Origin of the sequence: Acetobacter sacchari (assembly GCF_017377715.1) — a bacterium.
Taxonomy (GTDB): domain Bacteria; phylum Pseudomonadota; class Alphaproteobacteria; order Acetobacterales; family Acetobacteraceae; genus Acetobacter; species Acetobacter sacchari.
Window position 1 is genome coordinate 1 of record NZ_JAFVMF010000019.1, and the last position, 57,671, is coordinate 57,671.

At 61.3% G+C, this 57,671-nt stretch carries 48 protein-coding genes and 1 other RNA gene (1 of these 49 running past the window's edge); 28 read left to right on the forward strand and 21 right to left on the reverse strand.

The window, feature by feature from the left end; translation table 11 throughout:
• Window positions 1–191, forward strand: a 191-nt coding sequence (locus tag J2D73_RS15665; RefSeq protein WP_207882765.1) for a hypothetical protein, incomplete at its 5' end; no start/stop codon positions are given.
• A gap of 230 nt (window positions 192–421) precedes the next feature.
• Here J2D73_RS15665 and J2D73_RS15670 read toward each other — a convergent pair.
• Genes J2D73_RS15670 through J2D73_RS15685 form a run of 4 tightly spaced genes read right to left on the reverse strand, consistent with a single transcriptional unit; the run spans window position 422 to window position 7,829 of the window.
• A complete protein-coding gene (locus J2D73_RS15670; RefSeq protein ID WP_207882766.1) occupies window positions 422–2,599 on the reverse strand; it encodes a VWA domain-containing protein in 2,178 nt (725 codons plus the stop codon).
• A gap of 24 nt (window positions 2,600–2,623) precedes the next feature.
• Entirely contained in the window at window positions 2,624–5,740 is a 3,117-nt protein-coding gene (locus J2D73_RS15675; RefSeq protein ID WP_207882767.1) for a DUF4159 domain-containing protein, read from the reverse strand.
• A gap of 2 nt (window positions 5,741–5,742) precedes the next feature.
• On the reverse strand, window positions 5,743–6,786 hold the full coding sequence (locus tag J2D73_RS15680; protein ID WP_243430010.1) for a DUF58 domain-containing protein: 1,044 nt from the start codon (window positions 6,784–6,786) through the stop codon (window positions 5,743–5,745).
• Between the two features lie 2 nt (window positions 6,787–6,788).
• On the reverse strand, window positions 6,789–7,829 hold the full coding sequence (locus J2D73_RS15685; RefSeq protein ID WP_207882768.1) for an AAA family ATPase: 1,041 nt from the start codon (window positions 7,827–7,829) through the stop codon (window positions 6,789–6,791).
• 204 nt (window positions 7,830–8,033) lie between these two features.
• On the opposite strand from J2D73_RS15685, the gene J2D73_RS15690 reads away from it, so the two are divergent.
• The 3 genes from J2D73_RS15690 to J2D73_RS15700 all read left to right on the forward strand — a co-directional run bounded on the left by J2D73_RS15690 (window position 8,034) and on the right by J2D73_RS15700 (window position 12,041).
• Window positions 8,034–8,618: a DUF1285 domain-containing protein gene (locus tag J2D73_RS15690; protein ID WP_207882861.1), complete on the forward strand. Its 585-nt coding sequence runs from the start codon at window positions 8,034–8,036 to the stop codon at window positions 8,616–8,618.
• Window positions 8,619–8,733: 115 nt separating this feature from the next.
• On the forward strand, window positions 8,734–10,203 hold the full coding sequence (locus J2D73_RS15695; RefSeq protein ID WP_207882863.1) for a CCA tRNA nucleotidyltransferase: 1,470 nt from the start codon (window positions 8,734–8,736) through the stop codon (window positions 10,201–10,203).
• Between the two features lie 47 nt (window positions 10,204–10,250).
• Window positions 10,251–12,041 carry an ABC transporter ATP-binding protein gene (locus J2D73_RS15700; RefSeq protein WP_207882769.1) on the forward strand — a complete coding sequence of 597 codons (1,791 nt, stop codon included), beginning with the start codon at window positions 10,251–10,253 and terminating at the stop codon, window positions 12,039–12,041.
• Between the two features lie 109 nt (window positions 12,042–12,150).
• On the opposite strand, the gene J2D73_RS15705 is transcribed toward J2D73_RS15700, so the two are convergent.
• Complete coding sequence (locus J2D73_RS15705; protein WP_207882770.1) at window positions 12,151–13,119, reverse strand: carbon-nitrogen hydrolase family protein; 969 nt, start codon at window positions 13,117–13,119, stop codon at window positions 12,151–12,153.
• Between the two features lie 92 nt (window positions 13,120–13,211).
• On the opposite strand from J2D73_RS15705, the gene J2D73_RS15710 reads away from it, so the two are divergent.
• Window positions 13,212–14,135, forward strand: coding sequence for a LysR family transcriptional regulator (locus J2D73_RS15710; RefSeq protein ID WP_207882772.1), 924 nt, complete (start codon window positions 13,212–13,214; stop codon window positions 14,133–14,135).
• A 256-nt stretch (window positions 14,136–14,391) separates the two neighbouring features.
• Here the strand turns inward: J2D73_RS15710 and clpA are convergent, their stop codons facing one another.
• Together clpA and clpS are read right to left on the reverse strand one after the other, a co-directional pair.
• Window positions 14,392–16,731, reverse strand: coding sequence for an ATP-dependent Clp protease ATP-binding subunit ClpA (gene clpA, locus J2D73_RS15715; protein ID WP_026399342.1), 2,340 nt, complete (start codon window positions 16,729–16,731; stop codon window positions 14,392–14,394).
• A gap of 218 nt (window positions 16,732–16,949) precedes the next feature.
• Complete coding sequence (gene clpS / locus J2D73_RS15720) at window positions 16,950–17,354, reverse strand: ATP-dependent Clp protease adapter ClpS (RefSeq protein WP_207882774.1); 405 nt, start codon at window positions 17,352–17,354, stop codon at window positions 16,950–16,952.
• A 242-nt stretch (window positions 17,355–17,596) separates the two neighbouring features.
• Between clpS and J2D73_RS15725 the strand changes: the two genes are divergently transcribed.
• The 9 genes from J2D73_RS15725 (at window position 17,597) to folB (ending at window position 26,320) form a co-directional block, all read left to right on the forward strand.
• On the forward strand, window positions 17,597–18,805 hold the full coding sequence (locus J2D73_RS15725; protein WP_243430011.1) for a D-alanyl-D-alanine carboxypeptidase family protein: 1,209 nt from the start codon (window positions 17,597–17,599) through the stop codon (window positions 18,803–18,805).
• A 119-nt stretch (window positions 18,806–18,924) separates the two neighbouring features.
• On the forward strand, window positions 18,925–19,728 hold the full coding sequence (map, locus tag J2D73_RS15730; protein WP_207882776.1) for a type I methionyl aminopeptidase: 804 nt from the start codon (window positions 18,925–18,927) through the stop codon (window positions 19,726–19,728).
• Window positions 19,729–19,841: 113 nt separating this feature from the next.
• Window positions 19,842–21,671, forward strand: a complete 1,830-nt coding sequence (ggt, locus tag J2D73_RS15735) for a gamma-glutamyltransferase (protein ID WP_408736854.1) — start codon at window positions 19,842–19,844, stop codon at window positions 21,669–21,671.
• 51 nt (window positions 21,672–21,722) lie between these two features.
• An RNA gene (gene ffs / locus J2D73_RS15740) (signal recognition particle sRNA small type) lies at window positions 21,723–21,820 on the forward strand.
• 91 nt (window positions 21,821–21,911) lie between these two features.
• Window positions 21,912–24,044 carry a DNA polymerase III subunit gamma/tau gene (locus J2D73_RS15745; RefSeq protein ID WP_207882778.1) on the forward strand — a complete coding sequence of 711 codons (2,133 nt, stop codon included), beginning with the start codon at window positions 21,912–21,914 and terminating at the stop codon, window positions 24,042–24,044.
• 49 nt (window positions 24,045–24,093) lie between these two features.
• A complete protein-coding gene (locus tag J2D73_RS15750; RefSeq protein WP_026399346.1) occupies window positions 24,094–24,417 on the forward strand; it encodes a YbaB/EbfC family nucleoid-associated protein in 324 nt (107 codons plus the stop codon).
• Between the two features lie 18 nt (window positions 24,418–24,435).
• A complete protein-coding gene (gene recR / locus J2D73_RS15755) occupies window positions 24,436–25,047 on the forward strand; it encodes a recombination mediator RecR (protein ID WP_243430012.1) in 612 nt (203 codons plus the stop codon).
• 36 nt (window positions 25,048–25,083) lie between these two features.
• Window positions 25,084–25,902, forward strand: a complete 819-nt coding sequence (locus tag J2D73_RS15760) for an SDR family oxidoreductase (RefSeq protein WP_243430013.1) — start codon at window positions 25,084–25,086, stop codon at window positions 25,900–25,902.
• Window positions 25,903–25,912: 10 nt separating this feature from the next.
• Entirely contained in the window at window positions 25,913–26,320 is a 408-nt protein-coding gene (folB, locus tag J2D73_RS15765; protein WP_207882781.1) for a dihydroneopterin aldolase, read from the forward strand.
• 5 nt (window positions 26,321–26,325) lie between these two features.
• Here the strand turns inward: folB and J2D73_RS15770 are convergent, their stop codons facing one another.
• Both J2D73_RS15770 and J2D73_RS15775 read right to left on the reverse strand, forming a co-directional pair.
• Window positions 26,326–28,089 (reverse strand): putative bifunctional diguanylate cyclase/phosphodiesterase, encoded by a 1,764-nt coding sequence (locus J2D73_RS15770; RefSeq protein WP_207882783.1) that lies wholly within the window; start codon window positions 28,087–28,089, stop codon window positions 26,326–26,328.
• A gap of 659 nt (window positions 28,090–28,748) precedes the next feature.
• Window positions 28,749–29,081: a TIGR02300 family protein gene (locus J2D73_RS15775; protein ID WP_207882785.1), complete on the reverse strand. Its 333-nt coding sequence runs from the start codon at window positions 29,079–29,081 to the stop codon at window positions 28,749–28,751.
• Window positions 29,082–29,394: 313 nt separating this feature from the next.
• Between J2D73_RS15775 and cmk the strand changes: the two genes are divergently transcribed.
• Entirely contained in the window at window positions 29,395–30,048 is a 654-nt protein-coding gene (gene cmk / locus J2D73_RS15780) for a (d)CMP kinase (RefSeq protein WP_207882787.1), read from the forward strand.
• A gap of 9 nt (window positions 30,049–30,057) precedes the next feature.
• Here cmk and J2D73_RS15785 read toward each other — a convergent pair whose 3' ends face one another.
• Window positions 30,058–30,864 (reverse strand): transglutaminase-like domain-containing protein, encoded by an 807-nt coding sequence (locus tag J2D73_RS15785; protein ID WP_207882789.1) that lies wholly within the window; start codon window positions 30,862–30,864, stop codon window positions 30,058–30,060.
• Window positions 30,865–31,037: 173 nt separating this feature from the next.
• On the opposite strand from J2D73_RS15785, the gene J2D73_RS15790 reads away from it, so the two are divergent.
• The 5 genes from J2D73_RS15790 to J2D73_RS15810 all read left to right on the forward strand — a co-directional run bounded on the left by J2D73_RS15790 (window position 31,038) and on the right by J2D73_RS15810 (window position 34,831).
• Window positions 31,038–31,889, forward strand: coding sequence for an N-formylglutamate amidohydrolase (locus J2D73_RS15790; protein ID WP_207882791.1), 852 nt, complete (start codon window positions 31,038–31,040; stop codon window positions 31,887–31,889).
• Window positions 31,889–32,782 carry a shikimate dehydrogenase gene (locus tag J2D73_RS15795; protein WP_207882873.1) on the forward strand — a complete coding sequence of 298 codons (894 nt, stop codon included), beginning with the start codon at window positions 31,889–31,891 and terminating at the stop codon, window positions 32,780–32,782. The genes J2D73_RS15790 and J2D73_RS15795 overlap by 1 nt, the downstream gene beginning before the upstream one ends.
• Before the next feature lie 36 nt (window positions 32,783–32,818).
• On the forward strand, window positions 32,819–33,427 hold the full coding sequence (gene coaE, locus J2D73_RS15800; protein WP_207882793.1) for a dephospho-CoA kinase: 609 nt from the start codon (window positions 32,819–32,821) through the stop codon (window positions 33,425–33,427).
• A complete protein-coding gene (dnaQ, locus tag J2D73_RS15805) occupies window positions 33,424–34,098 on the forward strand; it encodes a DNA polymerase III subunit epsilon (protein ID WP_026399356.1) in 675 nt (224 codons plus the stop codon). The genes coaE and dnaQ overlap by 4 nt, the downstream gene beginning before the upstream one ends.
• 157 nt (window positions 34,099–34,255) lie before the next feature.
• Complete coding sequence (locus J2D73_RS15810; RefSeq protein WP_207882795.1) at window positions 34,256–34,831, forward strand: chalcone isomerase family protein; 576 nt, start codon at window positions 34,256–34,258, stop codon at window positions 34,829–34,831.
• Window positions 34,832–34,908: 77 nt separating this feature from the next.
• Here the strand turns inward: J2D73_RS15810 and J2D73_RS15815 are convergent, their stop codons facing one another.
• On the reverse strand, window positions 34,909–36,504 hold the full coding sequence (locus tag J2D73_RS15815; RefSeq protein ID WP_207882797.1) for an ATP-binding protein: 1,596 nt from the start codon (window positions 36,502–36,504) through the stop codon (window positions 34,909–34,911).
• A gap of 88 nt (window positions 36,505–36,592) precedes the next feature.
• A complete protein-coding gene (locus tag J2D73_RS15820; protein WP_026399359.1) occupies window positions 36,593–37,309 on the reverse strand; it encodes a response regulator in 717 nt (238 codons plus the stop codon).
• A gap of 220 nt (window positions 37,310–37,529) precedes the next feature.
• Here J2D73_RS15820 and J2D73_RS15825 point away from each other — a divergent pair, with 220 nt between their 5' ends.
• From J2D73_RS15825 to J2D73_RS15835, 3 genes are all read left to right on the forward strand, one after another.
• On the forward strand, window positions 37,530–38,600 hold the full coding sequence (locus tag J2D73_RS15825) for a PRC-barrel domain-containing protein (protein WP_207882799.1): 1,071 nt from the start codon (window positions 37,530–37,532) through the stop codon (window positions 38,598–38,600).
• An 87-nt stretch (window positions 38,601–38,687) separates the two neighbouring features.
• Window positions 38,688–39,983: an MFS transporter gene (locus J2D73_RS15830; protein ID WP_341535106.1), complete on the forward strand. Its 1,296-nt coding sequence runs from the start codon at window positions 38,688–38,690 to the stop codon at window positions 39,981–39,983.
• Window positions 39,984–40,366: 383 nt separating this feature from the next.
• Entirely contained in the window at window positions 40,367–40,522 is a 156-nt protein-coding gene (locus J2D73_RS15835) for a DUF3309 family protein (RefSeq protein WP_084440765.1), read from the forward strand.
• Window positions 40,523–40,612: 90 nt separating this feature from the next.
• On the opposite strand, the gene J2D73_RS15840 is transcribed toward J2D73_RS15835, so the two are convergent.
• Complete coding sequence (locus J2D73_RS15840) at window positions 40,613–41,653, reverse strand: cysteine synthase A (protein WP_207882801.1); 1,041 nt, start codon at window positions 41,651–41,653, stop codon at window positions 40,613–40,615.
• 217 nt (window positions 41,654–41,870) lie between these two features.
• Here J2D73_RS15840 and J2D73_RS15845 point away from each other — a divergent pair, with 217 nt between their 5' ends.
• Entirely contained in the window at window positions 41,871–42,278 is a 408-nt protein-coding gene (locus J2D73_RS15845; protein WP_207882803.1) for a rhodanese-like domain-containing protein, read from the forward strand.
• 528 nt (window positions 42,279–42,806) lie between these two features.
• On the opposite strand, the gene J2D73_RS15850 is transcribed toward J2D73_RS15845, so the two are convergent.
• Window positions 42,807–43,706 (reverse strand): DUF2272 domain-containing protein, encoded by a 900-nt coding sequence (locus tag J2D73_RS15850; protein ID WP_207882805.1) that lies wholly within the window; start codon window positions 43,704–43,706, stop codon window positions 42,807–42,809.
• A 198-nt stretch (window positions 43,707–43,904) separates the two neighbouring features.
• Complete coding sequence (mtnA, locus tag J2D73_RS15855; RefSeq protein WP_207882807.1) at window positions 43,905–45,008, reverse strand: S-methyl-5-thioribose-1-phosphate isomerase; 1,104 nt, start codon at window positions 45,006–45,008, stop codon at window positions 43,905–43,907.
• A 537-nt stretch (window positions 45,009–45,545) separates the two neighbouring features.
• Between mtnA and J2D73_RS15860 the strand changes: the two genes are divergently transcribed.
• A complete protein-coding gene (locus J2D73_RS15860) occupies window positions 45,546–46,103 on the forward strand; it encodes a hypothetical protein (protein WP_207882809.1) in 558 nt (185 codons plus the stop codon).
• A 1,118-nt stretch (window positions 46,104–47,221) separates the two neighbouring features.
• Here J2D73_RS15860 and J2D73_RS15865 read toward each other — a convergent pair.
• On the reverse strand, window positions 47,222–48,418 hold the full coding sequence (locus J2D73_RS15865; protein WP_243430014.1) for an MFS transporter: 1,197 nt from the start codon (window positions 48,416–48,418) through the stop codon (window positions 47,222–47,224).
• 144 nt (window positions 48,419–48,562) lie between these two features.
• Between J2D73_RS15865 and J2D73_RS15870 the strand changes: the two genes are divergently transcribed.
• Entirely contained in the window at window positions 48,563–49,123 is a 561-nt protein-coding gene (locus J2D73_RS15870; RefSeq protein ID WP_341535107.1) for a TetR/AcrR family transcriptional regulator, read from the forward strand.
• Window positions 49,124–49,397: 274 nt separating this feature from the next.
• Here J2D73_RS15870 and J2D73_RS15875 read toward each other — a convergent pair whose 3' ends face one another.
• The 5 genes from J2D73_RS15875 to J2D73_RS15895 all read right to left on the reverse strand — a co-directional run bounded on the left by J2D73_RS15875 (window position 49,398) and on the right by J2D73_RS15895 (window position 54,695).
• Window positions 49,398–50,042, reverse strand: coding sequence for a cupin domain-containing protein (locus tag J2D73_RS15875; protein ID WP_279380946.1), 645 nt, complete (start codon window positions 50,040–50,042; stop codon window positions 49,398–49,400).
• A 52-nt stretch (window positions 50,043–50,094) separates the two neighbouring features.
• Window positions 50,095–50,673, reverse strand: coding sequence for a YqaA family protein (locus J2D73_RS15880; RefSeq protein ID WP_207882815.1), 579 nt, complete (start codon window positions 50,671–50,673; stop codon window positions 50,095–50,097).
• 120 nt (window positions 50,674–50,793) lie between these two features.
• A complete protein-coding gene (locus J2D73_RS15885) occupies window positions 50,794–51,447 on the reverse strand; it encodes a YitT family protein (protein ID WP_207882817.1) in 654 nt (217 codons plus the stop codon).
• 111 nt (window positions 51,448–51,558) lie between these two features.
• A complete protein-coding gene (locus J2D73_RS15890; protein ID WP_207882819.1) occupies window positions 51,559–53,259 on the reverse strand; it encodes a long-chain-fatty-acid--CoA ligase in 1,701 nt (566 codons plus the stop codon).
• A gap of 140 nt (window positions 53,260–53,399) precedes the next feature.
• Complete coding sequence (locus tag J2D73_RS15895) at window positions 53,400–54,695, reverse strand: OmpP1/FadL family transporter (RefSeq protein WP_207882821.1); 1,296 nt, start codon at window positions 54,693–54,695, stop codon at window positions 53,400–53,402.
• Between the two features lie 338 nt (window positions 54,696–55,033).
• On the opposite strand from J2D73_RS15895, the gene J2D73_RS15900 reads away from it, so the two are divergent.
• The gene (locus J2D73_RS15900; protein ID WP_207882823.1) at window positions 55,034–56,170 is read left to right on the forward strand and encodes a thiolase family protein; all 1,137 of its coding nucleotides are present in this window, start codon (window positions 55,034–55,036) and stop codon (window positions 56,168–56,170) included.
• Window positions 56,170–57,671 carry the 5' portion of a 3-hydroxyacyl-CoA dehydrogenase/enoyl-CoA hydratase family protein gene (locus J2D73_RS15905; RefSeq protein WP_207882825.1) on the forward strand. Its footprint extends 859 nt past the window's final position, so only the first 1,502 of its 2,361 coding nucleotides appear in the window; its start codon is at window positions 56,170–56,172; its stop codon lies off the right edge, out of view. Before J2D73_RS15900 ends, J2D73_RS15905 begins: the two co-directional genes overlap by 1 nt.

Sequence of the window (57,671 nt, forward strand, 5' to 3'; positions counted from 1 at the left end):
GTTTGTTGTTTGTTGTTTGTTGTTTGTTGTTTGTTGTTTGTTGTTTGTTGTTTGTCGGTGGCAGGAGGCCGGTGCACGGGGTTCGTGGTAGGGTCGGGCGTGCTGCATGGTCTGCGGCGGCGAGATCCACGAAGTGGGCGAAACCGGAAACGCACCTGCCCGGATTTTTGAGAATTCTCTGGATAACCTGAGGAGGGTTGATCACCGCCTAGGTAATCGGCTGAACGTTTTCAGAAAAATAGCGCCTTCCCGCGACGGCCGCTCGTTGAGAGACGGGGGCGGCGTGCGAAAGTCTGGTTTGCTTACTGTCTTTCGCACGCCCGTCGGGGAAGTCGTTCTGGCTCGAACATGCACCGTGTGGCTGGCGGGATAGCCTGCGCCTTCGTTCCGGTTGCCGGGGCCTCTGATCGGAGGACAGGCATTAGCCTCGTCCTTCCCGCCACCAGCCGAAGCCAAGAGCAGCCAGTGCCAAAACCAGCGCCAATGCGCCGGGGAATATGGGCGTGGACGTTGCGCCTGTGGCTACGCTTGCGCGACGAAGGGGGAAGTCCAGACTGGTTTGTGCGCTAGCGCTGCTCGAAGTGGCGCCGCCGCTGACATGCAGGGCCGGAACCGCCAGATGGCTAGGGTCGTCGCCCAGCCACGCCACCCGGCCGCCAGTGCGTTGCGCCATTGGCCCCATATGCGTGGCGGTCAGGCGCAGGTCTGCGAATTCGGCCGGGTCGGCCTGACGTGGAGCGGCGTAGGCGCGTCGCTCTCCATCGTCGGCTTGCCACACGCCGGGCTGGGACGCAGGAATCCGGGCCGTGAAGACACCAGGTCCCGCTGAGCGGAGCGTGGCCGCGCTGCTTGTTCCGTCGGGGGCCGTGATCGTCACGCCGGCGGGCGGATTGGCGGCCTCAGTGTGGCGTGTGACCGTAAGAGCGCCATCGGCGATGCGCGCCTCAAGCCTTTCTTCCTCAAGATCAGGTTCTTTCATCAACCAGTGGGAGATGCGTCGAAGCAGTTCGGCCTGCGGGCCGCCGCCATATTCGCCGCGCGACCACAGCCAGATTTGATCGGAGAGCAGCAGCGCCACGCGTCCCCGGTCCACGTGATCGAGAATGAGCAGAGGCGCGCCGTCGGGGCCGCTCATCAACGCTTCGCCGTGCGAGGAATCCGGTTTCAGGGCGCGATACCATGGTCCCCATTGCCCTGAGAGGTCCCCGGCCGGTGTTGGGGACGCCGTTGCGCTCTGTGGCGGGGCTCCCGGAAGCTCCGCCGTCACGGGATGACGTCGACCGTCTTCGGTCAGTTGCGGCCTGAATCGTTGCACGGTCACGCCCGAGGGCGTCTCGCCGGGCACGCTGAGAGGAACGTGGGCGGGCAGGATATCGCCGACGGCCGTGTCCTGTAGCGAGCCGGGCCCCACGAACTCCGGGCCGGCGGTCAGAAGCAGGCCGCCGCCGTTACGTACGTAACGCGCGATGTTGCGCAGGTAGACCGGCGGCAGGATGGCGCGATTTTCGAACCCGTCGAGAATGATCAGGTCGAACTGTTCGATCTTGTCCTGAAACAGCTCCTGCACCGGAAACGCGATCAGCGCGAGATCGGAGAGAGGCGTGCCGTCGTCCTTGTCGGGCGGCCGCAGGATGGTGAAGTGAACCAGATCGACCGACGGATCCGCTTTGAGCAGGCGGCGCCAGACCCGCTCGCCCTGATTGGGCGTGCCGGAGACCAGGAGCACTTTCAGACGATCGCGCACGCCGTTGATTCGCACTACGTCCTGATTGTTGAGTGTCGAGACCTCGCCAGGCAGTTCGGAGACGGACAGGGCGACCAGCGTTTCGCCGGGGTGGGTGACGGGGAGCTGGATGTCCTGTGGTTTTCCGACGGTGACCGGCGCTTCCAGCTTGTCGGCGCCATCTTCGCGCACTGTGACGATCGCCTGAGCGCCAGCGCGCGCGCCGGGACCGGCGTCGTCCACCTGAACGCGCAGCGTGGCCGGCTGCCCTACAATCGCATACGGCGGCGCCTGCAGAACGCGCAGCCGTCGATCCGTCTCCTCACTCCGTCCGGTCATGAGGACATGCAAGGGCAGGGTGGCGATCTTGCCCGCAGAATCACGCGGTGAGAGGCGTTCCGGAATTTTCTCCGGCGTGTCGAGCGTCTGCCCGTCGGTAATTACGACTGCGCCCGCGAACTGCTCAGGCGGTATGTCCGCCGCCGCCTGAGCCAGCGCGTCGAACAGATGGGTGCCGTTCGCGCGTTCATCCCGGACAGTGACCGTGCGAAGGGTGAGGCCCTGCGGGACATTTGCGCCCAGCGCCTGCGCGGCGGCGCGTGCAATGGCTGCACGGTCGCGGATCGCCATCGAGCCGGTCTGGTCGACAAGAACCAGTGCTGTTTGCGGAAGGTCGCGGTGTGTTTCGTGCAACGCACGAGGGCCACTCAACCACAGCAACCCGATTGCGGCGACCAGAGCCCGCAGGAATGCGCCCCGCATTCCGGACGCGAGGCCGCTCAACAGAACGAGCGCCGCCGCGATCGCCAGTGCGATCAACGCCCATACGGGGATCAGGGGCGCGAAGCCGATGGTTGTGGAGAGTACGCTGGTCATGGGGCGATTCCGGTCATGGCGCGCTTACTGCCCCAGACGCTTGAGGATAGCCGGCACATGAACCTGATCCGCCTTGTAGTTTCCGGTCAGCGCATAAATGACGGCGTTCACGCCGAAGCGATACGCCGTGCGACGTTGCTCGTCACCGCCAGGTATCGCGGCGAAAGGCGCGTTTCCATCGGCGTCCAGCGCCCATACATGCGCCCAGTCAGCCGCGCCGATGATGACGGGGCTGACGTCGTCATTCTCGGCCTCTCCCTCACGCGCGACCCAGACGGGCTGACCCGCGTATCTGCCGGGGAAGTCATGAAGCAGGTAAAACGTGTGCGCCAGCACGTGATGATCGTCCAGCTTCGTGAGCGGTGGAATTGGCAGACCGGCGGTGACGCGCCGTAACGCCGCCGCGGCCCCCGGCGCCTCTCCGGCAAAAGACGCCTCATCATCACCCGAGGCGCTTTGCCGGGGAGCTGACGCCGGATCGACGCCTTGTGTGTCGATCACGATGATGCCGCCATGCGCCATGAAGGAGGTCAGGGCGGCAGTCATTGCGGGCGTCGTTTGAGCGTTGGCTGTAACCGGCCAGTAGAGCAGAGGATAATAGGACAGATCGTCGGTTCCGGGGCGAACTCCGTCCGGGTGGCCGAGGACGGCGGAGGTGCGGGCGTTGACATAGGTCGAGAGCCCCTGAAGCCCTTCCTGCGACACCGTATCCACCTCGCTGTCCCCGGTCAGGACATAGGCGAGGCGGGTTTCAAGGGCGGCCTGCGGAACGGGAGCATTCGCTACGCCCGGCGTCGTGTCGGGAGCTGACGAGACCGGCTTTGCAGGCGTGGGGTTCGTGACTGGCGAGTCTGAAGGCAAAGGCGCTGAAGACGGAGGCGCTGGCGATTGGGCGAAGGAGGCAGATCCGCCGGTGGCGGAAAGAGCGCCCAGGCCGCCAACGATAAGAATCGAACAGCGAAGGGCCCGACTTTGTGGCGAACGTCGCCCTCGCGTGAGAGCGCGCACTCTCAGCAGCGCGCCGCCGCGCAGGGCGAGAGTCCACACTGCGTCGACGCATAAGAGCGCCAGGGCCAAGGCGATCAGCGTGGGGCCGTATGCGTGATCGGGTCTGTGCCCTGTGGGGTCAGTGAGCGCACCAGTCGGCGTCAGTGGATCGAGGCGGCGTATTGTGTCGCCGACGTTCAGCGCACGACGGTCGGCGCGCGCGCCATACAGACCCGGCGGATGTTCTGGCGAGACCACCTCTGCGCCGAAGCGGTTGGCTGCCAGCCCCCGCGCGAAGGGCGGCGGCGGCCCGAGCGCGCCGTCGCCGTCGAGGGTGAGAACCGGCGACAACATGGCGTCGTCCGCAGGAGCGTCCACGCCGTTAGCGTGTTCGATCAAACGTTCCAGCATGGAGACGAACAGGCCGGATAGCGGAAGATTGGACCAGTCGGCGGTCGCTGTGACGTGAAACAGAATCACGTCGCCTTTATCAAGGGTCGAGTGTGTGACAAGCGGCGTTCCGTCGGCGAGCCGCGCCCAACTGTGATCGCCAAGGTCTGACGCAGGACGCGCGAGTACCTGCCGCGAGATCGAAACGTCAGTCGAGACAGGAAGGCCATGAAAAGGCGACGTGCTGGAGAACGGCGCCAGCGGTTGTGGCTTGCCCCATGACATGGCGCCGCCAAGCTGCCGCGCGTTCGCCAGCAGGGGAACGGGGAGGAGCGACTGCGCGATCGTGTCGGTGGGCGCCTTTGGCGTCTCTTCGACGCTGTCCGTCGCCGGGGTGTCGTCCCCGCCGCCGCTCAGGGTCCGGCCAGCGAAGCGAATCAGAACGCCACCGCCGCGCACCCACTCGGCCACGCGTTTGCGGGTGTCCGAGTCCGCCAGAGCCCCGTCCGGCGCGATCATCACCGAGAGGGGTTGTGACAGCAGCGAGGAGACGCTTCCTTCCCTAATGTCCGCGTTGGGGGCTAACGCGCGTCGCAAGTAGAACAGGGGACCGACCAGCGGCGTGTCGCTGACGCCCACGGAAATGATGCCGACCGGGCGCACGCGGTCGCCTTCGTCCAGGAGCAATGCGGCCGCGGCTGACGGAACGCCGTCGACGGTCAACATGTCGATCCGGTTTCGCATCGCGGCGGGCAGGGCGAGAGGGACCGGAACCTCGTGTGCGAACGCGGGCGCAGTCACTTCGCTCAGGCCGATGGTGCCTCCGTCCTGTGCGTGCGCGCGAATGCGCAGCAACCGGGGGGCATTGTCGGGAACGATGACCGCGGTCGCTACAACGTTCGCATCGCCGGATGGATTGGTTTCGCCGGTCTTGTTGTCCGGAACGCTTTCTGGAGCAGGTTGATTTTCAGGGGAAACGCCGCCGCGCCGTGGAAGCAGCACGACGGGAGAACCGTCCTTGATGCGTATTTCCTGCACGGAGGCGAGGTTGCGCAGCGCTGTGGCGAACGCTTCGTCCGCGTGAGCGGCGCTTTCTTTCGCGCCCTTGCTGTCCGCCTGGGTGGGCGGGACGGCGACCGGCGTGGCGACCCCGTCGCTGATATAAACAATCCCACCAACCGACGTGCCCGCGTCACGCAGACTTCGCAGGGCCAGCGCGGCGGCGGCGCGGTCGATCGGCCATGGCGCGGGGCGGGAGGCTTCCAGCAATTCGGCGGCGTGCGCGGCGCTTGCAGGGGAAAGGGAGGCAGGCTGTGTGCCAACTTTTGAGGCGCCGGACGCAGAGTGCGCCGTCGCGAGAATGTCGCGGTTCGCAGTGCGCAGCAGAATTACGGGGCGGCCCCCGTGCGCGGCGGCGCTCAGAACCATGCGGGCTGCAGCGACGCGCTCCGGCCAACTGGAGGCGGACATCACTCCGTCGTCGATAGCGAGCAGCAGTGTGCCGGAGCCGGGCAGCGGCATCGGATTTCCGGGCCGCACGGGGTCCGCGAACCCGAGGATCAGAAGCGTCGCGGCGGCGATGCGAAGAGCGAGCAGCCATACGGGCGGCGTCGCTGCGTCATTTCGCTCCTGGCGGAGGCGAAGCAGCAGCGTGACGGGAGGGAAGACAACGCGTCTGGGCGCCGGCGGACGGGCGCGAAGCAGCCACCATATGGCGGGCAGCAACGCGAGCGCGGCCAGAAGGGCGGGCGCGGTGAACACCATACTCAGGCGCCTCTGCGCATAGAATCGCCGCGCATGGCGATGGCTTCGCTCAGGGCGAGAAGAGCAGGAGCTGGCGCCTGATCCGTAACATGGGAAAGCAGGGTGTGACCTGCGGCTGTGGCCAGAGCGCGCAGCTCATCCTGCCATTCTGCAAAAACGGCTCGGTAGTCGCGTTGCAGCGTTTCGACGTGCGGCAGTATGAGATCCGGCTCCGCCTCCGCCCCGGAAAATCGAACGCGGCCGCTATAGGGGAACGTGGCTTCGGCGGGATCGACGATATGGAGCAGAAAAGATCGCACTGGCGCGGCGGCGAGATTGCGCAGCAGTGATCTGATTTCATCCTCGAGGCACAGGAAATCGCTGGCGATGACGAGGCGTGCGTGTTGCGGCAGCGCCGCCGCCAGAGGCAGGGTGGCGTTGCCCGGAGCCTCGTTCTGGGCGGCCTGTTCCGCCATGAGCGCCTGCGCCAGCTTTGTGGCGATTCGCGACGCGCCGGCCGGAAGCGGCGCAACGCCACGCGGGGTCAGAAGGCGCACACGCTCCCCGCCATTGTGAAGCAATGTCGCAAGTGCGAGCAGCATCAGGATCGCGCGGTCGCGTTTAAGTGGCGGCGTGTCGCCGTTCTGCGACGACGACCAGATCATCGACGGGGACAGGTCGCACCAGAGATAGACGGTTTGTGCGATCTCGGCTTCGGTTTCACGCACGTAAGCGCGGTGGCTGCGCGCCGACTGACGCCAGTCGATACGTGTGACAGGCTCTCCGGGCAGGGAAGGCCTGTATTGCCAGAATGTCTCACCCATGCCGGCGCGTCGCCGTCCGTGCTGCCCGAGGGCGACGGTGTTCGCTATCTTCTCTGCCTCTGCAACCAGTGCGGGGAGGCGCGCGGCGAGGGCCGCCGCCTCCGCCGCCATGGACAGGGCAGGCGCGGCGGGGCGGCGTTCGGGCGCCCCGCCGCCGTTCCCGGTGACGCGGGGTCGGAAGAGCGACCCTAGGCTGGAGAGAAAACCCTCCCGGGCAGCCCCGATCTTCGTATTCGCAGGCAAAGTCAGCCCAGACGGCGGACGAGATCGTCGATCACGTCTTCGATGCGGGTCGCGTTGGCGCGGGCGGAAAAGCTCAGAGCCATGCGATGGGCCAGCACAGGTTTGGCGAGGGCCGCGACGTCATCAAGATTGGGCGAAAGGCGCCCGTCCAGCAGCGCGCGTGCGCGGGTTGCAAGCATCAGCGTCTGGGCGGCGCGAGGTCCGGGGCCCCATGCGATGGCGTCGCGCACTGCAGCGACGTCAGAGGTTTCGGGTCGCGCGGAACGGACAAGATTGAGGATTGCGTCCACGATTCGGTCGCCAATCGGCAGGCTACGCACCGTCTCCTGCGCGGCGATGAGGTCGGTCGTGGAGAGCGCAGGCCGTGGCTGCTGCTGCTGAAGGCCGGTAGTCGCGAGCAGCATCGCACGCTCGTCTGCGGCGTCCGGGAAGCCGAGCTGGATCTGTAGCATGAAGCGGTCGAGCTGCGCTTCCGGCAGCGGATAGGTTCCTTCCTGGTCGATCGGGTTCTGGGTGGCGAGGACATGGAAGGGCTTGGGCAACGGATAATCCGTGCCGGCGATCGACACCCGGTGCTCCTGCATAGCCTGCAGCAGCGCCGATTGCGTGCGCGGGCTGGCGCGGTTGATTTCGTCGGCCATCAGCAACTGGGAGAAAACAGGCCCGGGAATGAAGCGGAAGCTGCGATGTCCGGCGGCGTCTTCGTCAAGGATTTCGCTTCCTGTGATGTCGGACGGCATCAGGTCGGGGGTGAACTGCACGCGGCGCGCATCCAGACCCAGCACGACGCCCAGAGTCGTCACGAGCAGCGTCTTGCCGAGTCCCGGAGCTCCGACCAGCAGCGCATGGCCGCCAGCGAGAATGCTGATCATGGCCTGCTCGATTACGGCGCCCTGGCCGAACACGACGCGGCTGATTTCGCTGCGCGCAGCCTGCAACTGCGCCGTCACGGCGTCCGCGCGTTTTGCGGCGTCTCCGGACGGGTCGTCTGTGGAGCCGGATGCGTGCGGGGCCGGGTGAATCGAGAAGGTGTCTGACGTCATAGTTTTCAGTCTGTGCGCGTCCGGGTCTTACATCAAGCCGGGGGGCGACCCTATATGTGGATGGCCCGCAGGCAAACAGAAGCAGGTTAATCGAACGTGACCCGTGACTCTTTTTCGAAAGACCAACGATGCGCCGATACGCTGGCGGGTCGCCTCAACACGGCTGAGGCGTCTCAGTACGCGACGACGCCGGCTCCGACGCCGCTGGACAGTCCGCGTGCAGGCGCAGAGCCGCCACGGCGCAAGCCGCAGCAGTGCGGCGCTCTGCCGTTTCTGATCCGGCGCGATGGCGCCTGGCTCTACAGAGGCTCGCCTATTCGTCGCAAGCCGATGGTCTGTTTGTTCTCCTCCGCGCTACGTCGCGCCGTGGACGGCGTTTTTTGGCTCTCCACGCCAGTCGAGGAAGGGACGATCGAGGTCGAGGACGCGCCGTTTGTCGCCGTGGAACTGGAATGGTGCGGATGCGGACGCGAGCAGGTTTTGTGTTTTCGCACCAATGTAGATGAAGTCGTCACGGCAGGGCCGGAGCATCCGCTGCGAGCGCAATGGAACGCGCCTTTGGACGCCTGCGACAGTCAGACGCCGCCTTATCTGACAGTCAGGAAGGGCGACGGCGCGCTACCGATTGAGGCCAGAATTTCGCGCCCCGTATGGTACGAACTTGCGGCGCTGGCCGTACCAGGGTGCCATTGCGGACAGCCCTGCCTTGGCGTTTGGAGTCAGGGCGTGTTTTTTCCGCTGGCGCGCGCTCCGCGCGGATGTCCTGACGCTTTGATGGATTGCGAATAGCCGTCGCCACGCTACGAAAATGATGCGTGGCGTTCGGCTGCGGGTTGAAGTCAACGCTTAGGCCTGCAGCGTCAACGTTCGCGTATTGCATGCTTGCGTATAAAATCACTGAATGATGTCGTTTCCCTCAAACCACGGTCAACTCGTGATCGAGCGACTGCCCGCTTACCCGGAGCTTCGTCGCTTGTGGGCTGTTCTTCCGCGAGCGAGGCTCGTCGGTGGAGCCGTAAGGGACTTGGCGCTTGGGGTCGATGTCGCCGACGTCGATCTCGCTACGCCCGAACCGCCAGAGGCGGTGATGAAGATTCTGGCCGACGCGGGAATTCGGACCGTGCCGACCGGATTGTCTCACGGCACGGTCACAGCCGTTCTCAATGGACGCGGTCTCGAAATAACCACTCTGCGTCGTGATGAGGAAACGGATGGACGTCACGCCGTCGTGTCCTGGACGACCGACTGGCGTGAAGACGCCGCGCGTCGGGATTTCACGATCAACGCCCTGTCCTGCGACAGCGATGGCATGGTCCACGACTATTTTGGCGGGTTGGCCGATCTCGCTGCCGGGCGGGTGCGCTTCGTGGGCGATCCGGGAGAACGGATACGCGAAGACGCATTGCGGGTGCTGCGGTTTTTCCGTTTTCAGGGAAGATTCGGGGGCGACGAAGCCGATCCGGGAGCGCTTTTCGCGATCCGTGCGATGGCTGGTCGTGTCCGACGGCTCTCCGTTGAGCGAGTCTGGTCAGAGTTTCGGCGCATCCTGCGCGGGCCGCGCGCGGACGACATGGTGATGCTGATGGCCGAAACGGGCGTGCTGCAGGACGTGCTGCCTGAACTAGTCGCGCGTGGGGGGGCTGCTGAGGTGCGGGCGGCGGCTGAAAGGTTGACGCGCCTGATCGCTTCCGGCGCGCCGCGTGAGGAGCATGTAAGGCTAGCGGCGCTGCTTTGGATCTCGCCCTCCGGAGACGCTGCGACGGGTGGTGATCTCGCAGAAGGCGCTGTCAAACGGCTTCGGCTTTCCCGTGCGGATCAGGAACGCGTGCGTGCGATTCTCCTGGCGCTGCCGATGACGCCGTCTCTATCGGATGCTGAACTGCGTCGGGCTGCGGCGGACACGTCCGTGACGGTGCTGGTTGATCGCGTGTGGCTGGACCAGGCGTTGATGGCGGAGTCGCAGCGACGCGGGGAGGCGCCGGATGGCTTGTCGTCTGGGGATTGTCCGCGAAAGGGCGGACAGCCGGAGGCTTCTCTCGACGATGCCGCGCGGCCAGTTGATGCGGTCTCGCAGGGAGAATGGTCCGCCGGAGCGTCTTCAAAGGTGAGGGCGCAACCGGGAGAAGCGGGAATGGCGGAAGGCCCAGACGCCAACGCGTGGGCGACGCTACGGAGCCGCCTGTCGCGCTTGCGGGCGCCGGCATTTCCTCTGGCCGGGCGAGATGTCGTGGCGCTCGGCGTGGCGCCGGGAGCAGAGGTAGGGCGTATTCTGGCGGAGACCGGACGGTGGTGGCGTATGGGTGGTTGCCTCGCCGATCGGGATGAATGTCTGGCGTGGGCGAGCCAACTGATCGAGCAGAAGAGGACGCCCTAGGCGAGGGTCGCCTTTCCCGCGTCCGTTGGCGCTGATAGACAGCAGCGATGAATGTTGTGTCCCCGATAGCCGTGAAGCCCTCGCGGAAAGGAAAAACCGTGCTGCCGGACGACAGCGTGGGACTGCTGCGCCGGTTATGGCGGGAAGAAGTGCGCCTGCATCGCGGGCGGATCGTCTCGGTCATCGTCCTGACCATTCTGACCGCCGCCCTGACGGCGCTCTATCCGTTGGTGATCCAGCGCGCGCTCGACATGTTTTCCTCTCACGACGAGCGCATCCTGTATCAGGTGCCGCTGCTTGTCGTGGCGATCACCATCGCCAAGGCCGCGTCGCAGTATGGGCAGACACTGGCGACGCAGGGGCTGGTGCTGGTGGTTATTCGCGGCCTGCAGGGCGTGATGTTCCAGCATCTGAGCGTGACTGATGTTGCGCGCATCGAGCGAGAGGCCCCCGCCGCAATCGCCGCTCGCTTCACGACGGACGCCGTCTCGATTCGTGAGGCGATGGTGCGGGCGGTGAACTCGCTCGGCGATGCGGTGACGGTCATCGGGTTGATCGTCGCGATGTTCTATATGGATTGGGAACTGAGCCTGATCGCGGGCCTTCTGTATCCGATCGCGGCCGTGCCGATTCAGAAGCTGGGCAAGCGGGTCCGCCGCGCATCGGGGAACGTGCAGGAGCAGATCGGGGAGACGGCGGCGCTGCTGACCGAGACTTTTTCTCAGGCGCGCACTGTCCGGGTTTATGGTCTTGAAAAACGTGAGGCCGAGCGTGCGGATATCTCTTTCGACCGGCTGCATGAGGCTTTCGTAAAGATTACCAGCGGCCGCGCGCGCGTCGATCCGTTGCTCGAGGCGCTTGGCGGCTCCGCTGTCGCGGCGGTGCTGGGTTTCGCAGGCTGGCGCGCGGCGATGGGCGGAGCCACGCTGGGCGATTTCTCTGGCTTTGTCGCTGCATTGTTGCTCGCGTCGCGTCCGTTGCGCGCGCTGGGCGCGTTGAACGCGGCGTTGCAGGAGGGATTGGCCGGGCTGTCGCGCATTTTCTCGGTAATCGACGAGAAAGCGGCCGTTACGGAGCGTCCGGGCGCGAAACCGTTGCCGCCGGGTCATGGGCATCTGACGTTCGAAAATGTCGCCTTCCACTACCCGGATGGCAGGGTAGGGCTGGAAAGCCTGTCGTTCGACGTCAAACCGGGATTGACCATTGCGTTGGTCGGACCTTCGGGCGCCGGAAAGTCCACGGCGCTGTCCCTGATTCCGCGTCTGCACGACGTGACAGATGGCGCGATCAGGCTCGATGGCGTGGATCTGCGCGACCTGAAGCTCGACGCTTTGCGTAAAGCCATTGCGTATGTCAGTCAGGATACATTGCTGTTCGATGTGTCGGTGCGCGACAATATTCTGGTCGGCCGTCCTGACGCCTCTGACGCCGAACTGCGAGAAGCTGCGCGTCTGGCTGCCGCCGAGCAATTTATTCTCGATCTTCCTCAAGGATTCGACACGCGCGTCGGTCCCAGCGGTGGACGGCTGTCCGGCGGACAAAGGCAGCGGATCGCGCTTGCCCGCGCCTTGCTGCGCGATCCGCGCCTGCTGCTGCTGGACGAAGCCACGAGCGCGCTGGACAGCGAGAATGAATCCACCGTGCAGGCGGCGCTGGGGCAGGTGCGGGCCGGGCGTACGACGATCATCGTCGCGCACAGGCTTTCGACCGTGCGATCTGCCGATCTGGTCGTGGTGCTGGATGAGGGCAAAGTGGCGGAGAGCGGTTCTCACGCCGAGCTTATCGCCGCTGACGGGCTGTATGCCCGACTGGTCAGGAGCCAGGGACTGGAAGGGTAAGGGCTCAGTTCTGACAATCGTGTTTGCGGGCTTGAGAGGCCTCGTTTCTATGGGGGCAGGATAAGCGCGAGTTATAGTCTCGCGCTTGCCCCGCCGCAGCGTCGGTTATCTATATGCTCTCGGCATCCGGCAGAGGCAGGGACGACGCTGGATCGGAAAATGATACGGGACTCTGCACGCAACTATTGACGCGCAGGTTGAAGATATCGGGGCGTGAGTAATGCCCCGCGACATCGAGGTCGTATTTGCCTCTGATCACGTCGTCCAGATCGATATCGGCCGTAATAATCGCCTCGCGATCATAGACTGGTCCCGCGACAACCTCTCCCAAAGGGTTGACGATGATGCTCCCGCCACGGATCAGGACAGTTTTAGGGTCATTTCCCTGATGGCAGTCATATGCCTCCGGCGCGTCTGCGCGGGTGAGATACTGACAGGCGCTTAGAACAAAAGTCCGTCCCTCGTAGGCGATATGGCGCATTGAAGCCTGCCAGATTTCGCGCTCGTCCACTGTGGGGGCGCACCACAGGTTAACGCCGCGCGCATACATGGTCTGGCGGAGATCCGGCATGTAGTTCTCCCAGCAGATGGCGGCCCCGACGCGCCCGATTTCTGTATCAAATACGGGGATGGTGGACCCGTCTCCATGTCCCCACACCAGTCGTTCCGTGCCAGTGGGCATCAACTTCCGATGCTTGCCCATCAGGGATCCGTCCGACCCAAAGAAAAGCGCAGTGCAATAGAGCGTTGCTCCCTCACGTTCTATGACGCCGACGACGAGGTGTGCCTTCATCTTTGCGGCGAAAGAGCCGATGCGCGCTGTCTCCGGTCCAGGAACTGTGACCGCAGATTTCCAATACCGCAGGTAATCGTCACGTCCTTCTGGAAAACGACTTCCAAGAATGGCGCCGAACGTCAGTCCTTTGGGGTAGCCGCCGATATAGGCCTCAGGGAAGACGGCAAGCTCGACGCCTTCGGCTGCGGCCGCGTCGCAATGCGCCTCCATACGGTCGAGGGTGCTTGGGGTGTCAAAAAGGCTCGTTCCAGCCTGAATGACGGCGACGCGGCGCTGGCTCATGTCCTGATCTCTCGTGTGGGCATCGGGTGGCGGCGAGAGTGGACTTTCTACCAATATCGGACAAACTGGATTTTTCGATAGTTAGAATCACCATGGTCGATAGTAGTCGTTTTGATTTCAATCTGATCACGACCTTTCTGGCGTTGTGGGAAGAGCGCAGCGTCTCGAAAGCGGCGCTGCGCCTGTCCCTAAGCCAATCTGCGGTCAGTGCGTCGCTGGCGCGTCTGCGGGAGGCGACGGGCGATCCTCTGTTCGTCCGTGCGCGCGGTGAGATGCAACCAACGATGCGCGCTGTAGCCATGGCCGAACCGTTGCATAACGGAGCGACGCTGATTCATGCGGCGTTTTCATCGCAGGCGGTTTTCGACCCGGCGACAAGTCGTCAGCACTTTTTTCTGGGTATGTCGGATGATTTCCAAATTGCAGCGGGTCCATCGCTCGCAAGACGATTAAGTGTGACGGCGCCGCATGTCTCGATCACCTTCAGGCAAGCCAACAGGCATCGGGTCGAGGCGCTTTTTGAAGCGGGTGAAATCGACTTCGCTGTCGTGGCCCAGCCGAGAGCATATGCCGGTCTGGAGCAACAGGATATCGGACAATCGGGCTACGCGTGCCTTCTCGACCCGGTCGCCTGTGGCGTTAAACTTCCACTGTCTCTGGAGGATTATCTGGCGTTACCGCATATTCTCGTCTCCTTTTCAGGACGAGAAGGCATTGTCGATCAGGTGTTGAAAACGATGGGTTTGGCGCGGCATGTCCAATCGGCGCTGACGCATTTTTCCGCTTTGCCGTCATTCCTTGTAGGCGCACGCGCTGTCGCCACGCTGCCTGTTCATGCTGCGCAGGCGCTGGCTGCCGTTTCTGGTCTCGTCGTCTGCCCGGCGCCCATAAATATGGGGATGTATTCGGTGTCTTTGCTCTGGCAGCGTGCTGCGGACAATCCGTGGATGCGCGATAGCATCTGTGGCGCATTTCGAGAGGTGTTGCGCGACCTGAAGGCTGAGTCGTCTGGGTGAACTGGAGTTGACGGTTGGCAACCGCGTAAAACACACAACGGGCTGTCGTTTTCTGGGGATGCCGACTCTATCCGAGAAAAGCTGAGACGTAGAGCTGGTCGGGATCGGCCAATGTGTCGCTGTGATCTGTCCGTGAAGGAAAAAATTCGTCGGCAGGAAGACGACACGCCCCCGCGACTATGGTGGCTAAAGGTCGCGCGGGCGAAGATCGTTTTTCCCAAAAGATAACCGCCCCGGGTGGGGCGGTTTCCTTAATTCAGGTGACGTTTTCGGACTCTTTCTCGTTTCCGCCCTCGTCGTTCTCGGAGGCGCTCCCTCCGGTCTCGACAATTTCGAAGTCGAGAGCGCCGTCCTTGAGCGAAATCTTGACGGCGCCGCCTTTGACCAGACGCCCGAAGAGCAGTTCTTCCGCCAGCGGTTTCTTGATCGACTCCTGGATCACGCGGCCCAAAGGACGGGCGCCATAGAGGCGGTCGTAACCGCGTTCTGCGAGCCATTCCTTGGCGGCCGAGGAGATTTCGATCGTGACGTTGCGGTCGGCGAGTTGCGCCTCGAGTTGCAGAATGAACTTCTCGACGACGCGGCCGACTGTTTCCGGCATCAGGTTCGCGAACGGGATGATCGCGTCCAGCCTGTTGCGGAACTCCGGCGTGAAGATGCGTTTGATTGCCTCTTCGTCCTCGCCTTCCCGCGTGTCGCGCCCGAAGCCGATGGCCTCCTTGCTAAGATCGGCGGCGCCCGCGTTGGTCGTCATGATGAGGATGACGTTGCGGAAGTCGACGGTCTTGCCGTTGTGGTCGGTCAACTGGCCGTGGTCCATGACCTGTAGCAGCACATTGTAAAGATCCTGATGCGCTTTCTCGATTTCGTCGAGGAGCAGGACCGCGTGCGGATGCTGGTCGATGGCGTCGGTCAGCAGGCCGCCCTGATCGAAGCCGACATATCCCGGAGGCGCGCCGAGCAGGCGGGAGATGGAGTGACGCTCCATATACTCCGACATGTCGAAGCGGATCAGTTCGATACCCAGCGTGGAGGCGAGCTGGCGCGCGACCTCTGTCTTGCCGACGCCAGTGGGACCGGAGAACAGATAGTTGCCGATCGGCTTCTCGGGTTCGCGCAGGCCCGCGCGGGACAGCTTGATCGCGGCCGAAAGAGCCTCGATCGCCTTGTCCTGACCGAACACCATGTTCTTCAGGTCGCGCTCCAGCGTGCGGAGCACTTCCTTGTCGTCGGCCGAGACGCTCTTGGGCGGAATGCGCGCGATCTTGGCGATGATGTCCTCGACGTCGCGCAACGTCACGGTCTTGCGGCGCTTGTTCTCGGGTAGCAGCATCCGCGACGCGCCGACCTCGTCGATCACGTCAATCGCCTTGTCTGGCAGCTTGCGGTCGTGGATGTACTTCGCCGCCAGCTCCACGGCGCCGCGGATAGCGTCGTCAGTATAGCGCACCTTGTGGTGTTTTTCGTAATTGCCCTTAAGGCCACGCAGGATTTTCACAGCGTCGTCAACGCTGGGCTCCGCCACGTCGATCTTCTGGAACCGTCGCACCAGAGCGCGGTCCTTTTCGAAGTGCTGGCGGAATTCCTTGTATGTCGTCGAGCCGATGCAACGAAGGGTGCCTGCGGCCAGAGCGGGCTTCAGCAGGTTGGAGGCATCCATTGCGCCGCCAGAGGTCGCACCAGCGCCGATCACAGTGTGGATCTCGTCGATGAAGAGAATGCCGCCCGGATTCTGGTCGAGTTCGGTGACGACCGCCTTCAGCCGTTCTTCGAAATCGCCGCGATAGCGAGTGCCAGCCAACAGCGCACCCATGTCGAGCGAGTAGATGGTGGAAGCCAGCAGAACTTCCGGCACTTCGCCCTCGACGATACGCTTGGCGAGGCCTTCAGCAATGGCCGTCTTGCCGACACCGGGATCGCCCACATAGAGCGGGTTGTTTTTCGTGCGACGGCACAGGATCTGGATCGTGCGTTCGATTTCTGTGTCGCGCCCGATCAGCGGGTCGATTTTCCCCGCCGTCGCCTTCTTGTTCAGGTCGACGCAGTACGTCGACAGCGCGTCAGCGCTTTTGGCTGCGCCTTTTCCACGCTCCTCACGTTCGCCTTCCTCTTTCTCGGAGGGCGTGTTCGCGCCGGACACTGTTCGCCGCGTGGAACGATCAGGCGCCTTGGCGATGCCATGCGAGATGAAGTTGACGGCGTCGAGACGCGTCATGTCCTGAAGCTGAAGGAAGTAGACGGCGTGGCTCTCGCGCTCTGCGAAGAGAGCGACGAGCACATTGGCGCCTGTCACCTCGTCACGCCCTGTGGACTGCACATGGATGGCGGCGCGCTGGATCACGCGCTGGAATGCGGCCGTCGGCTTGGGTTCGGTCGGGCGTTCGGACGCGAGGCCCGCGAGGTCCTTGTCGAGGAATTCCGTCAGGTCCGCCCGTAACTTGTCGAGGTCGACGCCGCAGGCCCGAAACACGGTGACCGCGTCGGCGTCGTCGATCAGCGCGATAAGCAGATGCTCCAGCGTCGCGTACTCGTGCCGCCGTTCTCCGGCGAGGGTGAGGGCGCGGTGCAACGTCTGCTCAAGATTGCGTGACAACATGATTGAGACGCTCCTTTCCGGAATAGGCGTGTCCGGTCACGCTACGAGGCAAACCCGTCGTCTGACATATTTGGATGCTTCGAAAAGAAATGCGAGTCAGAAGATGCGCGGGCGAATCAAGTTTCCTCTCCACACGACGTTGAGTGCGGACGAAGATGCCCACCGCCAAGCGTAAGGAAGTCGTAATATGGGATGATGGGAGGTCGCGCGCCGGACGTCTATTCTTTTTCGATGGTGCACTGCAGCGGGTGCTGATTCTGTCGTGCAAGGTCCATCACCTGTGTGACCTTGCTTTCGGCCACCTCGTAAGTGAAGACGCCGCAGACGCCTACGCCGCGCTTGTGAACCTGAAGCATGATGCTCGTCGCTTCGTCCCGCGTTTTCTGGAAGAAACGTTCCAGAACATGGACGACGAATTCCATTGGCGTGTAGTCGTCGTTCAGCATCAGCACCTTGTACATCGCGGGCTTCTGCGTGCGGGGGCGGGCCTTGATGAGAACGCCAGTGTTGGGTGTGTTGTCTCTTTCGTCTTCCGATAGCCGCACGCGGCTTTTCCCGCCATGTGAGACGACGGCGTCCGATGGTGTGGAAGGGATTGCAAAAACGTCGTTTGAGCTGGGCATGGCCCTAATTATAACGCTTTTCCGGCGCGGTATGAATAGCTGCGGAGCGGGCGTAGTGCTGGTCGTGGTTCCGTGCATGGTTTTGTTCTTGTAATGTTCCTGTTTTTGGGGCGGGATACTTTCCTGAAGGCATTACAAATCACACTATTTTCATCTTCTTAGTAAATTTTCCCTAGACGATTGTTTGGACGTTGTTAGTGTCACAATTCGGAGCGGGTTTGATGGACTGGGGCGCTTGCGGGATGGCTGACTTGCAGAAAAAGAGCGTCATGTGGTCGCTTCACGACGATGGCGGTGCAGACAATGCCGTTTCGACGACCCGTGTGAAGAATAAAATTCATATCCGCGTCGGGCGCGTTTTTTCGGGGCGGGTTCTCGGCGTCAGCCTTGCCGCGCTTGCGCTTGGGGCGTCGGTCAAGCCGGCGGCGGCGCAGTATGTCGGTCATATGAGCGTCTTCGTCGCGGATGCAAGGACCGGCGCAGTTCTCGCTCAGGACAACCCGGACCTTCAGCGTTATCCTGCCAGCCTCACCAAGCTGATGACGCTGTATATGACCTTCAAGGCGCTGCGTGCCGGCGCGATCTCGATGGATCAGGCCGTGCCGATCTCGATCCACGCAGCGACCCGTGAGCCGTCGAAGCTGGGGCTGACGCCCGGAGCTTACCTTACGGTAGAGCAGGGCATTCTGGGTCTGGTCACAAAATCCGCCAACGATGCGGCTTGCGCTCTGGGCGAGTTGATCGGCGGCGGGGACGAGGAGCGGTTTGCGGAGATGATGACGGCGCAGGCTCACGCGCTGGGCATGACGCGCACGACTTTTCGCAATGCGTCTGGACTTCCGGACCCTGAGCAGGTGACGACCGCGCGTGATCTGGGCATCCTCGCCGAGCGTTTGATCGCTGACTTCCCTGAGGACTACCACTACTTTTCTGTGCCGACGTTCTACTTCCGTGGCCGTGAAATTCCGAACCACAACCCGATGCTCCGGTTTTATCCGGGTGCTGACGGCATGAAGACCGGATACACTGCGCAGGCGGGTCTAAACCTTGTGACCTCTGCGATCCGTAATGACGTCCGTCTGGTGGGCGTCGTTATGGGCGCTTCGTCCAGTGCCGAGCGCAGTCGCACCATGGCGGCGTCGCTTGACCAGGGGTTCGGCGCCGAAGGCGTGCCTGCCGTCGAATATACGACGCCGGTCGCCCGCCCGCTTATTCTTGCTCGCTCTGCGGCTGGTCGTCGTCGCGCAATGCTCATGCTGGCCGCTGCCTCTCGTGGTTCGCGTGGAACGCCATTGCAGGTCGCCGAAGCTCCTGCTGCTTCGGGGAAGCGCAAGCATTCACATCTCGCCTCCGTGCGACTTGTGTCGGCCCATGCTCCGAAGTCGGCAGCGAAGCACTCTCATGCGACGCATGCCGCGCCAGCAGGAAAGCATTCCCGCTCGCGCACCTGACGCGATCCGAGGGTTTTCCTATATTCACACCGTCTGTATGACAGATGTAGCCTGAGGCTTCAGCGGGTCGGCGTTCGACCTCGCCGCCGGCGGCGCTGTTAAGGTGATGAGGGGATCCCATGGAAGGAGACACCGGCGTTCGGGGTATCGTTCTACACGATGAGTCCGATTTCGTGGGGCTTCGCGCCGCTGGCCATCTGGCGGCCGAGACGCTGGACATGATTACGGAACATGTGCAGCCGGGAGTGACGACGGGCGACCTGGATGTGCTCATCCATGAATTTACGCTCGCACGCGGAGCTACGCCCGCGCCGCTCAATTATCGGGGCTATCCCAAGTCCTCATGTATTTCGATCAACCATGTCGTCTGCCACGGCATTCCGGGGCGTCGCGCCCTTCAGGATGGCGATATTCTGAACATTGACGTGACGTCGATTCTGGATGGGTGGTACGGCGACAGCAGCCGTATGTACGTGGTCGGCAGTCCGTCGGTGAAAGCGCGCAAGCTTATCGACGTCACGTATGATTGCCTGATGCTGGGTATCGATGTCGTGAAGCCGGGCGCCACGCTTGGCGATATTGGGCACGCTATCCAGCAATATGCGGAAAAGCAGCGGTTCTCCGTGGTGCGCGACTTCTGTGGGCACGGGATCGGGCGCACGTTCCACTCGGCGCCGAACGTTCTGCACTACGGCTCTCCCGGCGAAGGCCTGACGTTGAAAGAGGGGATGGTCTTTACCATCGAGCCGATGATCAACGCGGGTAAGGCCGAGGTGAAAATTCTCGAGGACGGATGGACAGCGGTGACGCGCGATCGGTCGCTTTCCGCGCAGTTCGAGCACATGATCGGCGTCACGGCGACCGGATGCGAAATATTCACCCTGTCGCCAGCGGGCTACACGCGGCCGCCCTACGGCGCGTGACCGGCTTTTCCGGCCACATCGGATCGCGTTTCGCTTCCTCGCTAGCCCTGTAAAACAAAAAGACGAAAGGAGGCGTTGTGCCTCATAATCCCGCCATCTCTGGCCGCCGCTCCATCGCGCGCCAGGCGTTCTTCCTCGCTGCCGTGTTCGCCGTCAGCACACTCGCCCCGGCGACGGTTTTCGCGCAGACGGCGTCGAAGGGTGCGACCGATGCTGGCGTGCCGGATCCGTTGGCTTTTGGTCAGGATGCGCTCGGATTGACGCCGGTGGCTCCGGTCTACGGCAAAAAGGGCATGGTGGTTTCGGCGCAGCGGCTGGCGTCCGAAGTTGGCGCCCGTATTCTTGCCGAGGGAGGCAACGCCGCAGACGCCGCCGTCGCTGTGGGCTATGCGCTGGCGGTCGTCTATCCGGCTGCGGGCAATATTGGCGGCGGCGGTTTTATGGTGCTGCACCCCGCGAAGGGCGCCCCCGTATTCATAGATTTTCGTGAGCACGCGCCGCTGAAGGCGACGCCGACAATGTATCAGGACGCAACCGGAACGGTTGTGCCGGGCCTATCCGTGCGGGGTTGGAAATCCATTGGGGTTCCCGGGACGGTCGCGGGACTGGAGCTTGTGCGCCAGCGCTGGGGGCATATGTCGCGTGAGAAATTGATGGCTCCGGCGATCAAGCTGGCGCGTCTCGGGTTTGTCCTCGCCGACGGTGATGTGCAGCTTCTGCACACCAGCACCGACGTGTTTCGCGCCGACCCTGCTGCCCGGAATATTTTCCTGCGCCCGGATGGTTCGCCGATGCAGGTGGGTGATCGGCTGGTCCAGATTGAGCTGGCTGATACGCTGGAGACTATTGCGAAGGGGGGCGCTGACGCTTTCTACAAAGGGTCCATCGCGCGAAAGGTCGTTGACGCGAGCAACGCCAATGGCGGTATTTTTCAGATGGAAGATTTCGCGAAATATGCGCCGCGGGTGATGCCGACGCTGACCTGTAGCTATCGTGGTTACACGATCGAGACGACGCCCCCCCCAAGTGGCGGAGGCGTAGCGCTGTGCGAGATGCTGAACATTCTGTCTGGTTACGACATGCATGCGCTCGGCCTGCATACCGCGCCTGCGGTTCAGCATGAGATCGAGGCGATGCGGCACACCTATTCTGACAGGCGCGACCTGGGCGACCCGGCGTTCGTGCAGAACCCGGTGTCTCACCTTATTGATCCTGCCTACGCAGTAGCAGTGCGGCAGGCGATGCCAACAGATGTGGCGATCGATTCCAATACCCTGATCGGCGGTCAGGCGGCTCCGGGTTCGAAAGTGGCTCCGCCCGCAGAGGGGGCTGCGGAGAAGCACGAGACGACGCAGTTCTCCGTGATGGATTCCTCCGGCTTCGCCGTGTCCACGACCTACACGTTGAACGGCTGGTTCGGTTCAGGCGTGATCGCGGGAAACACCGGGTTTTTCCTGAACGACGAAATGGATGATTTCACGGCCAAGCCGGGCTCGCCCAACATGTTCGGCATCGTCGGCGGCGTTGCGAATCAGGTGGAGCCCGGCAAGACGCCCCTGTCTTCAATGGCGCCGACGATCCTGACGCGCGACGGCAAGCCTGTGATGGTGATCGGAAGCCCCGGCGGGTCGCGTATTCCGACCATCATCCTTTCCGTGATTCTCGGCGCTGTCGACTATGGTCTCGACATCCAGCAGGCTATCGACCTGCCGCGCATCCATGAGCAATGGCTGCCGCAGGCGGTGGAGATCGAGAAAGGCGCGCTCTCCGATTCTGTGAAGGAGACGCTCTCCAGAGAAGGTTACGTGTTTCACGAACACGCCGCATGGGGCGTGCCGGAAGGGATTATCGCAGGCGGCCCGACCTTGTCTGGCCCTCGCAAATCCGGTTTCTTCGGCGCACCTGACCGCCGTCATCCCGGTGGGGCGGCAGTCGGCGAATAGGGTGTAATTAGGGGTGGTCGAGTCCGAAACTGCGTGATAGAGACCGTCCCCGGAAGGTCGGCGGCGGACGGGCGCCTTGCCAACCCGGTCAGATCCGGAAGGAAGCAGCCGCAGTGAGTTTCGCCCGGGTCGTCGTTCGGCCTTCCACCGCATCTTCCTCGACATGCTGGCCTGATCCAATGATGTGTCGCCCCCTTGGGGCGGCATCCTGGTCTCCTAAGATTTTTAGGGCCTAACGCCATGTCAGACACCGAAAACGAAGACGACGGCCTGCCCCTTCCCATGGAAGGCGGCGCGGGCCTGTTCGGCGAACCGACTCCCGCCACGCCGGCCATAGCTGTCGAACCGCCTGCCGCGGCGTCGGTCGTTGGCGCAAGCCAGCGCACGGCCTCGGCCGAGGCGCCTCGCTCAGGCGTGTCCTATCGCGTTCTTGCCCGGAAATACCGTCCGACGACGTTCGATGATCTGATCGGGCAGGAAGCGATGGTGCGCACCTTGCGCAACGCCTTCGCCGTTGGACGCGTCGCCCATGCCTTCATGTTCAATGGCGTGCGCGGCGTGGGTAAGACGACGACGGCGCGAATCGTCGCGCGCGCGCTGAACTGCGTTGGTCCGGACGGCAATGGCGGTCCGACGGCTGATCCCTGCGGCGTCTGCCCTAACTGCATCGCGATCCTTGGCGACAGACATCCTGACGTTCTCGAGATGGACGCGGCTTCCCGCACCGGCGTTGACGATGTGCGCGAGATTATCGAGGCGACGCGCTTCCGTCCGATTCAGGGACGGATGAAAGTCTTCATCATCGACGAGGTCCACATGCTCTCGCGCAACGCGTTCAACGCGTTGCTGAAGACGCTTGAGGAACCGCCGTCGCAGGTGACGTTCATCTTCGCGACCACCGAGTTGAGAAAAGTGCCGGTGACGGTGCTGTCGCGCTGCCAGCGTTTCGATCTGCGTCGTGTGTCGCACGCGGCGCTGAGCGAGTTTTTCGGAACCGTCGCGACCCGGGAAGGGGTGCGGGTCGAACCGGAGGCGCTGGCCTTGATCGCGCGCGCGGCGGACGGGTCGGTGCGAGACGGACTGTCCCTGCTGGATCAGGCAATCGCCCAGGGGGCGATCTACGACGGAGGCGCCGACACGCCGATACCAGCCTCTCTGGTCAGCGACATGCTTGGGCTGGCCGATCGGGGGCTTGTCTTCGATCTGTTTGAGGCGGTGATGAAGGGCCGTATCGAGGCTGTGCTTGCGCTGGCGGACGCCGCGTACAGCCGGGGCGGCGATCTGGGCGCACTGCTCGGGGATCTCGCCGAACTCACGCACATGGTGACGCGTCTGAAAACCGCGCCCGCGTTGCGCGATTCGGGGGAGTTGCCGGAAGCGGAGCGGGTGCGGGGCGCCGCGTTCGCCGATTCGCTGTCGATGGGCGACCTGTCTCGCGCCTGGCAGATTCTGCTCAAGGGACTGGGTGAGGTCGAGACCGCGTCTCTGCGCCGGGAGGCGGCGGAGATGGTTCTGGTCCGCCTGTGTTACGCGGCGAGCGCGCCTTTGCCGGGCGATTTGCTGAAACGACTTGAGGCCGCCGACGGTCCGGCGGGGCAGGGAGCGCAGCCCGGCGGCAGTTCCTCCGGCGGTGGCGGGTCTTCAGGCGGGGCGCAGGCTTTCGGCTCGGTGATAGCCGTTGGTCAGCAGTTCGACCCGGCGTCCGCGCCGACGGCGCTGGCGTCGTCAGGCGCCGTCGAGCGAAGCGTCGTTCGTCTGGTGACCAGCGAAGGAATGCTTCAGCCTGCTGAGGCCGTGTCGGCCGCTGCAGAACCTGAGGTTGTGGAAAGGTCTGCTCCGAGGACATGGCGTGAGCTTGTCGCCTATGTGCGCGATGATGCGACGGAGGCCGTGCTGCATGGGCATTTGTTGCATTCGGCGCATCTGGTGAATTTTGCGCCGCCGTTGGTCGAATTCCGCGTCGATCATCGCGGCCCCCGGGATTTGACGCAGCAGGTCCAGAAATTTCTGCGTTCCCGGCTTGGATCGCATTGGATGGTGCGCCGTTCGGAGGCGGAGGGCGAACCGACGCTGGAAGAGCAGAGCGCTCGCATCATTCAGTTCCAGCGAAAGGACGCCAAGGCGCACCCTCTTGTACGCGCGATTCTCGACGCGTTTCCGGACGCCGAACTCGGGGAGTTGAAAGATTCGTCGCTCGACGAGTATTACGGCCTGCCTCCCGAGGATGACATTCCTGATGCGGGTTTGCTGGGCGGCGACCAGTTGGAATATCCTTGGGAAGCCGGTTATTCGGGCGACGCGGCCGATAACTGGATTGATGCGGTCGCTGACGCCGGGCTGGACATGACGCTCGGCGAAGCCGACGACCGGTAGTGAATCTGGCGCCGCGCGCCGCCGCCATGACGTGTAAGGATCGATCGACGTGAAAAATCTCGCCAGCCTCATGAAGCAGGCCTCTGAAATGCAGGCGAAGATGGAAGCCATGCAGGCGACCCTCGAGAAAACGGTCATCGAGGGCAGCGCGGGCGCGGGCATGGTGTCCGTCACGCTCAGCGGCAAGGGCGACATGCGCGCCATCCGCATCGACCCGAAGCTCGCCGATCCGAACGAGATGGAGATGCTGCAGGACCTGATCCTCGCGGCCTGCGCCGACGCGCGGGTGAAGCTGGACGCCAAGGCTTCCGAGGAAATGCAGAAGGCGACCGGCGGACTGAACCTGCCGCCGGGACTGAAGCTGCCGTTCTAAGCCGACAAGGCGTTCCGCATGGCCGGGGGCGTATTGGCGAATGGGGAGATCGGGCGTCTGATCGGACTGGTGTCGCGCCTGCCCGGCCTGGGGCCGCGTTCCGCGCGACGGATCGTGCTGGCGCTGTTGCGCGATCCCAAAGGACGAATGGTCCCCTTGGCCCGCGCCATGCAGGAGGCCGCGGCTTCAGTGCGGACATGCAGTCGCTGTGGAAACCTTGACGGCAAAGATCCCTGTCACATCTGTATGGACCCGTCGCGGCAACAGGATGTCGTCTGCGTGGTCGAGAGTGTGGCCGATCTGTGGGCGCTTGAGCGGGCAGGCAGCTATCACGGCGTTTACATGGTTCTGGGCGGGGTGCTGTCGGCTCTTTCCGGCGTCGGCCCGGATGATCTCAATCTGCGACCGCTGTTGACGCGCCTTGATGAGGGATCTGTGCGGGAGGTCATCCTCGCCCTGAGCGCGACGGTAGATGGCGCGACGACCATGCACTGGCTGCAAGAACGGTTGGGCGGGTATAGCGTCAGCATCACGCGTGTTGCGCAGGGCGTGCCCGTCGGTGGCGCGCTGGAGGTGTTGGACGACGGCACTTTGGCGGCGGCGTTGAGCGCGCGGCGTCCCGTCGTCTGATCTGCGCCTCGTTCACTAAACCAGGAAAACAACTCGATGAGCGGCACTATGTGCGGTGGTCCCATGGGGGGGCTGATTTCCGAGACCATTCCACGCGCTGCTCTGGTGACGGGTGGAGCGCGGCGTCTTGGCCGCGCCATCGTGCTTGCTCTTGCTGAGGCGGGTTTTTCCGTTGCGATCCATCATCGCGGCGACCAGAAAGACGCAGCGATGACACTGCGCGATGTAGAGGCGCTCGGCGTCAGGGGCTGCCTGCTGCAAGCCGATCTTGCTCGTGAGGATGAGGTGACGTCGCTGACGTCGCGCGCTGCGGCGGAATTGGGGCCGCTGGGCGTGTTGGTGAACAACGCATCGACGTTCGATCGGGACGAGTGGGACACCGCGACGCGAGAGAGTTGGGACGCGCATATAGAGCCCAATCTGCGTGCGCCATTCGTGCTTACGCAGGCCTTCGCGGCTGCGATGCCTGACGGTATGTCGGGCATGGTTCTGAACATGCTGGACGAACGCGTCTGGTCGCTGACGCCGCATTTCGTCACCTATACCGTTTCGAAATCCGCGTTGTGGACATTGACGCAGACGATGGCTCTGGCGCTGGCGCCGAAGGGCATCCGCGTGAACGGCATCGGGCCGGGGCCGGCGTTGCCGAGCCTCCGGCAAACTGAACCCGAGTTTCGACGGCAGTGCGCGTCGACGCCGCTGCGGCGCGGCACGTCGCCCGAGGAGGTCGCACGCGCGGCGCTGGCATTGCTGGCCCTGCCGTCCGTCACGGGGCAGATGCTGGCGCTTGATGGCGGTCAACACATGCAATGGCATCCTGCGCCCACCAACCCTGCGGACGCCGTGACGGAATAGGACACGCGACATGACGACGACTCTTGCGCCGTGGCCTGCGAAACTCGGGCTCCGGCGTTTGTTTCTCAAGGATATGATTGTCGATGCGCATATCGGCGTTTTTCCCCAAGAAGAAGGGGTGTCGCAGAAGGTGCGCATCAACGTGTCGTTTGGCGTGGACGACCGACGCGACCTGGTGGAGGGAGCGGACGACCTGAGCCGTACGGTCTCTTACGAGCATGTTGTGTTGCTGGTGCGGCGCATCGTGGCGGAGGGGCATATCCGTCTTGTAGAGACGCTTGCCGAACGGATTGCAGCCGGCGTGATGCAGGAAAAACGTGTTCGGGTCGTACGGGTTATGATCGAGAAACTGGAGGTGTTTTCCGAGCTGGATTCGGTCGGCGTCGAGATCGAACGCTGGTCTGAAGCGACGGCTTGAGTCGTTCAGCAGGGTGGGATGCGAAACGCCGTTGCGGCGGGCTCCGGGGGAGAAAAATAGTAGCCCTGGCCTATTCTGCATCCCATGGCGGTGAGCATGTCGCTCTGCTCCTTGGTCTCTATGCCTTCGGCGACTATGGTCAGTGACAGACGTTCTCCCAAAGAAACGATCGTGTCGACGATGGCGTGGCTTGATGCATCCAGCGTTATGTTTTTTACGAAGGCATGATCTATCTTCAGGCCGTCGAAAGGATATTCCAGAAGTCTTGAAAAGGACGAATATCCTTTGCCGAAATCATCAAGGGTGATCGAGACGCCTCGGTCTTTCAGCAGCCTGAGCGCACGCAACGCGTAAGCCGGGCCTGGTTCGATCAGGCCTTGTTCGGTGACTTCCACGGCGATCGCGCCCGGAGGAAGGTCGAATTCATCCAGTTGCGCCAGAAATGTTTCGGCGAAGTCGTCCCGCATGAATTCCACGGGCGAGGCGTTGATCGAGATAGGGGGAAGGGATCCGCCTCTCGCCAGGCATTGCTTGGCATCCCGAAAGACCCATTTGCGCATCAGGAAAGCCAACCTGGTGGCGAGGTGATAATCGTGAAATGCCTCGGCTATCGCGGCGGGAGATTTCAGAGCGCCGCCAACCGTGTCCGACCAGCGTAACAGGACTTCGTAGCTGACGGTCCTGCCGGTCAGGAGATCGACCTGACGTTGATAGGCAGGCTGAACCGTATCCTGGTCGACAATATCTCGTGCTACACGCAGTCCATGAAAGACGCGATCCACTGTCTGCGTCATAGGCTGATGAAACAACCTGAAACCACCTCGGCCGTGCGACTTTATTTCCTGCAAGGCAAGGCTCGCGTTTTTTAAAAGGGTTGCAGCCTTTTCATCCTGCTGGCGATCGACCCCGCCCCGCGATAGCGCGCCACCGATGCTGATGCTGATCTTTATGGCGTGCTCATCCTGAAGAAACGGATGTGCGGCCACAGCCGATAATTTGTCGGCAAGCGTCTTCAGGCTCGCTTCGCCAGCGGCTGTATTGACGGCGATAGCGAATTCATCTCCGCATATGCGGGCGACGATGCCGGACCCTTGCAATTCGGCTTTCAGGCGGTCAGCAAGTTCACGTAGAAGGAGGTCGCTTGCTTCGTGACCGAATAGATGATTGATCTGCTTGAAATAATCGAGATCGATGACCAGCAGGCCGATCTGGTCGTCGGGGCGGCTTCGCCCTTTCAGCATGCGCTGAAGCGTGCGCAGAAAGTTTTTGCGGTTTGGAAGACCTGTCAGCGCGTCATGAGCAGCGCTGATTTTCAGCTTCTTTTCGATCTCCCGCAGGGCCGTGACATTGCGTGATACGCACAGAACAGCGTTCACGCCGCCGTCGAGGCTGATGACGGGGGTAAGAACATTTTCCCAGTGTTCTACGCCGCGTCCGGGAAGCGCACACTTGACGGTAAAGCGCGCCCTTCTGCCGGTCGTGGCTGCTTGCAACGCCCGGCGTCCCCGCCCGCGCATCTCTTTAGGCAGCAAATTGAGCCAACGCTGGCCAACTAAACTCTCTCCCTCCCCCAGGCCGAAGGCTCTTTGGCCGGAACGATTGAGATGACGCAGGGTGCCGTCGCATTCGATGATCTTGATACAGTCGACGCTCGCGTCCAGCACGTGATGCAGGGCCTCCGAGTGGGCTCCAAACGCCTTTCCGACCGCCGACACTGCAGGGTTCAGATCACACGGAAGCTCGACAGCCTTATCAAGCCATTGGGTCATGATTCTGCGTTTTCCGGTGAAAAAGGCCGCTGACGGCGAAATTGGTGGGGGGAGAGAGGGGAGCCGAATACGAATATCGGCGCATGCGCGCTTAAAGTGTCTTCGGTTGGTAGCTATGTCGCGTCACAGGCCCGTTCGAGCCGTCGTGCACCTTGGTATCTTGTGACGTTCAGGATGGCATACGTTTGACTATGGAACCGATTGAGAACCACCATCAAATTCTGTTATTTTTGTATTGCTCAGAAGATGTGTGGCGAAAAAATTATACATCTTCTCGTGCAAACCGACGACAGCTTTCGCGTCGCGTCAAGTGAAAACAGTTTAGACGCATTCAATATGGCGATAATTCGGCGCAACTAACGCAGATCGGCGGTTTTTTCACGGGTTCGCCAGGGGCGGGGCAGATTCCCTCGAAAATCCCTACATCGTAGAGTGCGTATGCCGCTTTCAGGGGTGTTATTGCTGGATGAATCATAGCGTTACCACAATACGTTGTGGCATGCGGATGTACGAAATCCGTTGTGCTTTACGAAGAGGAATACGGCACGCACAAAAAACGCGCCATCCGGCGAGGACTGACGCGGAGATACGTGGCCGTATACCACGGCGCTGCGTCCAACTGGTGGTCGGATCGCAGCATCGCGTGTCGAATGCGGTTCTTACGAGTCGTGCTCGTCCTGTTCCGTATTGACGTCTATATCGTTGCCGATATCGTCGGCGTCGTCATCGAGATCCTCGCTGTCTTCGATCACGCCGTCGTCTTCCGCATCGTCATCGGTGTCGAGATCGATATCGTCGCCAGCCTCGTCATCTTTCGCGATCGGCTTCACCGGAGCGCTGGGGACGCCGTCATTGGCGCGACGCAGGCGCGGCGCTTCGAACGGTTGTTCCGCGCCGCATTTCGGGCAGACTGCGGGGCTCGCATTGAGGTCGTAGAAACGCGTGCCGCACGACACGCAAACGCGTTTTGTTCCGAGTTCGGGCTGAGCCATCGTGAGCCTGTGGATCCTACTGTGGTGTGGATACTGAGCGAAGCACCCGCCCTTACGTTGTGTCGACGAGGGGGGTATCGATCCGACTTAGGGCGCTGGCAAATGCCAGCTTGCGGGCTCCATGTCAAATAAACCGTGCATTGCGGCGGGCTGAATTGCCTGAAGTTTTGCCCGAAGGAGAACTGTGCGGGGAGAATGCGCACCGGCCAGCCGCGCGGAACATGTTATCGCATGGACTTGGCCAACGTCGGCAATTAGAGACCGGCGAGGCGACGTTGTGCCGCCATCGAATCGGTTGAGGAGACAGAAAGCCATGCTGAGACAGCCGTTCGTCGTCGCCGTCGATGGGCCTGCCGCCGCAGGGAAAGGCACGTTGGCCAAAAGATTGGCCGATGAAATCGGCCTGCCGTACCTCGACACAGGCTTGTTGTATCGGGCCGTGGCGCGACGAATGCTCGACGCATCTGAAGACCCGGCGCATACGTCAGGGCTCAAGCAGGCGGAGTGGCTGTCACCCGAGGACCTGCTGAGGAGCGACCTGAGAGTTCCGGAGGTTGACCGCGCGGCGAGTCTTGTAGCGCGTCAACCAGAGGTGCGGCATGCGCTGGTGGGCGTCCAGCGCCGTTTCGCCGACGAACGTGGCGCAGTGCTTGATGGCCGCGACATCGGCACGGTCATCTTTCCCGACGCGTTGGTGAAGCTGTATGTGACGGCCTCGCCTGCAGCGCGCGCCTTGCGCCGCTATCTGCAGACCGGCGGCGATACGACGCGCCCGGGATGGGAGGAGGAACTTCGCGAGATCGAGACGTCAATTCGCGCGCGCGACGAGGCTGACTCCGCGCGCGAGACGGCGCCCCTGCGTATGGCGGAGGACGCTGTGATGATCGTCACCGATGACATGGATGCGAATGCTGTTCTTGCGGAGGCCGTACGGATCGTCAAGGATCGTCTGGCCGCAGCGGATTGAACGCGGCGGTTAAAATTCCTCGTAAGTCGTGACGGAGAAATTCCGCAGCATATGCGGTCCGAACGATGTAGAGATCGCGACGTCGGATGCGTCCCGACCGCGCGCAATGACGATACGTCCGATGCGCGGCTCGTTGTGGCGGGCGTCAAACGTGTACCAGCCCCCGTCAAGCCAGACTTCAAACCAAGCGGAAAAATCCATCGGATCTGGAAGCTGCGGCACGCCGATGTCCCCGAGATATCCGGTGCAGTAGCGCGCGGGGATGTTCATGCACCGGCATAAAGTCACCGCAAGATGGGCGAAATCCCGGCAGACTCCGACGCGCTCATTCCACGCGTCGTAGGCGGAGCGCGTGTTGCGAGCCAGTCCGTAATTGAACTTGAGGTGGTTGTGCACATAGTCGACGATCGCCTGCACGCGAGCCCCGCCCATGGGCGTGTGACCGAACAGGGACCATGCCAGCCCGGACATAAGATCGGTTTCGCAGTAGCGGCTGCCAAGCAGAAAGACGAGGACGTCGGGCGGCAGTTCCTGCACCGGCGTCTGCCACGCGTCGACCGCCTGCCTCTCATGGCGTCCGCTGTCTGAGACGGTGAATTCAGCCCATGTGCGCATAACGCCTGCGGGCGCCAGAAGCCGCGTGCAGCGGTTGCCAAAACCATCGACATACCGTTGCGCTGGAACCTGCGGTTCGAAGTAAGCTCGCTGCGGCGTGACCAGGTCGGTTTCGCGTTCGGGGCGAATGTCGAGCATCAGGACGACGGGCGTGGGCGCAGGGAATTCAATCGAAATATCGTAACCGGCGCGAATCCGCATTTGGGCCTGCCTCTTTCTGATGACGCAGGCCGACGGGTTCGCGGGCTGCGGCGCGTCACGCGTCGGACGCCGTGCGGTCCGTTTCGAATCGCCAGTTTCGCGCTATGGTATGGTCATAACACTATCGGACACAATTGGTTCGATTCCAGATTGGTTTGGATGACTGGCAAAAGATGACGCGTCTTTATAACCCCCTGACGGCGCCTGACGCACCAGATGCGGATGACCAGGGGCCCAATTCGGGCGGATTGCTGGGCGAGAAAGACCCTGCGCCTGTAGCTGTTCATGGTGGGGCGGACGCGCGGTCGCCATTCCTGTTGGTCAGCGATCACGCCGGGCAGGCAATTCCGGGCGACCTGGCTGACCTTGGGGTGACGGAGGCGGATCGTCGCCGTCACATCGGCTGGGACATCGGTATTGATGGCGTCGGGCGGAAACTGGCGCGGATTCTGGGTTCGCTCCTGATTGAGCAGGTCTATTCGCGCCTTGTGATCGACTGCAACCGTGCGCCCGGCCACCCGACGGCCATCGTTTCGATCAGCGACGGCACTGAGGTTCCCGCCAATATCGGGCTGTCGGCGGCGGACGCATCGCTGCGTACGGCGGAGATATTCGATCCCTATCACGCCCGGATCGGGGTGGAGCTGGACAGGCGCAGCGCGGTGGGGCTCGAGACTTTTCTGATCGCGCTGCACAGCTTTACTCCGAAAATGGGCGGTGTGGAGCGTCCCTGGCAGGCTGGCGTGCTGCACAATCAGGATCCCCGTTTCGGTCGCATAGTGCTCGACGCATTGCGGGCTGACGGGCTGACGGTCGGCGACAACGAGCCATACGTTTTGACCGACACCAGCGACTATACGGTGCCGGTGCACGGGGAGAAGCGCGGCGTTCCGCATATCGAACTGGAAATTCGCCAGGACCTGATCGAAAGCGAAGCCGGGCAGGGAGAGTGGGCGGAACGGCTCGCGCGTATCCTGCCCGCCGCGCGCGCGCGTTATCGCGCGCTGTACGGAGCCCACGCGTGATCGGACGCATTACTGGCGCGGCTAGACTGGCGGGTGTGATCGGGCGTCCGGTCAGTCACTCGCTCTCGCCGATCCTGCATAACTACTGGCTGGCGCGCCTCGGGATAGACGGCGCCTATGTGCCGTTGCCTGTCGCATCCGGTCGCTTTGCGGACGCAGTCCGCGGCATGCAGGCGGCTGGGTTCCGCGGCGCCAACGTCACCATTCCCTACAAGGAAGAGGCATTCGCCCTCGCGGACAGTCTCGATCCGCTCGCGCGGATTGCGGGGTCGGTGAATACGCTGATTTTCCGCGACGATGGCGGCGTGCATGGCGCATCGACCGACGGTTTCGGGTTTCTGGCTTCCCTTGAGGACGCAGGCGTCGATGTGGCGACGTTGCCCGGAAGAGGCCCGGCGCTGCTGCTGGGCGCGGGCGGCGCTGCACGCTCTGTCGCCCTTGCGTTGCTGGAGCGTGGAGTTGCTGTGTGCGTCTCCAACCGGACGGACGAACGGGCGCGGGCTCTGGTCGAGGAACTTGGCGCGACGTGGAGGGAGCACATTGGCGCGGCGTGTCCTGAACTGTCCGTGATGCCATGGGATGCGTGGCAGTCTGAGTTGAACGGCTTTTCCCTTCTTGTGAACTCGACGTCCCTGGGCATGCATGGAGGGCCGGATGAGGCGTTCGCGCCTGATCTCGGAGCGGCGGGCGACGATCTGGCCGTGTCGGACATCGTCTATGTTCCGCTTGAAACCGGGCTGCTCCGTGCGGCGCGGGCTAGAGGTCTTCGCACGGTGGGCGGTCTCGGCATGTTGCTGCATCAGGCGCGGCCCGGCTTTCGCGCGTGGTTCGGCGCGGAGGCGACGGTCGACGCCGCCACGTTGGCCCATGTCATGGCCGCGCTGAAGCGTTGAAGCGACGCGACCAGACGTCCGGGTGAGGAAGCGTTCATGAAGATCATCGGCCTGACCGGCGGAATGGGCATGGGCAAGACCACGGTCGCCGGGATGTTTCGTAGAGCCGGGTTCCCCGTGTTCGATTCGGACCGGGAGGTGCATCGTCTGCAGGGACCCGGTGGGCGGGCTGTCGGCGCCATAGCGCGGCTGGTCCCCGATGCGCTTCGCCCCGGAGCGCCGGGCGGAAAGGGAGACTCCATCGATCGGTCGGCGCTCAGGCGGGCGGTCATCAGCGATGGCTCCCTGATAGCGAAGCTGGAGGCGATTCTTCACCCCATGGTCTTCGCCTCCAGAAAAAAATTCCTCGCGGCGTGCAGGCGGGCGCGCTTTGCGTGGGTCGTGATTGATGTGCCGCTGCTGTTCGAGACGGGCGCTGATCGCGCCTGTGATCTGACGGTCGTGGTGTCGGCCCCCCGTACGACGCAGATCCGCCGGATTGCGCGCAGGCGCGGTATGAGCCTTGCGGATGCTGAGCGTCTGATTGCCCGCCAGGTGCCGGATCGCGAGAAACGGCGTCGGGCCGACAGGGTGATACGAAGCGGCCTTTCAAAGACGGACACGGCGCTGCAGGTAAGGCGTCTGGTCAGGGAGTTATGTGGATGAAGCGGGCGGTTCTCTTCGATACTGAAACCACCGGGCTGGAGCCCCTGAAGGGCGACCGCGTGATCGAAATCGCGGCTCTGGAGCTGGTGGGTGACTTGCCGACCGGGCGCCAGTTCCACGTGCTTATCGATCCGGAGCGGGACGTCCCGGCCGAGGCGACGCGTGTCCACGGATTTTCACGCGCGGATCTGGATGGAAAGCCCAAATTCGCCGAAGTGTTTGAGGAATTTCTCGAATTTATCGCTGACGACGACCTGATCGCGCATAATGCGCGCTTCGACTTCGGCTTCCTCAACGCGGAGCTGGCCCGTGTCGATCGCCCGCCGCTTGCGGAGACGCGGATGATTGACACGCTGGATCTCGCACGCGAGCGCTTCCCCGGCATGCCCAACAGCCTCGATGCGTTGTGCCGTCGCTATAACATCGACCTTTCAGCCCGAACCACCCATAACGCGTTGCTCGACTGCCAGCTGCTGGCTGACGTTTACGTCGAGCTTATGGGAGGGCGGCAGCACGGGCTCGGCCTTGGCGTAGAGAGCGGCGAAGCGCCGTCTGCGCGCTATGTAGGCCCCGAGTCGCGGCGTCCGGTCTTGATTCGGCCAGACGCGGAGGTTCTGGCTGCACATGACGCTTTCGTCATCTCCATGCCTGAACCGGTATGGAAGACGTAGCGGCGCCCTTGAATTCTGTACTGCGATAATCGGGGACGTAAGGCCGATGTATGCGCGCTGCGCTGAACTCGCGGCGCTTTTTTTTCATTCGGTCGCCAATCGCCACGCCGTGCGTTTATGCATTCAGGCAAGAAAAACAGAAGAGAAAGGCGAGTTCATGCTGCGAGCGATGTTGGCGGGGGTATGTCTGGCGGGCGCGATCATGGCTTCGGCGCCTGCACGCGCGGACGTGAAAGCAGGCGGGGTCACCTTCCCGGATACGTTTAACGTTTACGGCAAGACGCTGCGCCTGAATGGCGTTGGTGTGCGCGTATTTTATCATTTGGTCGACGGTTATGCGACGGCGCTTTACCTTCCGGAGGTCGCCCGTACTACCGAAGCCATCGAGAGCGCGCCCAATCCGAAGGTGATCTATTCTGTCTTTCTGCATGGCGCGTCGGCCGAACGCATGCGATCCGAATATGACACGATTCACACAGCTTTTTGCGCTAAAGAGACGTGCCATCCAGAGCAGGAAGAAAGCTACAAGAAGTTTCTCGGTTACCTGACGGCCGCTGACTCCCATGCAACGCAGACGATCGTCATCGACGATACGGGAGTCCTGCTGCTTCGTAATAACGTTCGGATCGGCAACGTAAACGACCCGCTGTTTGGACAGGCGCTGATCAAGTCGCTGGTCGGGCCGGCGTCGCCGACCGAAAGCTATCGCAACGCGATCATCGGCGGGGGTTGAGCCTCCGCGCGCATCTTCTGTTGATGTGATCCTGCTGCCCTGCTTCTCCCCGTCAGTCTGTCCGACCGGACGGGGAGTCAGGCGGCGAGGGTAACGATAGCGGCAAGGCCATGGGGCGAGCGGTTGCGTAGGACAATGTCGCCGCCTTGGCCGCGTACGATGGTCCGGGCGATTGACAGTCCCAGTCCAGTTCCGCCGGTTTCGCGATTGCGGCTTTCTTCGGCGCGGACGAAGGGTTCGAACATGCGTTCAAGCTCGCATTCCGGCAGCCCCGGGCCGTCATCCTCGATCCTGACGACGATTTCTCCGTCCGGCTTCTTGCCCAGCATCACACGCGCGCCGCCGCCATAAGCGATCGCATTGCCGATCAGGTTCGTCAGCGCCCGCTTCAAGGAGAGGGGTCTGGCTCTGATGATAATCGGCGGGGGGTCTCCGACAAGTTCTATCTTGTCGGAAATGTCGAGGTGCGCTTCGGTAAAGTCGTCGACGATAGTTTGGGCCAGGGCGGTGAGGTTGAGTGACGACACCGGTTCATGACTTGAACTGTCGCGACCAAAGGCGAGCGTCGCCTCGACCATGGCGGAAAGCTCGTTCAGGTCGGCGAGAAATTTCTGACGCATTTCATCGTCGTCGATGAACTCTGCTCTTAGTTTCAGGCGAGTGATCGGCGTGCGCAGATCGTGTCCGATCGCGGTGAGCAGAAGCGTTCTGTCGGAGACGAAACGCCGGATGCGCGCAGCCATGGCGTTGAAGGCGGCCGCAGCGCGGGCGATTTCCAGCGGGCCGTTTTCTGGCAATGGCGGCCCGCTGTCGTCTGGCGCCAGGGCCTCAGCCGCAGCAGCCAGGGTGCCTACCGGCGCGATCAACCGCCGTACGCCCCATACGATCAACAACCCGCCGGCTGCAGTCATAAGGCCGAAGGCAAGAGGAAACAGGGGCGAGCTGAAAGGGGTCGCGACCGGAATGCGGAACCGTGCAATCAGCCACCGTGTGTCGTCGGGAAGTTGAAACGCCAATCCCCGTGCGCGCCCGGAGGGATTGCCCAACGCCATGATGTGCTGCGGTCGCCAGCGCAGGGGGATGCCCAGCGCGCGCCGGGGCGCCGGACGAGACGGATCGATATCGGGATGAATGCCGCCGAGGTCGCCGAACGGGGCGCCTTCGCCATGAGGCATATGAGGCGGCGGTCCGTTGTGGGAAAACGGCCCGTTGGCGTCGTCTGGTCCGTGGAAGGGGTGGAAGGCCGGGTCCATCTCCATGGGCGGTGGAGGCCGCGCCATATCGTCGCCCGGTCGTCCGTCCGGGGTTCGCCGTGGCCCCAGCGGCTCCTCGCCGAGCATGAAAAGTACGCCCTGCGACTCACGGGTCGTGATCTCGCGGGACATATCCGCGTCCGGCTGACTGGCGAGACGTATCTGGAGCATGTCGGAAGCCAGACGGTCGACGACGGCGCTTCGGTCATCGGGTTCGGCTTCGGCCACGGTTCTGTAGACCATAACGGTCCGGGCGATCGCCTGATGCTCGGCTATGCGTTCGTCGGAGGCGATGCGGTCCAGCGTCTCGATCGTCAGACCCACGATCTCGATGACCGCGAGCCCGACGATAAGCAGCAGGCTGGTCCGCGCGGCGAGGGATGACGGCAAGAAGGGCAACTTGAACGATTTGAGGGGCATGCCGGTTTGAAATCCGGACGTAGGGCAGTTCACTGAAGTGGCTGACCCCACGTCGTTCGAGGCGGGAGCGACAACTGTTGGCGGAGTTTCAGATGCGTTCGACGTCTGTCGCGAGGACGTAACCGCCGCCGCGGACCGTTTTGATCAACTGCGCGTTCCGACCGTCGTCCTCAAGCTTGCGGCGCAGACGGCTGACGGCGACGTCGATGGCGCGGTCGAATGGGCCAGCTTGCCGGCCGCGCAACAGGTCGAGCAGCATATCGCGGGTCAACACGCGGTTGGCGCGTTCTAGCAGCGCCAGCAACAGATCGTATTCGCCCCCCGTGAGCGGCACTTCCGCGCCGTCGGGATTTAGCAGGCGGCGGCGGGGGATCTCGAGGGTCCATCCGGCGAAATTGATCTGCCGCACCTCGCCGGAGCCCTGCTCCTGCGTTTCCGAGGCGCGCCGCAGCACGGCGCGGATCCGTGCAAGCAGTTCGCGCGGATTGAAGGGCTTGGGGACGTAATCGTCTGCGCCGAGTTCGAGGCCGATGATCCGATCCGTCTCGTCGCCCATCGCTGTCAGCATGATAATGGGAACGTTCGCCTGCGAACGCAGCCACCGCGCGATATCCAGACCGGACTCGCCCGGAAGCATCAGGTCGAGCACCACCATCTGGTAATGCCCGCTGTTCCACGCCCTGCGGGCCTCGCGGCCATCACGGGCGGCTGTGACCCGCATCTGATTGCGCTCGAGGAATCTCGACAGCAAATCACGAATTTCACGATCATCATCTACGACAAGGATATGTGGCGACTGTTCCATGCTCCAAGTATAGGCGAAGTTACCGAGCAAAGGCAGATGGTGTTTCACTATGTTGCACTTATACATCCAGATACATCAAACTTGTGGACTTGGTCGTTTCTCCGACTGTGGCGCCTGTTTTGAGAACGGGCTCGTAGGACCGAAAACGTTGTTCGACGTGACAGACCGGGGTCGTTCATGCTGTTGACTGGGTATGAGAAGCGCATCGCGGGAGACACGCGTGAAATATGACGCCGGGCGCATGTCCGACACTTTGACGGCGGCCGCGCGCGCCGCGCTTCTCGGGAGCGCGCTGGGGTTCGCGCAACTCGTCGCTTGCGGCGCAGCACGCGCTGACGAGCGACCCACGTCGCAAACGCCGTCCAGCGGCACGGGAGCGTCGACCGAAACTGCCACTCCGAGCGCTACGGCGCATGTGGCTTTGTCAGGATCCACGTCGCCTGCTCCAGAGTCCCCGGCCACCGCGACGCCAGTGCCGACTGCGCCCGCTCCGGCTCCTTTGCCCGCGGCGCCTTCGATCGCAGCAGTTTCTCCTGCACCCGGCGCCTCTTCCGCTGTTGCTGCGCAACCTGCGCGGGACATCGCGACTGGGGATGACCCGGAGCAGCATCGCGATACACCGCCTCAGCCAAGCGTGGTGGTTTCGAATGGCGGCGCCGGAAGTCAGGCCCCTGCCGTCGAGCTTGCTCAACTTCGACTGGGCAGGCTGATCGATAGAGAGTTGAGGGGGGCCGATCACAGTCAACTCGGCCGGATTGTCGACGTTCTTGTGGGAACGGATGGCAAGGTGGCGGCTGTGGTGGCGGATATTGGCGGTTTTATGGGCGTTGGAAACCGGCGTGTCGCGATCGCGTGGTCTCTTCTCGCCCTGGACCACGCGGACCCGAAAGGCGCTATCGTCGCAATGGCGTCCTCTTCGGCGGTCAGATCCGCGCCGGAGTTCAATCCTGACGCCGAACAGGTTCAGGTCGTGAACGGCCCTCGCGTCGCGCCTGCGCAAGACTCTGCGTCAGCCCCGGATGGTCATGACGGAGATGCAAAAAAGGCTGCTGATCATCAGGGACCGGTTGTCGATGTATCGCTGGCGCCAGTGACGTCTGCGCCGCCAGCAACAGGGGCGAGTGCTCCTCCGAGTGCTGCTTCTGTCGTTCAGCCGGAGCAGCCTTCAGCAGGAACGCCGGCAACTTCTTCCAGCGGCGACGCGTCTGGAACTGGCGGGCCGTCGCCTTCGGAGGGCGCGCGGGACAACGCGACGAGACGCGGCGGCTCTCCGCACGCGAACGCGAAGTAGGTTCTGCGTGTGCGATAAGGGCTGGAACGCCGCCAGGATCACTTTTACGACGTCTGTCTTCTCCTGGAGTTCGGAGAGGCGCGCCTCGTGCTGAAGAGGTTACCTCTCAACAGCGCCTGGGGGTTGGACGGCGTCAGTTTTTTCGTCGCCAATCTTCAGGCGGCGTTCGGGCCCTTCGTCTCGGTGTACCTGACGGGCGAGCACTGGACGCAGGGCGAAATCGGCGTTGCGCTTAGTATTGGCACGATCACCGCAATGGTCAGTCAGGTGCCTGCGGGCGCGCTGGTGGATTCGCTCGTCAACAAGCAGCGTGTGGCGACGTGGTCGATCGCCGCCATCATCGCTTCGTGTCTGATTATGGCTCTGGCGCCCTTACGGCTTCCGGTCGCGGTGGCTGAGGTTCTGCATGGGCTGGCCAGTTGCACGCTGAACCCGGCGATCAGCGCGATCACGCTTGGCGTCGTAGCCACATATATCGCGAAAAACCCCGACAAGGCGATGGGAGCTCTCGGGGCGCGGTTTGGCCGCAACGCCAGCTTCGCTGCCGTCGGCAACGCCTTGTCCGCCGGGCTGATGGGGGCGGCCGGTTATTTCGTGTCGGCGCGGGCAACGTTCTTTCTGGGCGCCGCGATGGCTGCTCCGGGCATTCTGGCGCTCCGCATGATCGAGCAGCCCCGGATCGCTCCGTCGGAGAACGTTGCGGCGCTCGCGGAAGGTGAGCCGCCGCAACGCGCACGTGGCGCGTCGTTGATGAAGTTGCTGCGGGAGCCCGGTTTGTTCGCTTTCGCGTTGTGTGTCGTTTTTTTTCATCTGTCCAGCGCGGCCATGCTGTCGCTGGCGGCAGGGCAGGTGACGCAGCAGGCCGGGCGTTCTGCGGAACTCGTGATCGCAGCGTGTATTCTGGCGCCGCAGTTGCTGGGTGCGGCGCTGTCGCCGTGGATCGGCCGCTGGGCTGAGACCATTGGCAGACGTCCGATCATGGTCGTCACATTCGCCGCGTTGCCCCTGCGCGGCGCGTTATTGAGCATCACCACGAATCCATGGGCAGTAGTGCCCATCCAGATGCTCGACGGTATCAGTTCTGCCGCGTTCGGGGTGATGTTGCCGTTGGTCGCCGCAGATCTGACACGCAGGAGCGGCCACTTCAACCTGTGTATGGGATTGCTCGGGTTGGCCATGGGTCTGGGGGCGAGCTTCAGCACAACCCTTGCTGGGCTTGTGGCGGACCGTTCCTTGCCGGAAGCTTTCCTTTTGCTCTCTGGGGCGGGCTTCGTCTGTGTGCTTCTTGCTGCTCTGCTGATGGGCGAGACAAAGTTAAAGACATCCGAAAAGGATGCGGATGTGTCCGATCAACAAGGCGGGCGGGTTTCAGAACCACTCTGACGCCAGCCTTTGTTGTCCGGCTTTCATGTCCGTGGCGATGACTTTACTGCGGTTTGAAAATCACACAGGTCTCAAAAAAGCGATGATTTCTGCGTTGGCTAGGTGATCCAACTTTGCCTGGACAGGTGATGGACGAAGCTCGTGTATAGCAGAAGCGGTGCGCTATCATTTTGAAAAGATGTATTTCAGTCTTTAGGTATTTGATTTCGATTCGAAAGAATGCCTTCCGAGGACCATCCTGATTTGTCGCCGCTGGTGAATGAAGAAACACGAAAATCGCATCTTCAACGCAATGCAACCACGCGATCATTATAGCGTTTGCGCTTCACCGGAGGGCGAGAACGTTCGCTATCCGTTACTCAAATCCCGACGGGATACCTGCAATGTTAGGCACCATACTTATTATCGTGATCTTGCTCGTACTGGTCGGCGCGCTTCCGTCATGGCCATACAGTTCGGGCTGGGGATACTACCCTTCGGGCACACTGGGCACGATCCTGATCATTGTGGTCATTCTGATTTTGCTTGGGCGATTGTAGTCGCCAGGACTGTTTGGGCGCCGGTTTGTTTGCAGATGTAGCTATGTGCAAACAAACCTGCATGTCCTGCGCAGGAGTTTTTGATCTCGATTATTTGTCGAGCCAGTAGGGAACCGGAAGATTCTTCGCGCGCAGGAACTCCGGGTTAAAGAGCTTCGACTGATACCGCGCGCCGCCGTCGCACAGAATTGTCACGATCCGATGCCCCGGACCGAGCCGCCGAGCCACGCGTATAGCCGCGGCGACGTTGATTCCCGATGAGCCGCCGACAGAAAGCCCTTCGTTGATCAGCAAACTGTAGACCTGTTCCAGCGCTTCCGGGTCGCCGATCCGTTCCGCGTCGTCGATGGGCGCATTTTCAAGGTTTGCGGTGACTCGGGACTGGCCAATTCCCTCGGTTATGGAAGAGCCGCTAACAGACAGGTCGTTTGACTTGATCCAGCCGAACAGGCCCGAACCTTCCGGATCGGCGAGCACGATCTGCGGGCGGGACACACCTGCGGCTTTCGCGGCGTCGTCGAGCCCGAGCGCGACCCCTGCCAGGGTGCCCCCGGTTCCGCAGGCGCAGGTGAAGGCGTCCACATGGCCGCCGGTTTGTCTCCATATTTCCTGCGCTGTTGTGTGGCGGTGACCTTCCCGGTTGGCGACGTTGTCGAACTGGTTGGCCCAAAGATACCCGCCTTCCTCGGCGATGCGCCGGGAGACATGGACGTAGTTGCCCGGATCCTTGAACGGTTTGGCTGGAACAAGCCGGAGATCTGCGCCGATCATGCGCAGAAAGTCGATCTTCTCCTGACTCTGGGTCTCGGGCATCACGATGATGCTCTTGTAGCCTCGTGCATTGGCGACGAGCGTCAACCCGATGCCCGTGTTGCCCGCCGTGCCCTCGACGATCGTGCCGCCGGGAGGCAGAACGCCACGAGCTTCGGCGTCGGTAATGATGGCGAGCGCCGCCCGGTCTTTCACCGACCCGCCGGGGTTCATAAACTCGGCCTTGCCAAAGATATCGCACCCGGTCTCTTCGGAGGCCCGAGTCAGCCGGATCAGGGGCGTGCCGCCGATCGATCCAAGCATGTCCCGTGATGGGGCGACCCAGCCGTAATGCGAGGTCGAGGAGAGATCCGTGGTCATCGGGGGCCGCCTTTCGTCGATTTCTTCCTTTCCGGCTAGCGCGGGTGGCAGCTGCGCGCAATGCGGAACAGGTGCGCTTGCGAGGCGGGCGCCTGTTTCGTGCCGACGTTCGGTGCGATAGGTTGCGTGTCGTCCTGCACGCGCTTACATGCGCGGCGTCTCGCTCCGCGTCGTGTCAGGCAACGGGCGTGTTTGGGCGAGGAGTGAGGGACGAACCATGATCGACAACATTTCCCCCGAAGCGACGTGGCAAGCCATGCAGGACCACCCGGAGGCGCAACTCATCGACGTGCGCACTCCGGCAGAATGGCACTTTGTAGGAGTGCCAAACGTGGCTGCGCTTGGTCGCCGCTTGTTCGCGATAAGCTGGCAGTTGCCTGACGGGCGCCAGAACGCGAACTTTGTTGAGGACTTGCGGGATGCAGGGATTGCCCCTGGCGCACCGTTATATTTCATCTGTCGGTCAGGCGCGCGCAGTTTTGCTGCGGCCGCCGCGGCTGCGGCAGCGGGATTCGGGCCGGTGTTCAATGTCGCGGACGGGTTTGAAGGGCCTCTGGATAACGAGCGTCACCGTGGCGCTGTCGCCGGATGGAAGGCTTCCGGCCTGCCGTGGGGACAGAACTGAGGTCGACGTCAGGCGCTGTCTGACGAATATCGCATTTTCACGGTCGCCGCGTTAGGAGGCGGCCAGTTCATCGTGAATTGAGCGCCCGTGAGACGGGTAGTCGAATTCATGAGTGATGATGCGATGCCGTATTTCTGAATGAATCAGTACGGCGTACATTATACGTGATGCGCCCCTTACGCTGCTGCCTGCCAGGCGCGACGTAAATCGCTGTTGATTGCAAAGCCAAGCATGCGATGGCGGCCAATTTCGGTCTCATTGCGTTTCGTGTAATGAATCCGGACCTCGCTTGGGGCGTAACAAAATATGATCCCATCCACTCATGAGGCGAAAGCCTTCAGGATTTAAGGCGCCATCTGGATATCAAGCTAAAATACGTCATTGCCCACATGGATTATTGTGAACAGAAGGGGCGACAGTTGTTGTAGCTGTGAAATTGCAGCGCTTTACCTGCTTCGACTTCGGTAAATGCTCTGGGGCTTTAACTGTAAAGTCGAAGAGATGCTTCGGAGGGCGGGCCGCGTCGAATTATTGGCCTGCGTCGGGTTCGACGTCGGCGTCATATCGAACCTGCAGAACCGCGCACCAGTCGTAACGACTGTCGTAACTTTTGCCGCTTGAGTCGGTCAGCGCGCCATTTGCGTCAGTTGGCACGTGCGTGAGGGTGACGGCGTCGTCGATGTTGCCGCCGATGATGCTGATTTCGTGCCCGAACGGGGGAGCATTCTGCCCGGTCGCGACAACGAAGCCGCAGTGGGCGGGGAAACCTCTTGGCGTCGGAAGGTTGGAGAAGCGCACGTTCCGGCTGGCGCCACGTCCGACGCAGAGCAGATCCCCCAGCTTGGGGATGTAGTTCGCGGGGTCTTGCGCCTGCAGCCCACTCGATTGTCCTGAGGCGGCGGCGTTGATGTAAGTTGCGTGGTTCGGGGAGTAAGGGAATCGGTCGTTGGCGCCAGCGATGCGCATTACATAAGAGATGAACGCCGCCGACCATGCGTAATGACCGTCGTGGACGAAGTTGGTGAGGGCGCCGCTGGCGTCATGCTTGCCTGTCCAGGAGGCCTCGGTCTCGTCGGGATCCTGCCCGATCCACCAATATTCGCCGACACGCTGCCAAAGTCCCGGCGCGCGCTCGGGTTTCAGACTGGGTTGATCCGGCTCGAGACGCTGCAACGGGTCATCGTCGTTGACAGGCATACCAAACAGGCGCCATTCGCGCAGAGCAATCGCCGCGACGTCCTGCCTGTTGAATGGCACGAAGTTTCGGGTGGCGAAATCCGGCACGTGAGGATCGATCGCCAATTGCCCGGCTGCATTTCTATACTGAGCGACCGGCGTAGGGGTCGGGGCGGTGCGAATTGATGATTGGTTGGCGCATGCGGCCAAGCCAAGCGCAAGGGTCAAGCCGACTGGTCTTGTGAACTTCATCTCGCTTCATCATCCGCCCGGCTCTCGCCGTGCGCTCCCGCGCCAGTTCAGGGCCTCGTCTCTCGAAACACAACGCCCAATAATCTGGTTCTACAGGCATGATCCTGGCTTCGAAAGGGTCTGCTCAACGGTCGTGGCGTGGGAGCGCAGGCCGTTGCCGGAATGCAACTTGGCCATCCTCCCCCGCGGACGCTGCTTTTACTGACGCTCCTGCTCCGGGAAGAGGGAGTTGAGGCCATCTGCGCTCGCTGCACACAGGCCGCGTTCGGTGATGAGGCCGGTCACGAGACGGGCCGGCGTCACGTCAAACGCTGGATTGGCGGCGTTGACGCCTGACGGCGTGACGCGAACTGACTCGATGCGACCGTCGCTGGTTTGTCCGGTCACTGTGGTCACTTCGGACGCCCCCCGCTCCTCAATGGGAATGTCGCGGACTCCGTCAGCGACGCGCCAGTCGATCGTCGTGGACGGGAGCGCGACCCAGAATGGAACGTTATTGTCTTTTGCCGCCAACGCCTTGAGATATGTGCCGATCTTGTTGGCGACGTCGCCGCGCGACGTGACGCGGTCGGTGCCGACAATGACAATGTCCACCTGGCCATGTTGCATGAAGTGTCCGCCCGCATTGTCTACGATCACCGTGTGCGGCACACCATGGCTTGCTAGCTCCCAGGCTGTCAGAGCCGCGCCCTGATTGCGGGGACGTGTTTCGTCGACCCAGACGTGCACGTCATAACCCGCGTCGTGCGCCATATATATAGGCGCCAGAGCGGTCCCCCAGTCGACGGTCGCGATCCAGCCTGCGTTACAGTGGGTCAGGATGTTGATCTTTTCGCCGGGTGCTTTCCGTTTTGCGATTTCCTCCAGCAGTCCCAGCCCGTGCCGTCCGATGGACTCGTTCTGGGCGGCGTCTTCGTCACAGATGCGTCCTGCCTCTGCGTAGGCGACCGCCAGTCGATCCTCCGGTGAAACAGGACGAAGTTTCGCAAGCATGCGCTCGATCGCCCAGCGCAGGTTGATGGCTGTGGGTCGTGTTTCCGCGAGCATGGCGGCATTCTGTTCGAGAGATTCGTTGCTCGCGTCGACCCTGAGCGCGAGCGCAAGCCCATAGGCGGCGACGGCGCCGATGAGGGGTGCGCCGCGCACCTGCATGGTGACGATGGCCTGGGCGACTGCCTCGACCGTCTCGAGTTTCAGGGTGACTATCGAAAAAGGCAGTTTGGTCTGGTCGAAAATACGAACTGAGCGTCCGTCTGTGCTGTCGACCCATACGCTTCGATAGGCGGCGCCGTTAATCTTCATGTGCTGTTGTCCTGTCGGAAACGGTTTATTGACGGACGATTTAGCGGATAACGCGCGAAATCGCCAACGAAGTCTTTTCGATTTTCGGGTTGTTGGGCGGACGTGCATGTCGTGCGATGGCGGGAGCTCGCTTAGGCTGTGGCGTAAATTATTATTCAGCAATGAACGCAACCCTGAAGGGCGGTCGACGCATCGTTTGCGGCGGTGACATTTTTTTTCGAAATGTAAATATTCAAATTTATTAAGAAATAAAGGTAAATTTTTTCATTCCTGCGCCGGGGAGGGGTTGCGCGGGCTATGCCGTTGGCGACGAAAAAATCGAGTTTCAGAGGTCGAATATTGATATTGCAAATAAGAATGTAAATCTATATTGAGTGCGGTTAGAGAGACGTGGTCTCTGTGTTCTTTCCGGGACGCCGCCGCCAAAAAATGCTGAGGCGCACCGGGCGATGATGGATGCTGCGTTGGAAATGTATCGCGTGGGCCGGTTGATTTTGAACTTGCCGCACATCATGCGATTTGAAAGGTAACCGGAAGATGGCAAGAAAATCAGCTAAAGATACAGCTCAGGCGGCTTTGGCCCTGTCCAAGCTTGTGTCTGCAAATACCACCACGAAAAAAGCTGCGCCCGCGTCCAAGACCCGCGCGAAGGTTGCGTCCGGCAAAACAAAAGTCGCCGAGCCTGCGCCTGCTGCTAAAACGGCTCGTAAACCGCGTGTGGTTGCAGAAGTTAAGGCCGCGCCCGCTCCGAAGCGTCGCGTTGCAGCTAAGGTGGCGGTTGAAGCGCCCGCTCCCAAGAGGGGTCGCGTTGCCGCTCCTGCTGCTGAGGCGAAGGTAAAGGCAACTCGCGCAAAGCCTGTTGTGGCGGCAACAAAGGTCAAAGCCAAGCCCGTCGCGAAAGCTTTGAAGGCTCCGAAGACCCCGGCGAAGGCAGCCTCAAAAACAGCTGCGGCGAAGCCGTCTGCGCTTGATCGTCTGCGCGTCACGCAAGAGGCGCGTCGCCAGAAGCGTATTACGCGTCTGGCCGCCGAGAAGGCAGCTGCAGCAGAAACGCCGAAGCGTGCGACTCGTACGAAATCTGCTCGCGGTAAATAAAACAGCTCAAGCAAGAGGCTGGTTTTCGTAGGCGTAAGTCGCTGCGTGAGTTAGTCGATCTGTTTGTGGTTTTCAGATCCGAACCCGTAAGAGGGTTCGGATTTTTTTTACCTATCAAGTGGTCAAATGGGGCACCAAGAGAGGGCTTCTGGATGATCAATGTATTCCTCGAAAGATCGAAGGAGTGGCTTCCGTGAGGCTGGACGATGATGTGCGATCGCCTGCGAGTTGCCCCCGAATCGTATTGAGCTAAGTTCAAATCCTAAATGTAACTTTCTCCCTCTGCTCTCGTTCGCGGAGTTGTCTGCATTTCTGGGGGCATTAACGGTAGTGGTGCGAACCGGTGAGTGATTTTCGCCATGACCTATGGGCGTCACTAGGATCCTTACTGCATCGGATGTTCATGTGGGTGTCTTGGCGGGTGCGGTTATCTTGGCCTGTGAGGGGAGAATTATAATTTCGTTCGATATATATAACGATTATTTAATTAAAATCGAACCTGGCTACTAGAGATTGTCGGTATGAAAATCTGTTGATTTCCGATGTATAGGGAATTTAACGGTTCGTTCTTTTAATGTTCTCAATTTCGTAAAAACAAGTATCACTTGGAATTTAGCCGGTAGATGATACTGGCGTCCTGCGGGCAAATGGGCGTGCCTTGTTCGTCGCCGCAACTGAGCCGAATTAAAGAGTTGCTGCAATCTCAACAGGTCTGCTGCAGGTGGGTGGAGCAACCGGCGTCACTGGCGCACCACATATGTCGAACGTATCCCTAGAGTTTTCGACTCTAGGAAATTTTCGCTCCGATACGGTGATACTCGAACGATGACGTGTCAGTTTGGGGTGCGTGGCTTCTTGGCGAGATAAAAAACACATATCCACGCAGCCAAAGCGGCAATGTCCCACTCCCTTCTGGCGGACAGAACTCGAGCGCTGGCTTCACCACACAAGGGACATCCGCAGGCGCAGCGAACTTGCCATTTCGTGGTCAAAGCAAAGCTTCACTAATTTCGATAGCTGGGTCTGGAACATGGTTCGATCCGCGCAACGAGGTTGTGTTCCTCGCGATCTCAATGACGCGTTGTTGCGATATGTTTTTTTGAACGTGTTCGCCTCTATCAATGTGAGGGAGCTGGGCAGGTTGAGGTCGTCCTATGCCTGGTCAAGGAGCGCAGGGTGAGGGTCGTCAGGATCAGAAGGACCAAGACATAAACATCGGTCGTTTCACGCAGTCCTACGGCAGTTACTGCGAAGCCTGCGGCGAAGGCAGGTACGCTGAAAGCGAGATAGCTCATGACGAAATAGCCTGCGGCCAGCCCTGCGCGCTCATGTGAATCCGCGAGCGGCACGATGATGCGCAACGAGCCCTGAACAGTCAGCCCAAGCCCTGCGCCTGCTACGGAAGACCCCAGAAGAAAAACAGGCAAATTGACGACGTGCAGGCTGACCAGCACCAGTGGCAGTCCTGCAAGCACGGCGGCGGCTCCTCGGCGTAGCAGAGAGACTCCGGAACCAGCCAGATGCGTCGCCATTGCAACCAGAGCGGATGTCATCACGACGGCGACCACGGAGCCGCCGAGTAAAGCGCCGCCGTTATCGTGGTTGGCGATACGTGCGATCGTCGGACCAAGCGACAGCAGCAGACCGGCCAAAGCCCACACGGCGACGCTGGCGGGGGCTATCCGCAGCATCGGCTTGCGCGCGGCGTGAGGGACATGGACGCGCGGCCAGAGAGATGCAAGCGCACCGGGTACGCGGGAGACGGTCTCGGGAACAATGAAGAGCATGCAGCCCGCTGCGATCATTGCCATTGTCAGCAGATAAAATACAAAATGGAGTGGTTGAGGCGCGAACTTTGCGAGAAACGCAGATCCCAGCGCCAGTGCGGCCATTGAGCCCATTGGGATCATGCCGCTTATCAGTCCACCACGTTCACGATGTGCGTCCTGCAATCCCGCGCTAAGCGCGCTCGTCGCGATTCCTGTTGCGAGGCCCTGCAGAGCGCGTCCGCGGATAACTTCGGCAATACTTTCTGCGATCGAAAACTGCAGCATGGCGCTGATTTCTATCGCGATTGCGAGCCAGACGACGGGACGGCGTCCGAGATGATCCGATAGAGAACCGAAGCAGAGCAGTGCGAGCAGCAGGGTGAGTGCGTAAACCGCGAAAGCTGCCTGCAGCATCGGCAGTGTGGCATGCCACTGCTCATGATACAGCGGATAGAGCGGTGTGATTGCTGCCGAGGCGCCCAGGAAGAGAAACAGGATAACGCTGTAGATCCATAAGATTGTGGTTTGGGTAGGGGGAGGCATCATGTGCTCCTAGCTAACGCAAAAATTGTGCGTTAAGCTGATAGCGAGATAAATCGTTTAAAGCAAATAATTTGCGTTAGAGGAAAAATGCAGAATACTCGTGGCCCTTTAAAGTCGGGACAGCGTCCTGGGGGGCGTAGTCTGAGAGTGCAGGAGGCAGTACATGCGGCGGTGGTGGCGCTGATCGATGAACTTGGCCGAGAGGGGGTGACCGTTCCCCGGGTGGCGGCGCGTGCAGGGGTCACGCCCTCCACGATCTACCGTCGGTGGAGCGATATCGCGACTTTGGTGAGCGACGTTGCCCGACGCAATTTGCGTACGGACTGCCCGGTGAAACCGTGCGGGCGTCTATCGGAGGATTTGCCCGCATGGGCGGAGATGTATCAGGACGAAATGGATTCCACGCCAGGCCGAGCGATGGTACGTGACGTATTGCGAGGTTGGGACGGTAGGCAGAAAGCGTGCCCGCTGCTTGACGCAGTGCGGCCCTCGATTGCGTTGATTTGCGATGCGTCCGTTGAGCCAGTGAACTTCGACGTAGAGGCGGTGATTGACGCCGTGGTGGCTCCGCTTCTGACCCGCATAATTTTCACGGACGCTCCGTTGCCATCTACGTTGGCGCGCGACGCGGCGGTAGCATTTGTCGAACGGCACTCGCTGAACGCAGGCCGTTCGGGTTGTAGCCAACGGCACGGTGTGCGGACGTAACTATATTTTTGATATGGCTAAGGTCTTCGTCGATTTTTATCAGTAAATGAATTTCAAGTATATTATTCTTCGAGAGTCTATACGCGGTGTATTTTGTGTCACTGTGAAGTTTTACATGAGCTGGCTGCGTTCCGCCTGACGAGAAATATGTTCGTCGGTTCGAAAAAGAAATGAGGAGATTCCTCTGAAATTATTATAAAATAGCTGTGGAAACACGACAGTTTTTAAACGAGAAGGCGTCGGCTCCATGGCGACGGCTCTTCCTGATTGCCTTTTAGCGATCTGTTCTGGTCAGACGATTGATCTCGTTCCTGGCTGCTGGATACAGCCTTTCCAGATGTCGGCGGCTGCCGATTTCAAAGTCGTCCGGGATGAAGCCCGGCGCCATCGTTGTGCCGGCAAAGCTCCAGGCCGGACCGTCGCCTTGAGGCCGGGAGCCTTGCCACACGCCGCCCGGGGCTGTCAGCGTCGGATGCGCTGAATCCAGCAGGGGTCTCTTTATCGACCCGTCAGGGAAAAGCAGCAGAAACTCAAGTGGCATTCCCCCGTAGAAATGCCAGATCTCGTCGGTGGGCAGTTTGTGCAGCGCTGAGAACCCGCGCGTTGTCTCAATGACTTCGATTGCGGTTCCTGCCGGATGGGCGCGCCCCGAGTAGCGCGCGGGGAGTGCTGAGCCCGTGATTATATCGGGTGAAAGCCACGTCTGAACATACCATCCCCCTTCAGCGGGAATGGGGCTCATTTTTTCACGCCCTATAATCGCTGCGGCGTCAGGCGGGAGTGGAATCGGGTCGGCGTGCGCAAATCCTGAAATGCTGGCTGCAGGTGAGATGATAATCGCAAGTCTCAGGACGTGGATCGTTCGCGATCGCCGGGCGGAAGCGAAGGCCTGAAGTAGATTCCTGAAGCCAAAGCGCATCGGTCATGTCCTGAAAGTGGTTTTGCCTTCGCGTTGACTTCCTTCGACGCGGTCAGAGATATCGCAGAGCCAGCGCTCCGCCCACAAGGAGGGCGGCGAACGCGCCTGCGACAAGCGGCAGCCGCTTTTCAATGAACGCCTCTATTGGCGCGCCATAGCGGCGAAGAAGGGCGGCGACGAGAAAAAATCGTACGCCACGTGTCACAAGACTGGCGAGAATAAATGGTGCGATTGGGAAATGCGCGGCGCCGCTGGCAATCGTAACGAATTTGTAAGGAACTGGCGTCAGGCCTTTGATAAGAATAATCCAGACGCCCCATTGTCTGAATTTCTCCTGCAACGCGGCGAGTGTAGCCTCGGCGTGGTAGAAGTGAACGATTGGTTTCGCCACATGATCGAGCAAGACCGCGCCGATATACCAGCCAAGCAGCCCACCGATGACGCTGGCGACAGTTGCGATCAGGGCGAACAGCCATGCCCGACTGCGGTTGGCGATTACCATCGGGATAAGCAGTGTTTCCGGCGGGAGCGGGAAAAAGCTGGCCTCCGAGAAGGCAAGGACGCCGAGCCAGAATGGCGCCTGCGGACCAGCCGCATGGCTGCGTACTCTGGCGTAAAGACGATCGAGCATTACGGCGTCGTTCCTTCACTCGTCAGGTCTGCGGTGACGTCCCCGCGGCTGCCGGACTTGTGGCGCGGCACTTCTCACACGCAGTCAATGCCATTGGAGTTACCGCCGCCGCAAGGGGGCTCAATAGCCGATGTAGCGGCCGGGACGGTGAAAGGCGATCAGAACGACGCTGAGCGCCACAGCGCTCACCGCTGAGAGGAGGACGCGCTCCACAGGCAGAACCAGCAACGAGCAAAGCAGGATAATTGCATCGAGTGTGAGTTGTGATCGACCGGCATTCAGTCCGCGTGTTTTTTGGAGCCAAAGCGTCACGACGCCTGTTCCGCCGACGCCGGCCTGATGGCGCGCAAGCGACAGTACGCCCATGCCCAGCATGGTGCCCCCGAATGCGGCGGCGAACAGCGGTTGAATGAAGCTGAGGCCGATGACCTTGGTGAAGCCGAATGCGATCAACGTGATCGAGCATGAGACGATCGCCGTTTTCACGGCGAACGCCACGCCCATGGCGCGGATGGCGAAGAGGATAAAGGGTATGTTTATGAGCGTAAAAAGCTCGCCCGGTGACAACGGCGCGACGTAGGAGATCAGAAGTGCTACGCCCGCAACGCCTCCTGTAACGAGCCCGGCCTGATGCAGGCATAGCAGGCCAAGAGCGATCAGCGACGTGCCGATCAGAAGCGCATACACGTCTTCAGCAAGTGTGTGCCGCAGGGGAAGATGGACCGCCGGATCCTGTGTGATGGTGGGCGTATCTGAGAGCGGACGGTCGGGCATTGATCGGTTCCATGTGGAGCGACGCAACGATCAAGCCGCCTGGCACCCTCCTAGCCAATTGATCAGGAACTCGAAAGGGGGCAAAGACTGCCCCGTGGGTTGCGCCGGCGGTCAGGATGCTTTTCTGGCCGCGACCTGCGATTGCTGCGTCTGCAGATTCTCCTGAATGATCAGGTCCTTCTTGGAAAGCTTGCCGATCAACGTCTTGGGCAAGGAATCACGGAAAGCGATCTCGCGCGGTCGCTCGATCTTGGAGACATATTGCGATACGTGGTCGAGAAGTTCCTTTTCCGTCACGGTGAACCCCTCCCGGACAGTTACGAACGCCTTCGGCGCCTGTCCGCGATAGCTATCGGGAACCCCGAGCACGATTGTTTCCAACACGGCGGGATGGCGATACAGCGCTTCCTCGATGACGTGAGGATAGACATTGTACCCGCCGCACAAGATGATGTCCTTCAACCGATCCACGAGAAACAGGTACCCGTCGCGATCAAGGTAGCCGACGTCGCCAGTTTTGAAGAAGCCGTCCTCCGTGAATGGATTTTCACGGTTGTTGTCGACGCCCCAGTAACCGAGCATCACCTGCGGACCGCGCACGCAAACCTCTCCGGGCTGACCGAGGGGAAGTCGCTCATGGGGAGGATCGATATCTCGTATTTCGATTTCTGTGCCCTGCACAGCCGTGCCGCATGAACCGTCGCGCACAGCGTTCAAAGGGTTGAAGGTCAGGACCGGCGATGTTTCGCTCAAACCATAACCTTCGATTACGGGGCAGTTCGCCATCTCCTCGAACTGCCGCCGCAGCGCGCTTGGCAGCGGCGCGCCACCGGATATGACGGCGACGATTTTCGAAAAACTTTCCTTGTTAACTTCTTTTTCCCGCAGCAGGGCGGTCAGGATCGTCGGGACGGCCGGGAGCAGGGTCGTCTTCGTGCGAAGCAGGGTGTCCAGCGTGGTCTTTGCGTCGAATCGTGGCAGAAGAACCATCGTCGCGCCTCTCTCCACACCAAGAAGCATGACGGTCATCAACGCGAATACATGGAATAACGGCAGGACGCCCAGAATAACCTGCTGTCCGGTAACCGTAGCGGCGATATGGTTATCGATCTGCTTCAGGTTGGAGAGGAGATTGGCGTGGGTCAGCATCGCAGCCTTGGGAACGCCGGTCGTCCCGCCAGTGAACTGAAACACGGCGACGTCGCGCTCTGCTTCAATTTTCACGAAGGGGGCGCGATGTTTGTCCGCAATCAACTCACTGTAACGAATTAATCGCTTGTCCGCCGCTAGATGAAGTAATTCTTTTGACTTCAACGCCCGGAACAATACCGATTTCATCCAAGGCAACACATCGGCGAAGGGGCAGACGACAATCCGTTCGACGTTCGACGCTTTGGCTGCGGCGATAGCGCTCTTCGCCACAAGCGCAAGGTCGGTCACAACCAGCACCTTAACGCCGGAGGTTCCGAGCACCTGCTTGATTTCATGCTCCACGTAGAGCGGATTGATGTTAACGGCGATGGCGCCAAGACGCTGGATAGCGAAGAACAGTTTCACGCTGTACGGGGTGTTGGGCAGGCATAGCCCCACGCGATCACCCTTGCGCACGCCCAGTGCGTAAAGCCCGGTGGCGGCGCTCTCCGCTGCGTCAAGAAGCTCGCGATAGGTGCAGGTCTTGCCCATGAAGTCGATGGCAACCACGTCGGGCGAGCGTTTGACGGTCGCGTCAAGCATGTCGAAGAGAGAACCATCGCTCATACCCGTCATCGCCTTGCTCCTTACTTCCTGATCCAGTTCGGTGACTGCTTCCATGACGGGATTTTCCATATGGCTTCGACCCGGAGGTTCGGGTCGGATGGTTCAGTCTGGCGATCCGTCAGGTCGGACATTGTCTTCAGGCGGTCGAAACCCGCCCCAATCAGGGGGCCGTCCGATATTGACGGATCGGTTTTTTAAAAATGCGTTCTCATGCCAAAGCCGACGACGTTGGCGTGGGTGGAGTAATTGCCGACCAATTGACCGGCGTTATTTCCGGCGTCGTTGTTGATGGAGCCGCCTGGAGCGAACAGATGAGCGTACGACAGATCCAGCGACACCATTTTGATAGGGCTGTATTCGATGCCGGCTGACAGATTGAAGCGATTGGAGTCAGGCGTCCGGGTCTGGCGATTTTTCGCATTCACGGGCGACTGATCATAACTGAAACCAGACCGCAGAATTATGTTTTTACGGAGGGCGTAATTGACGGCGACGCCGCCGAACCATGTATTGCGCCAGTTAATCGGAATGGTCGTGTTCAATCCGCCATGATCGGAAATTGCATTCAATTGCTGCAGTAGCGACCAGTGCGTCCATTCACCCTGCATCATGACTGTTAATTTCGGCGTGACGCGATGTGTGAAACCAAACCCGACTGAGTCTGGTAAAGTCACCTGCAGCTTGCCATGCCCGCTTTCCGCCACCAGCAATCCCTGCACAAAGGGATTGGCGGCAAGAGACCACGGCGGCGCGAATTTTGTCTTGATAGCTACGGGGATCGAAACGCGTGAACGGTAGGTTATTCCTATCTGTGTTCTGTCATCGAACTTGTATATCAGGCCAGCGCTATACCCGAAACCGAAGCCGTTTCCCGAAAGATCGGCGGTAGTGGTTCCGTACTGATTCAACGCTCCCAGATTGGCCGCCTGCGTAAAACGTCCGCTCAGAAAATCAACGCGCGGACCAAGCCCAATCGAGAGCTTTTTGGTTACACGATAAGAAGCCGCCAGAGACAACTCGTAATCCGTGATTGTCGTCACCAAACTCTGGTAACGACCTACCCAGTTCTGTGGGTAATCCATACGCAGGCCATAGGGGGCTGTGAAACCGTATCCCACCGCGAGCTTGTTGTTGATTTTCCAAACGCCGAAGCTGGACGCCGTCGCGGCGCTATTGATGTTTTTTCCTCCCTGATTACCGGAGGTTTTCACTCCCGGGGCCAGATAGTTCTGACCGGAAAACCGGGCGGACGGGCCGACGTAAAACACGTTTCCATACAGTTCGCTCGACTCCAGCAGAGACATGCCCGCCGGGTTAAGCACCACGGTGGCGCCATCGGATGCGCGGCTTACTCCGCCCACATAAGCGTTTCCCAAGGAAATCGCGTCGGTCTCTCTGAGCGCCAGGCCCGAGGCGTAAGTCGGAGTCGGGGACACCAGTATCAATGTCACCGCAGCGCCCGCCGCCGCCGTTGTAGTTAGATGTTTCATCTTTTTTTGCCCCTCCCTCCGGGCGCTTCTTTTTTCGATGCGCCTGGAGCGAATTTTCACCTTCTGTTGGGTGACGTTTGCGGAATCACTATGGTCTCCATTCACACAACGCGCAACCCCGCAATGTCGTTCAAACGAACATCTGTTATTCACTAAAAAGAGAAGTATTCCCGGAATTTGGCGCTTTGATGAAGGTGTCAACGAATCGTGTGTCGTTGTTTTTTTCATATATTCAAAACCGATCTTTGTGTTATGCGTATTGAGGTTGACGTTTACGTCATCACCTTAACCAATAAGCGCAACGCCGTGATGACATCGGACGCAAGGGAGTCGCAGACATGAATTCAGTCGTGATCGCAGGATATGTGAGGTCGCCGTTCCATTTGGCGCGCAAGGGTGACCTCACGCGGACACGCCCCGACGACCTTGCTGCGCAGGTCGTGCAAGGACTGCTGGAAAGAACGGGCGTAACGCCAGCCGACATAGAAGACCTCATACTCGGCTGCGCGTTTCCCGAAGGTGAACAGGGCATCAATCTGGGCCGTATCGTCGGTCTGATCGCGGACCTGCCGATCTCGGTTGGAGGAGTAACGGTCAACCGCTTCTGTGGATCCTCCATGCAATCCGTACATAATGCGGCGGGCGCAATTAGCCTGGGCGCTGGTGACGCGTTCATCTGCGCCGGGGTCGAAAGCATGACCCGTGTCCCAATGGGCGGATACAACCCCATGCCCAATCCGGCGCTCTATAAACGTCGACCCGGCGTGTACATGGACATGGGCATAACCGCCGAGAATGTCGCAAAAAAATACGAAATAAGCCGCGAACAGCAGGAGGCGTTCGCCCTGCGCAGCCAGCAGAAAGCGCGCGAGGCTATAGAAGCCGGGCGCCTGTCTGATGAGATCGTGCCGATTCTGACGCCCAACGGGGCCGTCTCCAAAGACGGTTGCCCGCGTCCTGACACGACCGCGGAGGGACTCGCCGGGCTGAAGCTGGCCTTTGATCAGAAAGGCACCGTCACGGCAGGCACCTCCTCGCCGCTGACCGACGGCGCCAGCGCCGTTCTGGTGTGCTCGGAAAAATATGCAGACGAGAAGGGGCTGAAGAAGATGGCCCGGATCCGTTCGATCGCCGTTTCGGGTTGCGAGCCCGAAATCATGGGCATTGGACCGGTTCAAGCGACTCGCAAGGCTCTGGCGCGGGCAGGGATCAGCGTTGAGGATCTGGGGGTCGTCGAGCTGAACGAAGCCTTCGCCAGTCAGTCTCTGGCGTGCATCCGTGATCTTGGCCTCAAGGAAGACATCATCAACATCGACGGCGGCGCCATTGCGCTGGGTCATCCTCTCGGCGCGACAGGCGCGCGCATCGTCGGCAAGGCGGCGCAGCTGCTGCAGCGTGAAAACGCCCGGTATGCTCTTGCGACACAGTGTATTGGCGGTGGACAGGGCATCGCCACGATCATGGAGCGGATCTGATGAACCAGACCGTCAAATCGACTGACAGACCAGAGGCGACTCTGGGCGACGCTTCCGGCCTCTCACGCGTCTGCGTGGTCGGTGCGGGGGTCATGGGGGCGAGCATTGCGGCCCATGTCGCCAACGCAGGCGTCCCGGTGTTGCTGCTGGACCGCGCGGTCGGCGATGACCGCAGCAGCCTGGCGAAGGGCGCCATCGCAAAGATGCTCAAGACCGAACCGGCGCCGTTCATGGACCCGTCGGCGGCGAAGCTGATCCAGCCAGGTAACGTCGAAGACGATATCGAGGCCGTTGCATCCTGCGACTGGATTGTCGAAGCCATCATCGAACGAGTGGACCTCAAGCAGGATCTGTACCGGAAGCTTGAGGCGGTGCGTAAGCCCGGCGCGCCAATTAGCTCCAACACATCGACCATTCCATTGAAGGATCTGACGGAGGGGCTGCCCGAAAGCTTCAAACGTGACTTTCTGATCACCCATTTCTTCAATCCTCCACGTTACATGAGACTTCTGGAGATCGTCGGCGGGGAGGCGACCAACCCTGACCATATCCAGAAGCTGGGCGATTTCTGCGACCGGCAGCTCGGTAAAACCGTTGTAAAAGCGAAGGACACTCCCGGCTTCATCGCCAACCGCATTGGCACGTTCTGGATGCTTGTGGCGGTCCGCGCCGCGATCGAAATGGGCGTCAGCGTCGAGCAGGTCGATGCGATTATCGGACGGCCGTTCGGCATTCCGAAGACCGGCGTCTTTGGTCTCATCGACCTCGTCGGCGTTGACCTGATGCCGCATATCAACGCCAGCATGAAGGCTACGCTTCCCGCCGGAGATCGCTATATCAGCAAGGCGGATGATCTGCCGCTGATCGCGAAAATGATCGCAGACGGCTATACCGGGCGGAAAGGGAAGGGCGGTTTCTACCGCATCAACCGCGAAGGCGGTGGAAAGACGAAGGAATCCATCAACCTCAAAACCGGCGAATATGCGCGCTCGGAGCGGTTCTCTCTTCCGCCTTCCGCGAAGACCGCTGCGGATCTGCTGACCTCTCCCGATAAGTTTGGCGCATACGCCCGTGTCGTGATGGGGGAGACCCTCGCCTACGCCGCTTCGCTTGTGCCGGAAATATCGGACGACATCGCTGGCGTGGACGCAGCCATGACGCTGGGCTTCAACTGGAAAGTTGGACCGTTCGCCCTGATCGATCAGATCGGGCCGGCAAAGTTCGCAGCGCTGCTCAAGCAGTTGGATATCCCGGTCCCAGCGCTTGTTGAAGCCGTCGGTTCGGGAAAATTCTACGAAGAGCGTGACGGCGTCACGCAGGCTTTTGGTGTTGATGGCGCATATCATCCGGTTGAAAAACCGGAGGGCGTGCTGCTGCTTTCCGATATTCGCAAGAAAGGAAAGGCCGTTCTTTCCAACAAGTCGGCGTCGTTGTGGGACATCGGCGACGGTGTCGCATGTTTCGAGATCACCACGAAGATGAACACGTTTGACGACGGCGT

Coding starts and splice junctions, on each gene's coding strand:
- J2D73_RS15670 (WP_207882766.1), bottom strand. CDS start 2,599: ATGACCAGCGTACTCTCCACAACCATCGGCTTCGCGCCCCTGATCCCC.
- J2D73_RS15675 (WP_207882767.1), bottom strand. CDS start 5,740: ATGGTGTTCACCGCGCCCGCCCTTCTGGCCGCGCTCGCGTTGCTGCCC.
- J2D73_RS15685 (WP_207882768.1), bottom strand. CDS start 7,829: ATGACGTCAGACACCTTCTCGATTCACCCGGCCCCGCACGCATCCGGC.
- J2D73_RS15695 (WP_207882863.1), top strand. CDS start 8,734: ATGTCGTTTCCCTCAAACCACGGTCAACTCGTGATCGAGCGACTGCCC.
- J2D73_RS15700 (WP_207882769.1), top strand. CDS start 10,251: ATGAATGTTGTGTCCCCGATAGCCGTGAAGCCCTCGCGGAAAGGAAAA.
- J2D73_RS15705 (WP_207882770.1), bottom strand. CDS start 13,119: ATGAGCCAGCGCCGCGTCGCCGTCATTCAGGCTGGAACGAGCCTTTTT.
- J2D73_RS15710 (WP_207882772.1), top strand. CDS start 13,212: ATGGTCGATAGTAGTCGTTTTGATTTCAATCTGATCACGACCTTTCTG.
- clpA (WP_026399342.1), bottom strand. CDS start 16,731: ATGTTGTCACGCAATCTTGAGCAGACGTTGCACCGCGCCCTCACCCTC.
- clpS (WP_207882774.1), bottom strand. CDS start 17,354: ATGCCCAGCTCAAACGACGTTTTTGCAATCCCTTCCACACCATCGGAC.
- J2D73_RS15725 (WP_243430011.1), top strand. CDS start 17,597: ATGGCTGACTTGCAGAAAAAGAGCGTCATGTGGTCGCTTCACGACGAT.
- map (WP_207882776.1), top strand. CDS start 18,925: ATGGAAGGAGACACCGGCGTTCGGGGTATCGTTCTACACGATGAGTCC.
- J2D73_RS15745 (WP_207882778.1), top strand. CDS start 21,912: ATGTCAGACACCGAAAACGAAGACGACGGCCTGCCCCTTCCCATGGAA.
- recR (WP_243430012.1), top strand. CDS start 24,436: ATGGCCGGGGGCGTATTGGCGAATGGGGAGATCGGGCGTCTGATCGGA.
- J2D73_RS15760 (WP_243430013.1), top strand. CDS start 25,084: ATGAGCGGCACTATGTGCGGTGGTCCCATGGGGGGGCTGATTTCCGAG.
- folB (WP_207882781.1), top strand. CDS start 25,913: ATGACGACGACTCTTGCGCCGTGGCCTGCGAAACTCGGGCTCCGGCGT.
- J2D73_RS15770 (WP_207882783.1), bottom strand. CDS start 28,089: ATGACCCAATGGCTTGATAAGGCTGTCGAGCTTCCGTGTGATCTGAAC.
- J2D73_RS15775 (WP_207882785.1), bottom strand. CDS start 29,081: ATGGCTCAGCCCGAACTCGGAACAAAACGCGTTTGCGTGTCGTGCGGC.
- cmk (WP_207882787.1), top strand. CDS start 29,395: ATGCTGAGACAGCCGTTCGTCGTCGCCGTCGATGGGCCTGCCGCCGCA.
- J2D73_RS15785 (WP_207882789.1), bottom strand. CDS start 30,864: ATGCGGATTCGCGCCGGTTACGATATTTCGATTGAATTCCCTGCGCCC.
- J2D73_RS15790 (WP_207882791.1), top strand. CDS start 31,038: ATGACGCGTCTTTATAACCCCCTGACGGCGCCTGACGCACCAGATGCG.
- coaE (WP_207882793.1), top strand. CDS start 32,819: ATGAAGATCATCGGCCTGACCGGCGGAATGGGCATGGGCAAGACCACG.
- dnaQ (WP_026399356.1), top strand. CDS start 33,424: ATGAAGCGGGCGGTTCTCTTCGATACTGAAACCACCGGGCTGGAGCCC.
- J2D73_RS15810 (WP_207882795.1), top strand. CDS start 34,256: ATGCTGCGAGCGATGTTGGCGGGGGTATGTCTGGCGGGCGCGATCATG.
- J2D73_RS15815 (WP_207882797.1), bottom strand. CDS start 36,504: ATGCCCCTCAAATCGTTCAAGTTGCCCTTCTTGCCGTCATCCCTCGCC.
- J2D73_RS15820 (WP_026399359.1), bottom strand. CDS start 37,309: ATGGAACAGTCGCCACATATCCTTGTCGTAGATGATGATCGTGAAATT.
- J2D73_RS15835 (WP_084440765.1), top strand. CDS start 40,367: ATGTTAGGCACCATACTTATTATCGTGATCTTGCTCGTACTGGTCGGC.
- J2D73_RS15840 (WP_207882801.1), bottom strand. CDS start 41,653: ATGACCACGGATCTCTCCTCGACCTCGCATTACGGCTGGGTCGCCCCA.
- J2D73_RS15845 (WP_207882803.1), top strand. CDS start 41,871: ATGATCGACAACATTTCCCCCGAAGCGACGTGGCAAGCCATGCAGGAC.
- J2D73_RS15850 (WP_207882805.1), bottom strand. CDS start 43,706: ATGAAGTTCACAAGACCAGTCGGCTTGACCCTTGCGCTTGGCTTGGCC.
- mtnA (WP_207882807.1), bottom strand. CDS start 45,008: ATGAAGATTAACGGCGCCGCCTATCGAAGCGTATGGGTCGACAGCACA.
- J2D73_RS15860 (WP_207882809.1), top strand. CDS start 45,546: ATGGCAAGAAAATCAGCTAAAGATACAGCTCAGGCGGCTTTGGCCCTG.
- J2D73_RS15865 (WP_243430014.1), bottom strand. CDS start 48,418: ATGATGCCTCCCCCTACCCAAACCACAATCTTATGGATCTACAGCGTT.
- J2D73_RS15875 (WP_279380946.1), bottom strand. CDS start 50,042: ATGCGCTTTGGCTTCAGGAATCTACTTCAGGCCTTCGCTTCCGCCCGG.
- J2D73_RS15880 (WP_207882815.1), bottom strand. CDS start 50,673: ATGCTCGATCGTCTTTACGCCAGAGTACGCAGCCATGCGGCTGGTCCG.
- J2D73_RS15885 (WP_207882817.1), bottom strand. CDS start 51,447: ATGCCCGACCGTCCGCTCTCAGATACGCCCACCATCACACAGGATCCG.
- J2D73_RS15890 (WP_207882819.1), bottom strand. CDS start 53,259: ATGGAAGCAGTCACCGAACTGGATCAGGAAGTAAGGAGCAAGGCGATG.
- J2D73_RS15895 (WP_207882821.1), bottom strand. CDS start 54,695: ATGAAACATCTAACTACAACGGCGGCGGCGGGCGCTGCGGTGACATTG.
- J2D73_RS15900 (WP_207882823.1), top strand. CDS start 55,034: ATGAATTCAGTCGTGATCGCAGGATATGTGAGGTCGCCGTTCCATTTG.